Annotated in this window: 42 protein-coding genes and 1 tRNA gene; 24 read left to right on the forward strand and 19 right to left on the reverse strand. The window is 36.4% G+C overall.

The window, feature by feature from the left end; translation table 11 throughout:
- The 4 genes from GGG_RS19720 to GGG_RS19725 form a co-directional block, all read right to left on the reverse strand.
- On the reverse strand, nt 1–272 hold a 272-nt coding region (locus GGG_RS19720), incomplete at its 3' end, for a hypothetical protein (RefSeq protein ID WP_010115029.1).
- A gap of 125 nt (nt 273–397) precedes the next feature.
- A complete protein-coding gene (locus tag GGG_RS0111490; protein WP_138920274.1) occupies nt 398–1,024 on the reverse strand; it encodes a hypothetical protein in 627 nt (208 codons plus the stop codon).
- 4 nt (nt 1,025–1,028) lie between these two features.
- A complete protein-coding gene (locus tag GGG_RS0111495; RefSeq protein ID WP_010115032.1) occupies nt 1,029–1,655 on the reverse strand; it encodes a hypothetical protein in 627 nt (208 codons plus the stop codon).
- A complete protein-coding gene (locus GGG_RS19725; protein ID WP_081399943.1) occupies nt 1,633–2,994 on the reverse strand; it encodes a YwqJ-related putative deaminase in 1,362 nt (453 codons plus the stop codon). The genes GGG_RS0111495 and GGG_RS19725 overlap by 23 nt, the downstream gene beginning before the upstream one ends.
- Between GGG_RS19725 and GGG_RS19730 the strand changes: the two genes are divergently transcribed.
- Nucleotides 2,952–5,057, forward strand: coding sequence for a type I secretion C-terminal target domain-containing protein (locus GGG_RS19730; protein WP_010115036.1), 2,106 nt, complete (start codon nt 2,952–2,954; stop codon nt 5,055–5,057). The genes GGG_RS19725 and GGG_RS19730 overlap by 43 nt on opposite strands.
- Nucleotides 5,058–5,252: 195 nt before the next feature.
- On the opposite strand, the gene GGG_RS0111510 is transcribed toward GGG_RS19730, so the two are convergent.
- Entirely contained in the window at nt 5,253–5,486 is a 234-nt protein-coding gene (locus GGG_RS0111510) for a hypothetical protein (protein ID WP_010115038.1), read from the reverse strand.
- Between the two features lie 289 nt (nt 5,487–5,775).
- Here GGG_RS0111510 and GGG_RS0111515 point away from each other — a divergent pair, with 289 nt between their 5' ends.
- Nucleotides 5,776–6,387, forward strand: a complete 612-nt coding sequence (locus GGG_RS0111515; RefSeq protein ID WP_010115040.1) for a LexA family transcriptional regulator — start codon at nt 5,776–5,778, stop codon at nt 6,385–6,387.
- 480 nt (nt 6,388–6,867) lie between these two features.
- Nucleotides 6,868–7,620, forward strand: coding sequence for a class II aldolase/adducin family protein (locus GGG_RS0111520; protein ID WP_010115041.1), 753 nt, complete (start codon nt 6,868–6,870; stop codon nt 7,618–7,620).
- Between the two features lie 68 nt (nt 7,621–7,688).
- On the opposite strand, the gene GGG_RS0111525 is transcribed toward GGG_RS0111520, so the two are convergent.
- The 3 genes from GGG_RS0111525 to GGG_RS0111535 all read right to left on the reverse strand — a co-directional run bounded on the left by GGG_RS0111525 (nt 7,689) and on the right by GGG_RS0111535 (nt 11,450).
- A complete protein-coding gene (locus tag GGG_RS0111525; RefSeq protein WP_010115042.1) occupies nt 7,689–8,378 on the reverse strand; it encodes a pirin family protein in 690 nt (229 codons plus the stop codon).
- Between the two features lie 570 nt (nt 8,379–8,948).
- The gene (locus tag GGG_RS0111530) at nt 8,949–9,773 is read right to left on the reverse strand and encodes a Sir2 family NAD-dependent protein deacetylase (RefSeq protein ID WP_010115043.1); all 825 of its coding nucleotides are present in this window, start codon (nt 9,771–9,773) and stop codon (nt 8,949–8,951) included.
- Nucleotides 9,774–10,178: 405 nt separating this feature from the next.
- Nucleotides 10,179–11,450 (reverse strand): L,D-transpeptidase family protein, encoded by a 1,272-nt coding sequence (locus GGG_RS0111535; RefSeq protein WP_010115044.1) that lies wholly within the window; start codon nt 11,448–11,450, stop codon nt 10,179–10,181.
- A 279-nt stretch (nt 11,451–11,729) separates the two neighbouring features.
- Here GGG_RS0111535 and hemE point away from each other — a divergent pair, with 279 nt between their 5' ends.
- From hemE to GGG_RS0111555, 4 genes are all read left to right on the forward strand, one after another.
- Complete coding sequence (gene hemE, locus GGG_RS0111540) at nt 11,730–12,803, forward strand: uroporphyrinogen decarboxylase (protein ID WP_010115047.1); 1,074 nt, start codon at nt 11,730–11,732, stop codon at nt 12,801–12,803.
- A 14-nt stretch (nt 12,804–12,817) separates the two neighbouring features.
- Nucleotides 12,818–13,624, forward strand: coding sequence for a DUF817 family protein (locus GGG_RS0111545; RefSeq protein WP_010115048.1), 807 nt, complete (start codon nt 12,818–12,820; stop codon nt 13,622–13,624).
- A gap of 132 nt (nt 13,625–13,756) precedes the next feature.
- Nucleotides 13,757–14,227, forward strand: a complete 471-nt coding sequence (locus GGG_RS0111550; RefSeq protein WP_010115050.1) for a DUF3015 family protein — start codon at nt 13,757–13,759, stop codon at nt 14,225–14,227.
- A 91-nt stretch (nt 14,228–14,318) separates the two neighbouring features.
- Nucleotides 14,319–16,205 (forward strand): DUF4105 domain-containing protein, encoded by a 1,887-nt coding sequence (locus tag GGG_RS0111555; protein WP_010115052.1) that lies wholly within the window; start codon nt 14,319–14,321, stop codon nt 16,203–16,205.
- A gap of 533 nt (nt 16,206–16,738) precedes the next feature.
- On the opposite strand, the gene GGG_RS19735 is transcribed toward GGG_RS0111555, so the two are convergent.
- The gene (locus GGG_RS19735; RefSeq protein WP_227500496.1) at nt 16,739–17,266 is read right to left on the reverse strand and encodes a hemerythrin domain-containing protein; all 528 of its coding nucleotides are present in this window, start codon (nt 17,264–17,266) and stop codon (nt 16,739–16,741) included.
- A gap of 240 nt (nt 17,267–17,506) precedes the next feature.
- On the opposite strand from GGG_RS19735, the gene GGG_RS0111565 reads away from it, so the two are divergent.
- Entirely contained in the window at nt 17,507–18,034 is a 528-nt protein-coding gene (locus GGG_RS0111565) for a GNAT family N-acetyltransferase (RefSeq protein WP_227500497.1), read from the forward strand.
- 34 nt (nt 18,035–18,068) lie between these two features.
- On the opposite strand, the gene folE is transcribed toward GGG_RS0111565, so the two are convergent.
- Nucleotides 18,069–18,617, reverse strand: a complete 549-nt coding sequence (gene folE / locus GGG_RS0111570) for a GTP cyclohydrolase I FolE (RefSeq protein WP_171057689.1) — start codon at nt 18,615–18,617, stop codon at nt 18,069–18,071.
- A 143-nt stretch (nt 18,618–18,760) separates the two neighbouring features.
- A complete protein-coding gene (locus GGG_RS0111575) occupies nt 18,761–19,465 on the reverse strand; it encodes a Smr/MutS family protein (protein WP_010115059.1) in 705 nt (234 codons plus the stop codon).
- 347 nt (nt 19,466–19,812) lie between these two features.
- Between GGG_RS0111575 and GGG_RS0111580 the strand changes: the two genes are divergently transcribed.
- Nucleotides 19,813–20,952 (forward strand): TIGR00341 family protein, encoded by a 1,140-nt coding sequence (locus tag GGG_RS0111580; protein WP_010115061.1) that lies wholly within the window; start codon nt 19,813–19,815, stop codon nt 20,950–20,952.
- A gap of 181 nt (nt 20,953–21,133) precedes the next feature.
- On the opposite strand, the gene trpC is transcribed toward GGG_RS0111580, so the two are convergent.
- Genes trpC through GGG_RS0111595 form a run of 3 tightly spaced genes read right to left on the reverse strand, consistent with a single transcriptional unit; the run spans nt 21,134 to nt 23,607 of the window.
- Nucleotides 21,134–21,940, reverse strand: a complete 807-nt coding sequence (gene trpC, locus GGG_RS0111585; RefSeq protein WP_010115063.1) for an indole-3-glycerol phosphate synthase TrpC — start codon at nt 21,938–21,940, stop codon at nt 21,134–21,136.
- A gap of 18 nt (nt 21,941–21,958) precedes the next feature.
- Nucleotides 21,959–23,005 (reverse strand): anthranilate phosphoribosyltransferase, encoded by a 1,047-nt coding sequence (gene trpD, locus GGG_RS0111590; protein WP_010115065.1) that lies wholly within the window; start codon nt 23,003–23,005, stop codon nt 21,959–21,961.
- 17 nt (nt 23,006–23,022) lie between these two features.
- Nucleotides 23,023–23,607 (reverse strand): aminodeoxychorismate/anthranilate synthase component II, encoded by a 585-nt coding sequence (locus GGG_RS0111595; protein WP_010115067.1) that lies wholly within the window; start codon nt 23,605–23,607, stop codon nt 23,023–23,025.
- Nucleotides 23,608–23,921: 314 nt separating this feature from the next.
- Between GGG_RS0111595 and GGG_RS0111600 the strand changes: the two genes are divergently transcribed.
- The 8 genes from GGG_RS0111600 (at nt 23,922) to GGG_RS0111635 (ending at nt 31,817) form a co-directional block, all read left to right on the forward strand.
- Nucleotides 23,922–24,197, forward strand: coding sequence for a hypothetical protein (locus GGG_RS0111600; protein ID WP_138920275.1), 276 nt, complete (start codon nt 23,922–23,924; stop codon nt 24,195–24,197).
- A 697-nt stretch (nt 24,198–24,894) separates the two neighbouring features.
- The gene (locus GGG_RS0111605; protein WP_010115070.1) at nt 24,895–25,836 is read left to right on the forward strand and encodes a hypothetical protein; all 942 of its coding nucleotides are present in this window, start codon (nt 24,895–24,897) and stop codon (nt 25,834–25,836) included.
- 130 nt (nt 25,837–25,966) lie between these two features.
- The gene (locus tag GGG_RS0111610) at nt 25,967–26,500 is read left to right on the forward strand and encodes an ATP/GTP-binding protein (protein ID WP_029574559.1); all 534 of its coding nucleotides are present in this window, start codon (nt 25,967–25,969) and stop codon (nt 26,498–26,500) included.
- A 432-nt stretch (nt 26,501–26,932) separates the two neighbouring features.
- Nucleotides 26,933–28,348, forward strand: coding sequence for a type I glutamate--ammonia ligase (gene glnA, locus GGG_RS0111615; RefSeq protein WP_171057687.1), 1,416 nt, complete (start codon nt 26,933–26,935; stop codon nt 28,346–28,348).
- Between the two features lie 215 nt (nt 28,349–28,563).
- Entirely contained in the window at nt 28,564–29,061 is a 498-nt protein-coding gene (locus tag GGG_RS0111620; protein WP_010115074.1) for a chorismate lyase, read from the forward strand.
- A gap of 17 nt (nt 29,062–29,078) precedes the next feature.
- Nucleotides 29,079–29,957, forward strand: a complete 879-nt coding sequence (gene ubiA / locus GGG_RS0111625; RefSeq protein WP_010115077.1) for a 4-hydroxybenzoate octaprenyltransferase — start codon at nt 29,079–29,081, stop codon at nt 29,955–29,957.
- Nucleotides 29,958–30,200: 243 nt separating this feature from the next.
- Nucleotides 30,201–31,427, forward strand: coding sequence for a lipase family protein (locus GGG_RS0111630; RefSeq protein WP_171057691.1), 1,227 nt, complete (start codon nt 30,201–30,203; stop codon nt 31,425–31,427).
- Between the two features lie 141 nt (nt 31,428–31,568).
- The gene (locus GGG_RS0111635) at nt 31,569–31,817 is read left to right on the forward strand and encodes a hypothetical protein (protein ID WP_010115081.1); all 249 of its coding nucleotides are present in this window, start codon (nt 31,569–31,571) and stop codon (nt 31,815–31,817) included.
- Nucleotides 31,818–32,239: 422 nt separating this feature from the next.
- Here GGG_RS0111635 and argG read toward each other — a convergent pair whose 3' ends face one another.
- Together argG and GGG_RS0111645 are read right to left on the reverse strand one after the other, a co-directional pair.
- Nucleotides 32,240–33,583: an argininosuccinate synthase gene (gene argG / locus GGG_RS0111640; RefSeq protein ID WP_010115082.1), complete on the reverse strand. Its 1,344-nt coding sequence runs from the start codon at nt 33,581–33,583 to the stop codon at nt 32,240–32,242.
- Between the two features lie 596 nt (nt 33,584–34,179).
- The gene (locus GGG_RS0111645; RefSeq protein WP_010115084.1) at nt 34,180–35,031 is read right to left on the reverse strand and encodes a LysR family transcriptional regulator; all 852 of its coding nucleotides are present in this window, start codon (nt 35,029–35,031) and stop codon (nt 34,180–34,182) included.
- 161 nt (nt 35,032–35,192) lie between these two features.
- Here GGG_RS0111645 and GGG_RS0111650 point away from each other — a divergent pair, with 161 nt between their 5' ends.
- From GGG_RS0111650 to dld, 5 genes are all read left to right on the forward strand, one after another.
- Nucleotides 35,193–36,110 carry a DMT family transporter gene (locus GGG_RS0111650; RefSeq protein ID WP_010115086.1) on the forward strand — a complete coding sequence of 306 codons (918 nt, stop codon included), beginning with the start codon at nt 35,193–35,195 and terminating at the stop codon, nt 36,108–36,110.
- 618 nt (nt 36,111–36,728) lie between these two features.
- Nucleotides 36,729–38,399, forward strand: a complete 1,671-nt coding sequence (gene lldP, locus GGG_RS0111660; RefSeq protein WP_171057688.1) for an L-lactate permease — start codon at nt 36,729–36,731, stop codon at nt 38,397–38,399.
- Between the two features lie 32 nt (nt 38,400–38,431).
- Nucleotides 38,432–39,175, forward strand: a complete 744-nt coding sequence (lldR, locus tag GGG_RS0111665; RefSeq protein WP_010115088.1) for a transcriptional regulator LldR — start codon at nt 38,432–38,434, stop codon at nt 39,173–39,175.
- A 2-nt stretch (nt 39,176–39,177) separates the two neighbouring features.
- Nucleotides 39,178–40,332, forward strand: coding sequence for an FMN-dependent L-lactate dehydrogenase LldD (lldD, locus tag GGG_RS0111670; protein ID WP_010115089.1), 1,155 nt, complete (start codon nt 39,178–39,180; stop codon nt 40,330–40,332).
- A gap of 189 nt (nt 40,333–40,521) precedes the next feature.
- Nucleotides 40,522–42,219 (forward strand): D-lactate dehydrogenase, encoded by a 1,698-nt coding sequence (dld, locus tag GGG_RS0111675; protein ID WP_010115090.1) that lies wholly within the window; start codon nt 40,522–40,524, stop codon nt 42,217–42,219.
- A gap of 137 nt (nt 42,220–42,356) precedes the next feature.
- Here the strand turns inward: dld and GGG_RS0111680 are convergent, their stop codons facing one another.
- Nucleotides 42,357–43,187, reverse strand: coding sequence for a YrzE family protein (locus GGG_RS0111680; protein ID WP_010115092.1), 831 nt, complete (start codon nt 43,185–43,187; stop codon nt 42,357–42,359).
- Nucleotides 43,188–43,430: 243 nt separating this feature from the next.
- Between GGG_RS0111680 and GGG_RS0111685 the strand changes: the two genes are divergently transcribed.
- Both GGG_RS0111685 and GGG_RS0111690 read left to right on the forward strand, forming a co-directional pair.
- Nucleotides 43,431–45,464 (forward strand): NADPH-dependent 2,4-dienoyl-CoA reductase, encoded by a 2,034-nt coding sequence (locus tag GGG_RS0111685; RefSeq protein ID WP_034599433.1) that lies wholly within the window; start codon nt 43,431–43,433, stop codon nt 45,462–45,464.
- Between the two features lie 98 nt (nt 45,465–45,562).
- Nucleotides 45,563–45,652 (forward strand) — tRNA-Ser (locus GGG_RS0111690).
- Nucleotides 45,653–45,791: 139 nt separating this feature from the next.
- Here the strand turns inward: GGG_RS0111690 and GGG_RS0111695 are convergent.
- Both GGG_RS0111695 and GGG_RS21030 read right to left on the reverse strand, forming a co-directional pair.
- A complete protein-coding gene (locus GGG_RS0111695) occupies nt 45,792–46,184 on the reverse strand; it encodes a DUF2784 family protein (protein WP_010115094.1) in 393 nt (130 codons plus the stop codon).
- A partial coding sequence (locus GGG_RS21030) for a hypothetical protein (RefSeq protein ID WP_010115095.1) occupies nt 46,171–46,672 on the reverse strand: 502 nt, incomplete at its 5' end. The genes GGG_RS21030 and GGG_RS0111695, both read right to left, overlap by 14 nt.

Below are 46,672 nucleotides of genomic sequence, written 5' to 3' on the forward strand. Positions count from 1 at the left end.
CCAATAGGAGGGGGAGGCATTGGAATACTAGCTGTATCACCTTGATAAACAATGCCAGTAAATTCTGAATGATTACGCTCAAAGTCGTCAGGAAAGCCAATCTCTCCATTTTCTGTCCGACTAATCCACATATATTGAAGATTAGTCATATCAAAAAGCTCTTTTGGAAAAAATGGAGGAAGAAATTGTCCAATTTTTTCCCCATTTTCTACGCAGATTAGTTCGATTAGACAATCTTCAAAAAGAGATTTTTCTTCAATCTCTTTATACATTATTCCGTTAAATGGTAGTTTAAAAAAAATTTTCCATTTTTCTCATATAATAATTCATCAAAATCTACAAGCTGTGCTGTTTCCATTTTTATTCTCAGTTATATAAGTCAAAATAAAGCAACAACTTAGATATGGTTGTTAATATCAAAGAGGTCACTGTTCTTAAGGGTTTTGATTGTTGTATCATTGACGATATAGTTTAAGTAATTTATACCAAAATTATCTATTTGATAGATAATTTTATTATCTTTCATGTCTTCTCCATTAATTACAGCATAAAATCTACCTCCTCCTCCTTGTAAATCATCTAAAGTTAATGGGTAATCTATACTTTCTTTGATCTTGTACTCTTCATTCCATTTTTTTAATTCCTCTTCCCATTCTATATTTTGTATATTAGGGAATGGAGGCATTGGAATGCTGGCAGAATTTCCTTGGAATAAAACACCAGTAAAATTAGAATGATTAAAATCATCAGGAAAGCCATATTCTCCATTTTCTGTATTTGCGATCCACATATATTGCAGATTCTGCATATCAAATAATTCTTTTGGGAATAAAGGGGGAATATATTGTCCAATTCTTTTCCCTTTTTGAATACATGTTAGACTAATTGGGCGATCTTCAAACCATCCATAGGGTGCTATTTCTTGTAGTTCTTGATAGAGCACACCTGAAAATAATTGTTTTCTAAAGTAAATTAGTCCATCATCATGGGTTTGTAAATAGTCAGAATGAACAAGTTGGTACATTGTCTTATTCATCTTTAAATAAAATATGATGATCTATATTAAACAGATCAGTATTTTTTAATACTTTCATTCTTTTACCGTCAAGGATGCAATTTAATGTTGGACCACCGATATCATCTATTTGATAAATTATTTTCCTATCTATTTCATTTTTCCCATGAATTACGGCATAAAATACACCTCCCCCCCAAGATAGCTCATCTAAAGTCATAGGATAATCAATACTTAATTTCTTATTGTACTCTTGTCGCTGTAACTCCCATTCATAATCCGTTAAATCATCCCAAATATCAGGCATATCAATAAATGATGGGTTACCTTGAAATAAAATTCCTGTAAATTCTGGATGTTTTAAATCCTCAAAAAAACCATATTCTCCATATTCAGATCTATTTACCCACATATAGCGTAAATTATTTAGATCAAATAATTCTTCAGGAAAATATGGTGGAAGATATCGCCCAATCCTTTTGCCATCTCTAATACAGGTAAGATTAATCTCGCATAGAAAGTTATCTTTTTCGAATCTATCACCTAACTCCTCCATTAAAACGCCACTAAATAACTGATGTTTAAAAAAAATCAGTCCTTCTTTCTCATATAAAACTTCAGAATCGACAAGCTGGTACATTGTTTACAGTCTCCTCAGTGATAATCACAGCATTAACTAAAATACCACAACAGTTTGCACATGCCGCAAAGACTTCTCCTTGCCCATTACCTTTTTGAATTTTATAAGTTGCCGCAACAATATCTTTAAGTTGAGCATTAGGAACTGTATTTAATACTTCATTGGTAGCTAGTACTTCTGCATGCAGTCCAGGTAGTCCAGCACGTTGTGGGATTACAGGATTGGTTTTTAAATACGCCAAGATCGCTTGTTCCATTTGAGGATGAAGTACAGGTCGTTGTGGGTGTATTTGGTAAAGATATTTAATATAAGAAATATATAATACTGGATTGGTGATTTGGTAACCACCATCTATAGTCTTAGCAAAATTAGGAAATTGCTTAATTAGATTACCCGCACTATCATAGATTTTAAGCACGGTATTATTTGTAATAAAGCTTACATCACTATAGTTCCTATTTGTAATTGTTTTAGACGGGTCTTTAAAAATAATATTTGTCCAAGTTTTAAATATTCTTCCTTGATAAGTTGCTCTTGCAATCGCTACTTTTAATTCTAGATATTTATCAGTTAAATTTTTACTGCCTTGTGTTGCAGCTTTTGTCAAAATCTTTGCTGCATCCGCTTCAACAATTGCACTCAGACGTTTAGTAGCCAAAAACTCCTTATTAAAAATAGTTTGTCCCGCCGTTTTGGCCGCAGGGGAAAGTGTTTTAAAAAGTTTACTGGCAGCTTTTACTTCATTGGCAGTGTATTTAACCGTTGAACTACCAACGACAGCAACACCACCACTTGCCATTCCTCCTGTTACTAATCCATCAAGATAAACAGTGACTTGTGTATTGCAAGCCATATTCATAATGCAGTGTAAAACACGTGTTCCTACAGTAGAGGCGCCAGCGCCTATGGCTGTAATAGCTTCTGGGGCAGCAACTACTACAGCAGGTGCAAATACAGCTCCGATGAGAATCGCAGCATTTCGAGCATCTCGTTGATTCTTTTGGAGCCATTTGGACTCGCAAGCAGCATCCCATCTATTGGCACAGTTGACCTGACTAAACGCAATCAGTTTGGCGAGTGAATCAAGCGCAGGATCAGTATTTGAAAATTTAATTTTACCGTTAGTACCTGCGTAATACAGCCTGATTTTTTGCTTTTGGCTATAAGTTAACGATGGATCTAAATCTATTGTTTGAGCGAAACGCATCTGTGTAGCATAGACTGCACTTAATACACGTAAAATACAGAGATCATCCCCTTGTTTTGTGCATTTAGCCGCTGTCTCATCCAATTTAAATGGGACATGAATATCATTCTTCTGCGGATCCTGAACAAACATTGCAAGTTGGTAACAATCAAGCCTATGCTTTGGAACAAGCTTGGAAATTACTACAACAAAAAATTTATGATCAACTTTACATACAGATTGAATTTCCTCAAATTTTTAATCATATTCAGATTGTGCAAAAGAACAACGCCATTGAACCTGATTTAAATCAGCTATATCAGTATATAAAACAGCAAAGTCTTACTGAAATTGCGGAGTTGTATGATGTTTTTAGCCGTGGTCCACAACTATTTCATGATATTCAAAATGGTTTAAAGCAAATTGTCTCAACAAGTATTCATCCTGATTTAATTGATAAAATTCTCAATCAAACTTTACAGGTTCATATCCCAGAAGCAAAAGATGGTTTTTATACTGGGACAGAAAATGATGATCTACTTATTAGTAGTGTTAGTAATGATATTTTTGATGGTGGATATGGTATCAATTATTATCTTTTTACCCGAGGAAGTGGCCAAGATACAATTCAGTCAGCTTGGATAGATGAAAACTCCCCACAAACGGAAACTTATATTTTATTAGATTTATTACCCCAGAATTTACAGGTCAGTATTGAGTCTAAAGATGTAATTTTAAATATTGTGGGTTCGGAAGATCAATTACGTATTGAACAAGCATTTTCAGAAAATTCAATTTTTAAAACCATAACATTTGCAGATCAAACAATTTGGAATCTTGAAAATCTTAAAATGCAAGGATTAACAGGTACGGTCCAAGATGATTTTATTCAAGGTTTTGAAAATCGGGATAATATTATTTATGGTAATGCAGGCAATGACACACTTTATGGTCAGAATGGTAACGACCAATTGTGCGGTGATGAAGGTGATGACCAGCTTTATGCAGGAGAAGGAGATGATCTGCTGAGAGGTGGTTCGGGTAGTGATGTTTTAGATGGTGGATACGGTATAAATACCTATATTTTCAATTATGGGGATGGACACGATACAATTCAATCAGTATATCTTGATGAAAATTCATTACTCACTGAAACTCATATTTTACTCGGTGTATTACCTAATGATATAGAGTTGGAAATTCAGTATTCAACAGATCTCCTTATTAAAATTAAAAATACAGAGGATCAATTGTTGATTCGGGATATTTTTAATACATTCTTCATCTTTAAATCATTAACATTTGCAGATCAAAGTATATGGTCATTGGAGGATATAAAGAATTTTTCTCTTATCGGTAATAAACAAGACAACTTTATTGAAGGTTATGAAAATAGAAACAACATTATTTATGGCAACGAAGGCAATGACACACTTTATGGTCAAAATGGCAATGATCAATTGTACGGTGGTAATGACGATGATTATTTGGTAGGAAATGAAGGGAATGACCAACTGTATGGTGGAAGTGGAACTAACATTCTTATAGGTGGGAAAGGAGATGATCAGTATGTCATTGAAAATTCAACAGATGAGATTACAGAAAATGCTAAAGAAGGTATAGATACAGTACAAAGCTCAGTTAGTTCTACTTTAGGGAGTTATATAGAAAACCTTACACTTGTAGGATTATCGGCAATTAATGGCACAGGTAATTCACTTGCCAATACTTTAAAGGGTAATAGTGCGAATAATACGTTGAATGGTGGTGCTGGCAATGACTATATAGAAAGTGGTGCTGGAAATGACAAATTACTTGGTGGCAATGGTAAGGATGTACTTAGTGGTGGTTTAGGAAATGACCAATTTACAGGTGGAGCAGGTGCCGATATTGTAATATACGAACTATTAGTTAGTTCTGACGCTATCGGTGGGAACGGTAATGATAATTGGACTGATTTTATTGTTGGTAATACAGCGACTAATGTAAATGCGGACAAAATAGATATCAGAGATCTTTTAGTTGATTACACAGGAAACTACAGTTCTAGTAATTTAGAATCATTTATTAAAACTATAGTGAATGGTTCAAATACTCAGCTTTATATTGATCGAGATGGTAGTGGTTCAACGTACAACAGTTCGTTATTTTTGACATTAAATAATGTGAATACTCATTTTAATGAATTGGTTAATAATCAACAGATTATGGTCTAACTATGTATAAAAAGAGTTCTCAATAGCAAGATTAGAGAACTTTTTATGCTTAAAATTTGAGCTTAAAACCTGAATAATGCATATTTTCATCATGAGTCGATTTAAGACGCATCTACGCTTTGTAACTTTGTATCTATATGACAATATTCAGGTATATTTATTCAAAACTATATTTCCGATCTTTTTATTCAATCATTACAGTGTTAAAGGCTCTAAACCTTTCACAATATCGTTGAACTCAGAACCATTCAACCAAAAAGATTTCTTCAAAAATAATGTTGTCATGATACTTTCTGCAATATCGCTATTGGTATTTTCACAGAATAGACCATATTGGCTTCCGAGTACTGTATTGTCCTCAATGAGACGGATATAGTACGCATGTTGTTCATCTGCATAACCAAGAATTGCATCACGTTGAGTAGCCATTTTTATGTCTCCACATAGAAAATCAAACAATTAAGTAAGCTAAGTTGGATCAGTAAACTTATTCAAATAGATCAATGAATTAGCGGAATAATAGAATTTATATTCATTCTAAGTTATTGATTTATGAAAAGTGTATTGATTATCTTGGTCATCCTTGATCAAATAGATGTATCAAAAACTGATCGATAAGCTTATTGTTATTCAAAAAAAACATGGCGTCAACTTGAATTTGTAACTTTTTCAAGATATATTAATTTTAATAGCTGTAACACAGCATATAGGATATAGCATGACTAAAAAAGTAGAATTTGAACATGGAGGTGTCAGAACCAATGCAGGGCGTAAAGCGCAATTTAATGAACCTACAAAAGTCATCCGTGTACCTGAGTCACAAGTTGATTTTATCAAAAGTTGGTTACTGAAAAATTTCAAAAATGGCCCTTTAAGTGATTTAACATCAACTATTAAAATCCAAACAGTTCGTCCAAATAACGATAAAATTTATCAAATTCCAATGGCGACTGAGCGTGTGGCTGCTGGTGTACCTTTTTCTGTGCAGGATACAATAGACCAGTCTTTGGATATGAATGAGTTTTTGATTCGCAATGAAAGCTCTACATTTATCGTGAAAGCGAATTCTTTATCTATGCTTGATGTTGGAATTGACATTGATGATCCATTGATCGTTGATCGTAGCATTACTGCCAAATCAGGAGATATTGTGATTGCACGTATTGATAATGATTTTACGGTAAAGCGTCTGATGATTGATAAACAGTTCGATCCACCTAAGATTTGGTTAAAAGCTGAAAATCCTGAGTATCAAAATATTTACATTGAAGAAGGGCAAGAAGTCGAAATTTGGGGTGTCGTGACGTATAACCTAAAACGAATGCGCTAATTGTGTAATTTTATAGATTTAAGAAGCTACTTTATTTGAGATTCGATAATTTGATAAGACGTTTAATGAGCTGTTATTAAAGTCATTCTTCAAATCCAAAGCCATGCAATGATGGACTAAAGTCCTGGGTATTCTCTTGGGTATTCTAATGTTATTGATTTGATAATTTATTTTTGTCGTCAAATAGACCGTGCTTTAATTTTTATATCAAGCGTTTGTTTTTGAATAATTTAGAGTAAATAACGAATTTTTTTGGTCATTCTTTTTTAATACGTCAATTTGTTTTTAATCAGTCAATGAGCCTGTCGTGAATATTTTATTCTCTTTCAGCTACCCGAATTTTTCTTCAAATGAATGATTTAAATCGATTATTTAAGACGTATTTTTCACATAAATTAAAATAAAAAGCCATTGTGATCGTCGTTAACTCTGAGCAAACTAAAAGCGGTTTAATCGCTGAACAATAAAAGGATTTTAATGATGAAACGGCCTAAGCATATTCAGAAATCAGAATGGGAAGCACGTTGTCAATTGGCAGCATTGTATCGCCTCATTGCTTATTATCGCATGACAGATTTGATTGATACCCATATTAGTTTGCGTGTTCCAGATGAGCCGAATCACTTCCTTATTAACCGATATGGTGTAACTTTTGATCAGATGACAGCTTCAGATTTGGTTAAAATTGATCATGAGGGCAATATCGTTGCAGATTATGATCAAGGGAAAATGGTCAATGTTGCAGGTTTTGTGATTCATTCCGCTTTACATCATGCTAAAGACGATATTCATTGCGTGATTCATACACATACTGCGGATGGTATTGCTGTTTCTGCACAGGAAGATGGTTTATTACCGTTGTCTCAGCATGCACTCAAGTTTTATAACAATATTGCTTATCATGAGTATGAAGGAATTGCTTTTTCTACCGCGGAAAGGGAGCGTTTGGTTCATGATTTGGGGAATTTCCGTTGCATGATTTTGCGAAACCACGGCTTGTTAGCGACAGGAAATTCAATTGCACGTGCATTTCATGAAATTTATTTTTTAGAACGAGCTTGCCAAGTTCAAATTAAAGCCATGAGTAGTTCGAAATTACATTATCCAAGTCAAGAAATTTGTGAATATACGGTGAAGCAATTTGAAAGTGATGCTGCGGAACCGATTATTCAGGCTGCATGGAACGCAGCATTATCTTTGATTAAAGATCAACAACAAGATTATTGTTCATAAAGCATTTTTTGGACAATAAAAAATCCTCTGTATTTATAATACAGAGGATTCTTCATGGTTTAAGTCAATTAATTGGTTAAATCAAACCAGATGAATTGACTGTTTTCATTCGCTGAAAGTATTGCATCTTCATCAAATAGATAAGCATCACCAGCTTTGACTATTTGACCTGCAATATCAACTTCACCTTCAATTACATGTACATAGTTGAACATTTGAGTTGCTTTAACTTCAAGCGTGTGACCTTTTTCCAAATATGCTGCTTTGATTTCAGCATTTTGACGAATATGCATCGGTGCATTTTCGTTCGGGCCTGCGATGAGTTGCCACTCATTTGGTGTTTTTTTCGGGTCACGTTCAATTTGTTGATAGTTCGGTTCAGCATTTTTCACATTTGGAATTACCCAAATTTGTAGGATGTGAACTGGTGTATCACCTTGGTTGAATTCACTATGTTGAACGCCTGTTCCTGCGCTCATCAATTGCCATTCACCCGCTTTGATGTGACCTACATTACCCATGCTGTCTTTATGCGAAATCGTACCATCAAGCACGCAAGTCAAGATTTCCATGTTGTCATGGGCATGTGTACCAAAACCGTTATGTGCAGCAATGGTATCGTCATTGATGACACGTAAAGAACCAACACCCATGTATTTAGGGTCATACCAGCTACCAAAAGAGAAGCTATGTTTGGTATCTAGCCAACCCGCTTTTACATGTCCACGGTCTTCACTACGATGTAAAAATGTATTCATTTCAAATCTCCGAATTCTTATTTTTTAACTTAAAGCTATAGTAATACTTAGAGAGACGGGTTAAAACATGATACTCGCAACGTATCGTTGTATATTTGGAACGATGTATTTGAATTTAGCTAAATGTTCTTCATTTAAAATTATCTTAATTCTAATGAATCAATTTACTTAACGTCAGTTCGAGATAAACTCTGATGTAAGTTATTGAAAAGATAGATCAGACACAGCGGAGTCTTACCGTTTAAAAGTCAAATGTAAGGATTAACCCACTTCGTCTTGCACTTCGCTTGAAATATATTTCAATCTTGTTCAGGTTCGACCTGAGAGGTACTACCTCGCAAGGCTTTCGGGATGAGTGGCACTGCCACGCAAGGGCAAAACCTGAGCTGTGATTAGAAGCGCAAGAGTCGCCAACTCGACAGATACTATCAAGTACCTAATACATTGCAAAAACAGTATATTACAGATGTAGCCCTGCCTCGAACAATGCGACTGACATTTCCGCGTATCATATAGCTGGGAACATATCTTATCCCGAACTCAGGTTACTTAAATTCTCTCGTATCCATATTAGCGAATTTGAAGTGCTTCTAAAATAGCTTGTATTGAATGCAATGCATTGTGTGGAATAGAAATACCCTGATTTTCTGCTAATTGATATTCTCTTGGATTAATACGAATAAGTGAAGGTGCAAATCTTTCGCTAAAATTCCGTACAGTAGGAATCGCTGTTCCAGCACCTAATTCAATGACAATCGGTTGATGATGATGTTTCAACCATTGTTCTAGGTTTTGTCTTTGCTGGTCAGTTCTATGACTGAGCCAATCATAATCATCAAACATGAGAATATTGGGTCTTGCTAAACTTAAACAGTGTGGACACTGTGGTAATTCATCTAACCATTCACAACGGATATGATCAATTCGAGGTTGAATCTGATCCGCGCTCCAGATTTTATTTTCACACACATCTAAGCATTGTAAATGGTGAATCGAACCATGACATTCATATATTAAATTCTCATCAAATCCTACTTTCTGAAATTGACCATCCACATTTGAAGTGAAAATAAAATAGGGGAGCTGTAATACGTCACTCATTTTTTTGAGTAAATGGAAGCCTTGATGTGGTGTTGTGTCACGATAAAGTTTGAGACGATGACCGTAAAATCCCCAAGCAAGTCTAGGCGTTTTCCAAAAGGTATTTGGGTTTGCAATGGAAGTAAATTCTATACGTTGTTTTCCTAATTCGGGATAAGCTTGCCACATCCCTTGCTTGCCACGAAAATCAGGTAAACCTGAATCGATGCTCATGCCCGCACCCGCAGTGATTAATAAACCATCGGCATTAGAAAACATTGTTTTAATTTTAGAAATTTGTTGTGTATTGAGCATCGTTATATGTCTAAGCGTAGAACTACGTGTTTTTTATAAATAGAACATCTTAACCTGAGTTCGGGATAAGATATATGTCCAACTATCTGATACGCGGAAACGTCAGTCGCATTGTTCGAGGCAGGACTACATCTATAATATACTGTTTTTGCAATATATCTTATAGTTGATAGTATCTGCCGAGTTGGCGACTGACAAATGGTTTTGCCTACTTTTCCCGAAAGAAAAGTAGGTCGAACCGAAGGTTAATCCTTACATCTGACTTTAAACGGTAAGACTCCGCTGTGCCCGATCTATCTTTTCAATAACTTACATCAGAGTTTATCCCGAACTGACGTTATCTTAAATAAAAAACCAGTGCATAGGCACTGGTCTTAAATACAAGTAAAACTTAGAGATTAACGATCATTCTAAAAATTTAACCGTTACACCTGATTTTACTTTTTTACCCAAATCATTGGCATCCCAATTCGTCAAACGGATACAACCGTGTGATGCTGTTTTAGAGATCGCTGATGGATTTGGCGTTCCATGAATACCAAATGATTTTTTACTTAAACCAATCCAAATATTACCAACTGGCGCATTTGGACCTGGTGGTAACGATAAAGGTTTTAAGTTTTTGCCCTGAACAAAGTTACTTGGTGAGTAGCTGTACCATGGATTTGGTGCTACGCCAGTCACTTTATAAGTACCTGCTGGTGATGGTGTATCTGAACTACCAATCGTTGCAGGGAAAGAGCCTACCATTTGATTTTGTGCATTAAACAAATAAAGTTGTTTCGCACCTTTATGTGCCACAATTAAGTGAATATTTTCAGGAAGTTCATTGCGAATATTGGTCACAATGATTTTTTCACCTGCTTTTTTAAAAGTCGCTTTAGGATTTAATTTCTTGAGGAAATCTTCATCCATGTGGAATTTTTCACCTAACATTTCTGTGACACGCGTGTAATACAGACCCTTCATTTTTGCTTGTAAAGCATAATCATGAGGGATAGATGCCGCGTATGGCCCTTTCAAGTCTGCATCTGTAATCGTGTATTCAACATAAGCAGGTTTATTGCCTTGTTTAGCAACCAATGCATCCCAAGTTTCTTGAGTTAATTCACCAGTTGGCTTTAACCCATTGATTTGTTGGAAAGATGCAATCGCTTTTAAGGTGTTCATACCGCTAGTGCCATCAATTGCACCTGGTGAAGCATGTGCATTATTCAGCATTACATGTGCACGCGCATAGACTGGAAATTGACCTTTGCCAATATTCTCATACCATTGTGCGTTATTCAGACCATCAAGTGTCCAAGATGCTTTTGGCGCATTTGGATTTGATACCACAGGCTGCGTTGCTGGTGTATCTAATTTTGGTGATGATACTGTTGGCGCAGATGCAATATCTGCATTTTTAGATTCAGTTTTTTCTAAATTTTGCAGAGTATCAGCAGCTTGATCTAAGTCTTGTTGCTCTTGTTGAGAGATCTGTGTATCAACAGAAGAACTCGCTGGATCTATAACAGCAGAGGCTGATGAATCAATTGCTAAAGGATCAATTGGATCTTCGACTGGAGTTGTTGCAACTTTTGTAGGATTTAGAGGTTGCTCAGTTGTAGAAGCTGCAAACGCTGTACCTGTTAATATACAGCTTAAACTCAAAGCAAGAATTGAGCGAACGAACATGTAATTCAACCTTAAGAATTATTCATATTGATTACTAAAATATCTCGGTAAGTATTACAGAAATTACATATAGATGCAGTACTTGTTTTGTTTCAATCACTTTTTTCTATTGATAAATATTGCAAAAAGTATTTTTGTTTTATTTTCGTATTCATTAGATGATTTTATCAATCCTGTTTCAATCCAATTTGATCATGGAATTTTTTGCTTAGAAATTATTAAATTTGAAGCCTTTTTTGCTATGATGGGGCGACTTTAATTTTTGGAATGGGAAAGTAAATGACGACCTTAAAAAATGATCGTTTTCTACGTGCCTTATTGCGTGAACCTGTTGATACCACACCAGTATGGATGATGCGTCAAGCAGGGCGTTATTTACCAGAATATCGTGAAACGCGTGCTAAAGCAGGTGACTTTCTTTCTCTTTGTAAAAATACCGAATTTGCATGTGAAGTGACTTTACAGCCTTTACGCCGTTATGACTTAGATGCAGCAATCCTATTTTCAGATATTTTGACTGTTCCAGATGCTTTGGGTTTAGGTCTATATTTTGAAACAGGGGAAGGCCCTAAGTTTCATAAAACTGTACGTACAGAACAAGATGTTGCGAATCTTCCAAAATTTGATGCGAAATCAGATTTGTCTTATGTGATGAATGCAGTAACAACCATTCGTTCGGCATTGGGCGGGCAAGTTCCATTGATTGGCTTTTCAGGCAGTCCTTGGACATTGGCAACGTATATGGTTGAAGGTGGTTCAAGTAAAGATTTTCGCTTTACCAAACAAATGATGTATGCCCAGCCTGAAGTATTACATGCTTTATTGGATCGACTTGCAGATGCTGTCATTGACTATTTGAATGCTCAAATTGATGCAGGTGCACAAGCCGTACAAATTTTTGATAGCTGGGGCGGGGCATTGGCTCACCGTGAATATCTAGAATTTTCATTAAAATACATGCAAAAAATTGTTGCAGGCTTAAAACGTGAAAATGAGGGACGTAAAGTTCCAGTGATTTTATTCACCAAAGGTGGTGGTCAATGGCTTGAACCTATGATCGCAACAGGTGCAGATGCGTTTGGTTTAGATTGGACAACGCCATTAAATGTGGCTCGCCAAACTGTAAATGGTCGTGCTGCTTTGCAAGGTAATTTAGATCCTGCAACGCTGTATGGTTCTGCAACAACCATTGAAAATGCCACTAAAGCTATGCTAGATGATGCTTATGCCAATGGTGAAAAAACAGGTTATGTGGCGAATTTAGGTCATGGCATTACTCAGTGGGTCGATCCCAAAAATCCGAAAGCCTTTATTGATACAGTTCATGAATATAGTGCTAAGTATTTGGGCTAAGTTTTGATTTCCCCATGATCTATTTTAAATCATTCATTGAATTACTTTATAAGGCAGCTTCAGCTGCCTTATTTGGTATTTTATTGCTGATTGCATTTATGGCGACAGCAAGTATGGGAAGCCATGAATTTTATGGCTTCTTCCGTTATGACTATTTATTGTTTTATGCCTTAATCATTCAAGCTTGTTTGTTGTATTTAAAATTAGAATCGTGGGCTGAAGCCAAAGTGATCGCCTTGTTCCATATCATGGCAATGGGAATGGAGCTGTTTTTAACCCATCCACAAATAGCATCTTGGCAATATCCACAACCTGCTGTATTTAAAATAATGACCGTACCGCTATTCGCTGGGTTTATGTACTCAGCAGTGGGGAGTTTTTTTGCACGATCATTACGTTTATATCAGGTTTCATTCATAAACTTACCCAGTTTTGCCAATATGCTCAGTTTGGCGGTACTGTCCTATATCAATTTTATGAGCAAATTTTTTATTCCAGATTTTCGCAACCTCCTTTTTATTTGGAGTGTGGTGATATTTTGGAAAGCTAAAATTCGCTTTGAATTACAACATCACCATTTTCAAATGCCAATGCTCCCGATATTACTCGTCTTGGCATTTATCATTTGGATTGCCGAAAATATTAGTACGTTCTATAAAATTTGGCTTTACCCAAGCCAAGTTGACGCATGGCACATGGTTGGATGGGGAAAATTAGGTTCTTGGTATTTATTATTATTATTAAGCTTAGTCCTTGTTTTAAAAATTCTTGGAAATAGAAACATCAATGGAAGTTGGTCACTTGTCGAGAACAAAAAATAGTCACTTAATTGTCATATTTTGATTTGCTTATCTAGATTTATGTGCTAAATCTGTATGCGTGTAATTTAATCTACACAAAACGGAATATAACAATTTACATATGTCACATATGGATAATTTCTGGAGAATTATATGTTAAAAAAAATCGCTTTAGCTGCTGTGTTAGCTGCTGGTTCTAGTGTTGCAATGGCTGATCCAGATGTAGGGTGTGGTATTGGTTCACAGGTTTGGGCAGGTCAGTCTGGTAAGGTTCCAAAAATCTTGGCTGGAACGACCAATGGTCTTTTCACAAACCAATTATTGGGTATCACATTTGGTACTTTAGGGTGTAATGGTAATGGTAAAGTGACTGCTCAAGTGGTTACATTTACCAATGAAAACTCAGAATCACTTGCTCGTGATATGGCTGTGGGTCAAGGTGAGAGCTTGAATGTACTTGCTTCTTTGCTTAATGTTAAAGATGCAGATAAAGCGCATTTCTTTGCAGTAACCAAATCAAACTTCTCGCAAATCTATTCAACAGATAATCAGAACTCTCTACAAGTTTTGGCTTCACTTCAAGAAGTGATGGCAAAAGATGCTGTATTAAAAGCATACGTTTAATTATTATTTAACCCTGTCTTTGACAGGGTTTTTATTTTATATATGTTATAAAAATCATAAATTTGCTTAATTTTTAATATTGAAATTGTGAATGAAATATTTAGTTTATAGTTTAAGTTTACTCAGTACAGTTTTATCGTTCAGTGTACAGGCTGAATTAATTAGCGTTCAAGATTATGTTCAATTGGCAGAACAAAAAAAATTAGAACAGGATATCACTTGGAAGCGTTTACTTTATGCAGAAGATTCTTCAAAAAGTGAAGTCAGTTATTCAGGTTATTTTCTTGCTTCAGATGGTCAAAATAATATTAAAAATGAGATGGTTGCAGATATAACCGCATTATTCCAGCAAGCTGAACCCAATCAATCCATTCGTTGCAAATTTCCTGCACGTAGCCAATGGTTGATGCAACAACTGAATATTACAACACAACAACTTCCACAAGTTTCATGTCCTGAATTCGAGCAATGGTATGGGCAAATCAAGCCTTATAAAGCCACCTTAATTTATGCAACAGACTTTATGGGAAATCCAAGCTCTATGTTTGGACATACTTTGTTGCGCTTAGACCCTAAAGATCAGAAGCAACTCAACTTAGTTTCTTATGCTGTAAATTATGCCGCAACAGTGAATAGAGAAGACAATTGGTCATATGCATGGAAAGGCTTAATTGGTGATTATCCTGGGGAATACTCACTGATGCCTTATTACCGAAAAGTAAAAGAATATGGCGATTTTGAAAGCCGTGATTTATGGGAATATGAGCTAAATTTAAGTCCTGAAGAAACTGCTTTTTTAGTTAAACATATGTGGGAAATGCAAAAAGTCAGTTTCCCTTATTATTTTGTCAGTGATAATTGTGCTTATCGCTTATTAGGTTTAATCGATTTGGTTCGTCCAGATTCTAATTTACGTCATCAATTTAGCTATGCAGCGATACCTGTTGAAACGATTAAAGCTGTTGATCGACAAGGTTTAATAAAAGAAACGGTGTATCGTCCTGCGTTAGAAACGCAATTGAATGCTCAAACGAAGCAACATGGACATGCTTTAGCAAAAAAAGCACATGAATTGACTCGCTTAGAACCGCAACAAATACAAAGTGCTTTAGCGAGTTATACGGACGCAGATCGTGCCAAGGTACTGGAAATGGCCTATGACGATTTGTATTTACAATTTACGTCTCGCCAAGTCGATGAAAAATTTGTTCAACCACGATTTAGACAATTATTGGGTTTACGTAGCCAAAACCAAATTGCCAAGCAACGTCAAGAACCACAAAAACCTAAAGTAGATCCTGTACATGGGCATGATTCCCGAAATTGGTCGGTCGATGTCGGGGAAGTGCAGGGTGAAAAATTCGTTCAGATTGGGCATCGTCAGGCATATCATGAGTTAAAAGATCCACAGGGTGGTTTCCGTACTGGTACGCAGCTTCTATTTTTAGATGGTGCTATGCAGTGGCGAGATGATCAGTTAAAACTGGAACATTTCGATCTATTAACTGTTAATTCATATAACCCGATTACACCATTTAAAACGCCCATCACATGGGGATTTAACATGGGTTGGCAACAAGAAGCGATTCATCAAGGCAAATTCAATGAAGATGAACAGCATGGTGTTTTTGGGTTGGAAGGACAATCAGGCTATACCCTTGCAGATGATGATCGTAAACATTTGTGCTATGCAGAATTACAGACTCAACTCCAAACTGGAAAGTCACTGGATAAAGGTTGGCGTATCGGTTTAGGGCCAACGATTGGGTGTCAAAATCTTTGGACAGATCAACTCAATAGTGTGGTTCAGCTTGAATTGCCGTATTGGGAGGATTCTCATCAATGGAACTTACGAATCAATAGTTACTTACAATATTCACTCAGCTCTCAAAACTCATTGAGAATAGGTTGGGAATATCAGCAACAAGATCACCAAGACTGGATGAAAGGTAGCTTTGGATTTGCACATTATTTTTGATTTATTGTGAAAAGTACTTGGTTGAAATGAATGTGGTTTTTGATTACATAAAAACCTAAAGTTTGATATTTTTTAAATTGTACATTTTAAACTTATTGGTCTAAACAGTAGATAAATGCAAGACTTATGAATCCTTTATCTAGTTTTACGGTAAACCAGATAAAGGAATTTAAGCAACAATGACAAGTGCTTATCGCCAGCCTTAAAACAGACTATTTGGGTTAATTTAACCTGAGTTTGAGATAAGATATGTTCCCAACTATATGATACGCGGAAACGTCAGTCGCATTGTTCGAGGCATGGCTACATCTGTAATATACTGTTTTTGCGATATATTAGGTACTTGATAGTATCTGTCGAGTTGGCGACTGACAAATGGTTTTGCCTACTTTTCCCGAAAGCCTTGCGAGGTAGTACCTCTCAGGTCGAACCGAAGGTTAATCCGTGCATCTGACTTTAAATGATAAGACTCCGCTATGCCTGATCTATCTTTTCAATAACTTACATCAAAACTTATCTCTAACTGACGTTAATTAAGCTTGCTGATAAAGCGTATAAAGTGACTTTTCTTCACTTTCTATACGTGAAATTAAGGCAGAACCAATTGCAGAATATTCAGTTTTAAATTCCATGACGTTATAACTATTTATATCAGTGTTCATCCACTGATCTAGGAATTTGATGACTGCTCTTTCGATTGCACGAATTTCTTTGCGAAAAGCTCGCATTTCTTTAAATTCTTGTATTTTACCTTTTAGGCTTTGTTCCAAGTAGCCGTAAAATTTAATGTTTTCTGTATTCAGGTGTGCATTTAGATTATTACGAAACGTTTTTAATAGTTCTGGAATGAGTTGATATTGCTGAGTATCTAAGGCTTCTTCAATTTTACCGTATATCATTAATAAGTGTTGATGATCGGTTTTAAGATTTTCAACTAATTGAGGATAGAACTGAATAGCGTCAAATGAATTTTCGGCATCATTTATTTGTTCAGGTGTATCAGTCATTTTTGATGAATCTACGGTGTTGATATTCGAAGCCATATTTTTTGATTTAAACATGCTCACAAATGCTAAAAGTAAATTTTTTAGCCAATTTAACATTTTATGCCCTTTTAGATTAATTTAAGTCGTAAGGTGATGACGGTGATCGTGATCAGGGCGGCTATAATAGCGATATTTAAAATAAAATTGGGAAAAATTATATGTTTTTAATTTGAAAACAAAGGTTTTATTTTTCCTTTTGGTAAAATAATACTTGTGTTAAAGAGTGGGGGAAAGTTATGTATGTGAATGTATAACATGATGCAAATAAGACAAATTCAACAGCAAGATGCTGCAAGTTTCATTGAGTTCTTTAAACAACTTGATGCAGAAACTAAATTCATGCTCTTTGAAATAGGTGAGCGACCTACGCTATTGAGTCAGCAAATTGAATTGATTAAAAAATTAGAATCATCCGTAAATGAGGTGATATTTATTGCGATATATCAAAAGCATATCATTGGTTTTATTGCACTTTCTAGGAAGCCATTTAACAGAGTAAAACACTGTTTTCAATTGGTGATTGGCGTATTAGAAAGTTATCACGGGAAAAATTTAGCTAATGAATTGTATCAATGTGCTGAGCAGTGGGCGATTGATCAAGGTGCGATCAGAATTGAATTGAGCGTTATTCAGGAAAATATTCGTGCAATTAAATTTTATGAACAACTTAGTTTTGAAAAAGAAGGGATTCGTAAAAAGAGCATATTCAGCAAGGGGCAGTTGCTGGATGAGTTGTATATGGGGAAAATTTTGCATTCTCATATAATAAAAAACCCTGATTGAACAGGGTTTAAATTTATATATGATTCAAATTAAATCAATGTGCTTCAGGCACGGCCTGTAAGAATTCACGACGTGCTTCTTTATCTGTTTTAAAATCACCGACAAAGGAAACAGTACGTGTCGTTGACTCTTGTTTACTTACACCACGCATCATCATGCACATGTGCGCTGAATCAATCACAACTGCAACACCACGAGCCTGCGTCACTTCTGCAACTGCATCTGCGATTTGCTTGGTGAGTTGTTCTTGAATTTGTAAGCGACGAGCAAACATCTCTGTAATACGTGCAAATTTAGATAAGCCTAAAACATTACCAGACGGTAAATAGGCAATATGTACACGACCATGGAAAGGTAATAAATGATGTTCGCATAAAGAATAAAATTCAATATTTTTAACCAATACCATTTCATCATTATCAGAAGGGAAGACCGCATTATTGGTCACTTCTTCTAACGTTTTGCTATAGCCAGACGTCAAGTACGAAAAAGCTTTAGCCGCACGCATAGGCGTATCTTTCAGACCAGGACGATCTAAGTCCTCGCCAACGGCAGTTAAAATATTTGCGTAGGATTGCTGCATAGACATAAAACGTGTTCACTTATACGGATTGAACAAGGACGGCATTGTAGCAGAAAAACAAAAAAAGTCTGACTACTACAGGATAAACCGTATTTTAAAGGATATTGATCATCAATCACAAAATTTGTGCGAACAAAAATGGATTAATGATCCTGACTAAATTTAGGATTTTTCTCAGCACGTTTGAGTAATACTAAAACTGCACCAGTGCCACCTTGTTTTTCAGGAGCGCTGACAAAAGCTAAAACATCACGGTGTTGGCGAAGCCAGCTATTTACATAAGTTTTTAGAATCGCTTCAGGGCCTTTGCCATGTACGATTTTAATCACATTTTGGTTTTCATTCTTAGCGATTTGAATGATTTCCAATACAGCAGTTCTGGCTTCTTCTACCGTACAACCATGTAAATCCACAGCTTCATACCAACGAATATTTCCTGCTTTTAAGTCTTCAAATACTTTGTGCTGTAAAGTAGCGATGCGATAACTTAAAGTCGCTTGGCTTGCCACAGGATTGAGCATGGCATGTGTATCTGATAATTCAGCATGTTCTGTTTCAGTTGGACCTACAGCTGCCGCACGCTTTGCAAGTGTTTTAGCATCTGGCTTTTTCCGTGCATTGTTTGGTTCTATTTTCGCAATATTACTATTATCTATGGCTTTAACACCTTGCATCTCTTTATTAAACAAGGCGAGATCATCATTTTGTTGCACAGCTTCTGCAACAGGTGCTGGTTTCTGTTGTTTAGGCGTAGATTTAGACTGAGTTTGCCCAGTTGAAATTTGTTTTTTGAATTGTTTTAAAAGATCAAGCTGAGATTTGGAGAATGTAGAATCAGATTTACTCATAATTGCAAAAAACAGTGAGAAGGTAATATTTGTTGAACATTATAGTCTTAATCCAATAAAAATTGAACTGAATTGAATTCACAGTAAATTTTAGGATTTTGAGATTTTTAATTTTAGGGGGGGCATTTCATATTCAAAATGGTTTTAACTTGCTTTTAAAGTGGTTTTGAAATGATCTTTGATGATAATGGTTTATTTGATGATTGCGAATTAACCTATTCATACTTCTATACTTATGCAGATCATTTCAGTTATGCGTGAATTGATTTTATTAACAGATTTACTCTATCTGCGGGTTAAAAAAAGAGCTAAATTAACTCAACGCATTAAAAGATTAATAAATAGTCATGGCGAATGAAAAAGATAAAGACCCAACAATTATTGTTGAAGATACTCCTGATCAGGAAAAATATGAAATTCTCAAAGAAAAATTAAGATATAAACAGGCTTTACGAGAGAATTCTAAAAAGATCGATCATAAGCAAGTTCGCTTAAATATTCAGGCGAATGCTTTGCCGAGTAAAACATTCTTTATTATGAATGCATTAGCGGCAATTATTGCAGGATATGGTCTATTAACCAATTCATCTGCTGTGGTTATTGGTGCAATGCTCGTAGCGATGATGTTAGGGCCGATTTCGGGTATTGCTTTATCTTTGATTGATAATCGCTGGATATTATTTAGAACGGCATTAACAACGCTTTCTTTAGGCATTTTAATGATTTATGCCATAGGGATTATTTTAGGCTTAATTAATATCGATGTTCCGATTACCCATGAGATTCTTTCTCGTACCCAACCTACAATTATGGATTTAATGATTGCTTTGGCAGGTGGGGCAGCAGGGGCATTCGCATCGGTATCTCCACGGCTTTCCGTTGCAGTTGTTGGTGTTGCTGTCGCCACAGCTTTGGTTCCACCTTTGGTTGCAAGTGGCATTTTATTTGCGCATATGGAATGGAGAAACGCAGCGAATGCATTTATTTTAGCGGCAACCAATATTATTGCTATTCAAGTAAGTTCATCACTGGTGTTGTGGGTGGCAGGTTTTAGACGTGGGTCAGATATTGAAGTCAAAAGTAATGTCGCTGAATTTATTAAAAGAAATGCGATCAGTTTAGTCTTTTTATTGGTGTTGACGATTTATCTATCACTGAATTTTTTACATATGTTACGACAACAGTTATATGAAACTGATATTAAGTCATCAGTTGAGACATTTTTAAATAAAAACAATAATATTGTAGATTCAATTCAGTTTGAAAAACGTGATAAGTTTACATTGGTTCGTGTAGTCGTAAGAGGGGATACTGTTCCTAAATCGACTGAAATTGGCAAGCTGAATGATTCTTTAAAAGATGATTTAAAAGGCAAACCTAGCGTTGCTCAGGTACGTTTTATTTTTACTGAAATCATAGAAGCACCGAATAGTCCGATGATTAATATAAAAGAGCGGGAAGCCACTCGATTGATAAAAGGCTATTAATTCATTTTAAAATCATAAAAATAAATTATTTAATCCATGAAAAAGCCCAACTGTTGAGTTGGGCTTTTGCTTACAACAAGTTATTTAAATATTTAACTTTAAAATTCAAAAGGTAAATAACAATTCACATTGCGTGTTGAAACCAAGTCTTAAAACAAATCAATTGTTTTGAAAACTGAATTTAAACAGTTTGTGGTACACCAAACAGCGCTTTAAAAGCCTCATCTGGACGTGGTTGCTTCATAAAACTTTCACCGACCAAGAATGCATCAATATCATGCTCTTGCATCATTGCCACATCAGCAGGGGTTGCGATCCCGCTTTCAGTGACCAATAAACGAGATGGTTCAAGCAGTTTTTTCAAACGCAGTGAAGTATTTAAATCAACATCAAAGGTTTTAAGATTGCGGTTATTGACACCGAGTATGCAACGATCAGAAAGTTTCAAGGCACGTTCAAGTTCATATTCATCATGAACTTCCACCAAAACATCCAAGTTATATTCAAATGCAGTTTTAGACATTTCTTCTAACTGCTGATCAGATAAACACGCCACGATCAATAAAATACAATCTGCATGCAACGCACGTGCTTCGATTACACCATAAGGATCAATCAAGAAATCTTTACGCAAAGCTGGCAGTGAACAATGATTACGTGCAATTTGAATATTTTCATCTGCACCTTGGAAAAAATCTACATCGGTCAAAACAGACAAACATGCTGCACCTGCTTGCTCATATTGTTGAGCAATTTCAGCAGGATTAAAGTTTTCACGAATAATCCCTTTTGAAGGTGATGCTTTTTTAATTTCAGCAATCACACCAGGACGCTTACTTTGTAAAGACTGAGCAAAACCACGAACAGGTGTTGCCACTTTTGCAAGTTCCTCAACATCTTTTAAGCTGTGTTGTTTTAAGCGAATTGCAAACTCTTCATGTTTACGATCAACGATTTTACCTAAAATGGTATTGGCAATATCAACCATGATGATTTCCTTTAATTCCTAAGCTTCGTATTCTTTGAGCGTTTTGGTAAATTCAGACAAAATGCCCATTTTTTCTAAAGCCTGTCCACCATAGATAATATCATGTGCCAAGGCGACACCTTGTTTATAGGTTTTGGTTAAACCTGAAACATAGATACCAGCACCTGCATTTAAAGCAATCATATTGGCCGCTTTTTCGCCTTTTGCTGATTTATTTTTGCTTAAAGCATCTTTAATCAACACTAGACTTTCAGTAGCACTGTTTACAGACAAACCTGTTAATGTCTGAGATTCAATATCAACATCTTCAGGCTGAATCATCCATTCAGTGATTTCACCCTCTTTTAATTCAGCAACATAGGTTGCTGATGCAAGGCTGATTTCATCTAAACCATCTTTAGAATGAACCACCATCACGTGCTCAGCACCCAGTTGTTTGAGTACTTCTGCAAGTGGGCGACATAATTCAGTTGAAAATACGCCAATCACATAGCGACGTACCCCAGCCGGATTCGTAAGCGGGCCGAGGAGGTTGAAAATACTACGGAAGCCTAATTCTTTACGAGGACCCGCAGCATATTTCATCGCTTTGTGATGATTTGGAGCAAATAGAAAACCAACACCCATTTCACGGATACAGCGTTCAGTTTGTTGCATATTCAAATCGAGATTGATACCTGCTTGTTCTAATAAATCAGAAGAACCTGATTTTGAAGAAACACCACGATTACCATGTTTGGCAATGGTTGCACCCGCAGCAGCAATCACGAAAGAAGACGCTGTAGACACATTAAATAAGTTTTGACCGTCACCGCCAGTACCGACAATATCGATCAAATGTGGAATATCACTGACATCTATTTTAATGGCAAACTCACGCATGACACGTGCTGCCGCTGTGATTTCATCGATACTTTCGCCTTTTAAACGAAGTCCCATCATCAATGCACCAATTTGTGCATCTGTCGCTTCACCACTCATGATGGTGCGCATGACTTCTTCCATTTGCGGCTGAGTAAGCTCAATGTTTTTGGTAATGTTATTTAAAGCTTGTTGAATATTCATTATCTTGGTTACGCTCGTTATGCATAAATATCTAAAAAGTTTTTAAAGATTTGGTGACCATGTTGGCTCAGAATCGATTCAGGGTGAAATTGCACACCTTCAATAGGTAGTGTCTTATGCTTAACACCCATAATTTCTTCCATTGAACCATCCGCTTCATTGGTCCAGCAAGTCACTTCAAGACATTCAGGAACAGTCGCTTGATCAATCACAAGAGAATGATAGCGGGTCGCTGAAAATGGAGAAGGAAGATTGCTGAAAATGCCAGTATCACTGTGGTACATGTCAGATAATCGACCATGCATCACTGTTTTGGCACGGACAATGTCACCACCAAAAGCTTGTCCAATCGCTTGATGTCCTAAGCAAACACCAAGCAGTGGAATCTTGCCTGCAAAATGCTGAATTGCAGGGATAGAAATTCCTGCTTCCGAAGGGGAGCAAGGACCTGGCCCAATCACTAAATACTTTGGTTGCCATCGCTCAATATCCTCTAAAGTCACGGCATCATTACGGACTACTTTTACTTCTTGGTTTAACTCGCCAAAATATTGGACGATGTTATAAGTAAAGGAGTCATAGTTGTCGATCATTAGAAGCATTTTTAGCTTAACCTCTGGTTATTTATGCATTTATTTTGTATTTTGCTTGGAGTTGCCTGTGCGGTTATCCATTTTTCGCAAAGATGCTTACTTAAAAGGCACAAAATAAAAAAGCCTGTTAAGTACGGCTATAATATCAGATTCTCGCTTATATTCTTTGACTTTTTGCTATACAAAAGCATTGTATAAAAATATATTTTTATTAAAAACCGAAAAGTTTGTAAGCATTGGAATGATGGATGTTTCAACGTTGTTCTGTATCTAGTTTTGCTATATTTTATAATGAAGAACTAAACAACAATATGGAGAAAGCGATGTCCATTATTAATGCAACTGAAGCAAAACAGAATTCCGAAAATCATCAACCTAAAAAGACACTTGAGACTTTACGTAATGAAATTGCAGCTCAAATTAAAGCAAGTTCAGATTTAGGTTATTTTAGCGCAGGCTATACCATCCCTTCAAACGTGGGTGCAGAAGATCAAGAGGCGATTTTGGCAGAATTGAATCAAAAGAAATATGATTTGGATACAACACCAAATGACCACGGACTTGATCTGTTTATTAAATGGTTTAAGCCAGCTCCATAATTTTAGTTCAACCTCCTTCGGGAGGTTTTTTTAAACAATAATTTTAAAACCATTCTGAAAAATCGCCTAATCATGACTTTTTAGGGAATAAATTTTTATTTTTAAAAAGATCATATGGCCTATAGGATGTCTTGAGATTCAATTTTTAGATCTTTTGCAGCTATTGATGATACCAACACCTCAATTTCTTAGCTCATTCAGTAAAATGCTGTATTCACTAAATAGAATGATTATTAACTTCGGAATAAACTAGCATAATGATGCCTTAAAATAGGCATTTAAAAATGTTTATATAATATATTAGAATAACTTAACTTGGTTTAAGCCTTTAATTTAAATACACGTGTGTTCATTTCGAATTAAAAATAAGTTAAGCCTAGTTTAATATAATATCGTAAACTAAATATGAGAATGATTTTTATATTCATTTAATTTGTTTTATGTATTTGAAATACATCTTATACATAAAAATAAAATATTGTTTTATATGGATTTATTTTTTATTTTTTGATAAAAATTATTATTGTTGTTTAAATATATTTTTTATCAGACAGTTATTACATTTTTATAATTTATAAGGTAAAAAAGAATATAGATTATTTTATAATTAATCGGTATTTTAAATGTGATTCCTATAGTTTTTTAAAAATAAAATGTTAATATTGTCACGTTTTTTGATGTGATGATGGGGGGCTAGATGAAAGAAGAAATAAAAATTGCTATATTTGGCTTAAGTTTAAATGTACTTGAAAGCATTAAGCAAAAAGTTCAATCAATGTACGATGATACGCTTAAAGTAAGTTGGGCGACGATTGCTGACCCTCATTTAGATATCCTTTTAGTTAATGATATGTTTTTTAGTTCAGCAACTATTCAAAACTTAGTTGGTGCAAAAAAAATTCCTTATTTACGTCTAATCAATAAAAATGATAAATCAGGCACGATTGAAGGGGATAAATTATATTTACCTTTTTCAGCAACTGATGAGATTCGACAGTGGTTTAAAGACAGGTATTTACAAGTTCCTGTAAGCGTTAAAACAGAAACTTTTGTCAACCAAATTTCCAAAAAAATGGATTTAAAAAATGTTGTTCCTGAATTTTTTAATGAAAGAAATGGAAATGTTCAGGTATTTGATTCAAAAGGAAATATTGCGTTAATGAATATTCGAACTCAACAAGTTTGGATCAATCAAGCGCGAAAACTACAACGAACGGATGCCTCTTTAAATTATACCTATGCAACTATGCAAATGGCTCAATCTGTGAGCTCAATGCAGGGAGAGGATCTAACATCGTGGCTTTGGAATGTCTTATGGCATTCTGAGAATATAGACTTTAAACAAAATCACTCAGACTCTTATAAACTAAAATATTGGCCTCAACCTGATCCTCAAAATGAGCGTAAACAAGTTTTTAAAATAGCCGCTTGTTTTGAGCAAGGCGCAAATCTTAAACAAGTTGCCCAAAAAACAGGGTATAGCTTAGAACAGATTAATAAGTTTGTTTCAGTCGCTTTATTATGCAATGTGCTACATAAAATACCTGTGGAAGATGCAAAGTTGGTGCTTGAGGAAAAAGAATCTTCCAGCGCACTACGTGGCTTCTTTGGTAAATTAAGAAAGAAATTAGGTCTATGAGTCTAGACTATAACTATCTCTACAAGGCATTTTTACACATAGTTGTTAGACCAAGAGTTTTAAATTTTATGTGTAATCTAAATAAATTTTGCAGTCTGGCAAAAGTGTAATAAATACAACAGGTGATGACGTGATACTACATAAATATAAAATTGTATTTGGCGGTAAGAAGGGCGCAGGTAAAACTGCAGCAATCAGATCATTATCAGAGATTTCGGTTCTTTCAACTGAAGCGCATAATACAGATGAACAGTCACACAGCAAAGCTTTGACCACAGTTGGGATTGATTATGGTGAAATCAAACTTGATGATGAGGTTGCAGTAGGCCTATATGGTACGCCTGGGCAAGATCGTTTCGATTTTGTTTGGTCTGTGATTTGTAAAGGGGCGATAGGTGCAGTGGTATTGATCGATCATTCACAAAAAGATGCGCTTGAGGATTTAAAATTTTATTTCCAAGCCTTTAAAGAATATGTGAATAATATTGTTGTAGGCGTAACCCATGTAGATGAAGACCCACAACATTTACTCAAACAATATAAAGATTGGATGAATTTGAACAAGTTAACAATGCCAATTTTTGCCATTGATGCCAGAGAAAAAGATGATGTTTTACTGATGGTTGAAGCATTAATTGCGCGAGCTGAAGTTGAATTTGGCTAATTTATATAATGGGTCAAGGTTAAATATAGTGACTTTATTTTATACCGTTAAATTTTATTGATTCAGCTATTTCAGATTCCAAAGCGTATTGATATATACGCTTTTTTTATTGATAAATTAAGTTTTGAACTGTGAGCAAAAAGATTTATTTAATGCAAAATAAGCACCAAATTAAAACAAATAAACAATTTTGCACAAATATAGTGCATTAAAATTGTGCATTGCAATATAAAATTCGCAAGTGTGTTTGAATATAGTGCAATTCTAAATACACGCAGTATAATAGTTTGAAATTAAAGGTTGCTAAGTCTATTTTCTAATAAAGAATTCAATATTTTAGCAACTATTTTAAAAGTTGGTACGGTAATTGCTATATAAACACCAACTACTAACACGCACTTTGTAAGTGCAACAAAAATGCATTGGAGCAAAATGAGCATGGCGAACAAGGTCCTTCAACTCATACAAGAAAGTGGCGCAAAATGGGTCGATTTTCGCTTTACTGATACTAAGGGTAAAGAGCAGCACGTAAGCTATCCATCAGATACTATCGATGAAGATACTTTTGAAGATGGTAAAATGTTTGATGGTTCTTCAATCGCTGGTTGGAAAGGCATTGAAGCTTCTGACATGATTTTACGTCCAGATCCAGAAACTGCTTTCCTTGACCCGTTCTTTGCTGAAGCAACTATCGTTGTAACTTGTGATGTCATTGAGCCTTCTACTGGCCAAGGTTATGACCGTGATCCACGTTCAATCGCTCGCCGTGCTGAAGAATACCTAAAATCTACAGGTATTGGTGATACAGCATTCTTTGGTCCAGAACCAGAATTCTTCGTTTTTGACGAAGTTAAATGGGACATCGACATGTCTGGCGCTCGTCATACATTGATCGCTGAAGAAGCTGCTTGGTCTACAGGTAAAGATTACGAAGCAGGTAACTCTGGTCACCGTCCTCGTGTTAAAGGTGGTTATTTCCCAGTTCCTCCAGTTGATTCTTCACAAGATATGCGTGCTGAAATGTGTGCTCGTATTGAAGACATCATGGGCCCAGGTCGTGTAGAAGTACATCACCATGAAGTTGCTTCTTGCCAATTAGAAATTGGTGTGAGCTTCAACACTATGGTACGTAAAGCTGACGAAGTTCAACAGTTCAAATATGCTGTTTGGAACGTTGCGCACCAATATGCAAAAACTGCGACTTTCATGCCTAAGCCAATGGTTGGCGATAACGGTTCTGGTATGCACGTTCATATGTCTATCTCTAAAGATGGCAAGAACTTGTTTGCTGGTGATGAATACGCTGGTCTTTCTGAAATGGCGCTTTATTTCATCGGTGGTATCATCAAGCATGCTCGTGCATTGAATGCAATCACAAACCCTTCTACGAACTCGTATAAGCGTTTAGTTCCACACTTTGAAGCACCAATTATGCTTGCTTACTCAGCACGTAACCGTTCTGCTTCTATCCGTATTCCATACGTTTCTAGCCCTAAAGGCAAGCGTATCGAAGCACGTTTCCCAGATCCAATGATGAACCCATACTTAGGTTTCGCAGCATTGTTGATGGCTGGTCTTGATGGTATCCAAAACAAGATCCACCCAGGTGAAGCTGCTGATAAGAACTTGTATGACCTTCCTCCTGAAGAAGAAGCTAAAATCCCAACAGTTGCTCATAGCCTAGATATGGCGCTTGAAGCACTTAAAGCGGATCAAGACTTCCTTCTTAAAGGTGGCGTGTTCACTAAAGAAATGTTAGATGCATACATCGAACTTAAAACTGAAGATGTTCGTCGTCTTAATACGACAACTCACCCAGTTGAATTTGATATGTACTACAGCTTGTAATTCGTTCTCGAATTTAAGTGATAAAAAACCCGCCTTGTGCGGGTTTTTTTATCGTTGTTTTATCTAAGGGTGAGAAAAATCATAATTTGATAAAATGAATGATAAATACTCAAAATATTCATCTCGATGATATATTTTATGCTTAATCTGCTTATATCTGATATTTTCAGTTAAACTTGCGACTTTAATTGAAAATTGAAAAATAGGAGAGAACATTGGCTCAATCATGCAAAAGTCAAGAAAGGCAAATTCCTTTAGAATTAAAAACATGGTTGTATGCTTCAGGTTCTCTAACTCAACAATTGACTGACCTTGCAGATGGGGTTTTCAGTGTTCAGCCGATTCAAGAACATTATAAAAGGCTGACATTTATTGATAGTCAATGGATGAAAATGCCGCATCAACATACGTCATGGGTGCGCGAAAGCTATTTATTTGGTTGTGAACAACAACCTTGGGTTAAGGCAAAAAGTATTTTCCCTATTTTAAGTGTTCATGCGAAAGCTCGGCTATTCAAACATATTCGAAATAAGCCGATCGGAAAATTTCTGTTTCAGCGTACCAATCCGCAATGCGAACGACGCGTATTATTTCTTGAAGAAGGCTGGACGCGACAAAGTTGCTATACTTGGCATGGGTGTAAGTTTATTGTACAAGAAACTTTTTTACCTGCCTTTGAGCAGTTTTTAAAACAGCAAAGTATTTCGAAATAAGGTATTGAAGGATTGTTATGGCGACTATACAGCACACCACATGGCAACAACGTTTAGAAGCGTATTACTATCTATGCCGATTTGATAAGCCAATCGGGACGGAGTTAGTTTTTTGGCCAACCATGTGGGCACTGTGGATTGCAGCAGAAGGAATACCCCCCATTGGTATTTTAATTCCGATTGTATTGGGTACAATATTTATGCGAGCTGCGGGATGTGCGATCAATGATTTTGCAGATCGTAAAGTAGATGCACATGTTGAGCGGACTAAAACTCGTCCTTTAGCCACTGGAATTATCCGCCCTAAAGAAGCTATTTTTGTGTTTCTTGCTTTGGTACTCGCCAGTGCATGTATGTTGTTTTTCTTGCCAATAGCAACATTCTATTGCGCATTAGGTGGACTTTTTCTCGCCTTTATTTACCCATTTATGAAACGCTATACCCATTTACCTCAAGTTGTTTTGGGGATGGCTTTTTCATGGGGAATTCCAATGTCCTTTACCGCAATGGGCAAACCATTAGATTTAACCTGTTGGTTACTTTATTTTGGTAATTTGGCTTGGACAGTCGCTTACGATACGCAATACGCGATTACAGACCGTGAATATGATTTAAAAATTGGTGTGAAATCTACAGCAATTTTATTTGGTAAATATGATATTGAAATTATTTCAATACTTCAGGCACTGAGTGTCATTTTAATTGGTACAGCTTTCTATTTAGAAAATATCTTACTCCCTTTTGGATTGGCAGCTTTGCTGTTGGTTTGTGCTGATTTTATTTATCAATGGACAAAAACCAATGACCGAGATCCGCAACGTTGTTTTTGGGCTTTTCGTCATAATCGTTGGGTGGGTTTAATCATTTTTATTGGAATATTTGTCGCACTAATTTAAGAATTTAACTCAGAAAAATAATAAATGATTGAAAATAAAATGATCAGGCGTTCAACCTTAGTCACAAGAATGTGTATTTTAATGTGAACGCCTAGATAGATTATTAAAAGATCTTGAATTCGTATCAATTTTTAATCAAAAGCGCACTAGTAAGGTGCTTTTTTTTATGTTTAATTATGAGAGGACATGAAGTCAGTAAAAACTACAATATAAATGAGAAGGGTATACGTGATGAATAATATATTGAAACGGTCACTATTAGCGATTACATGTGGTGCAACATTATTTCTTGCAGCATGTAATGACGATGATGATAACAATCAATGGTCTACCAATAAAAGTTATGTTTCTGAAAAAACTTATAATTTAGACAGTATGACATCGGCTGCTTCAGTCAAAGTCATGACCTATAACATGCCGAATGTACTGGGTGAAACCAAGAAAGCGACTGCGATGGTCTTTCTACCCAAAACTTCTCGACCAGCAAATGGTTGGAAAGTTGTGGTGTGGGAACATGGAACTGTGGGGATTGGAGATAGTTGCGCACCGAGTAATAATGCATTTAATCCACGTTTCAAAAATATGGCGGAAAGTTTATTGGCTGAAGGCTATGTCGTCATTGCCCCAGATTATGAAGGTTTAGGTACAGCTGGGGTTCATCCTTATTTAAACTTAAAGAGTGAAGCAAATTCGGCAATTTATGCAGTGAAAGCTTATAAGGATCATTATGGTAATCAAGTTAATGGTCAGTGGATGTCCGTTGGGCAATCTCAAGGTGGACATGGTTCTTTAGGTACAGCAGAACTTTCCAATAATGATTCCAATTACAAAGGCGCGGTTGCTGGTGCGCCTGCATCAAGCTTAGGTTATATTATTTCAGTGGTTGCTCCACAAGCGATTAAAAATCTTCTTCAACAAGAACAAGAGGGTAAAGTACCTGTAGGAACAGCGGTTGAAGTTTACGCTGAGTTGTTGGCCTATGCTGCGTATACTACAGTGGGGATTACAGCATACGAACCGAAATTCAATTATCGTGAAATTTTCCAAGAACGTTCACGTGCGATTGCAGAATTTGCTGAAGGCACTACAGGTGAAAATGGTTTATGTTTAGATGATTTACATAATAAATTTGCTGCTGATATTCGTGATTTCATGGTGAAAAATGGCGGTAAAACCGTTTTAGACTATCCAGGATTGGCAGGGGATTTCCAAGAAAATCAGACAGTTAAAAAGTTCTTAGTGGATAATCAACCTGCAACGAAGAAAATCAATACACCTGTGATGATTATTCAAGGGACAGCGGATATGGCAGTGCCTTATCCAGTAACCAATGCTTTACAACAAGGTTTAAAAGATATGGGTACTGATGTGACGTTCTTACCTGTTGTCGGTGCAAGTCATACTCAGGCAATTGTTGAAATGAATCCACAATTGGTTGCGTTTATCAAAGCAAAAATGCCAGCCAATTAATCACAGTAAAATAAGCAGAAGGGAAAGAATTTCGGTTCTTTCTCTTTTTTGAACCTGTATAAATGCTTACAGACAAAATTTGTATATCGAAAATCTTCTGTTATATTGATCGACTTCAATACGATTGATTGATACAGATTTATGACGCAGACGAGCTCAAAGAAATTCCCAAAGATTTATATTTTCGGCGCACTAGCATTATTCTTACCACTGTTTTTAATAGGTATGCTTTTTATTGCAGCTAAAAGTGATGCGGAAACCAAACGAGAATATGATCAGATACGTCAGCAACATGCAGAAAAAGTTGAATTAAAAAAACAACAGCAGAAACTTGAGCAAGAAAACAAACAACAAATCAACTCCGTTCAAAAGAATGCTGAAGAGTCATAATTTTAAGATTTGATATTTTGTAATGATTAGGGTCTGTTGACATTTCATAAATGGCTTGCGTTGTAGGCTAAAATTGAGCAGACGAGGAATGAAACGAAGAGAATAGCGAGACTATTTTCAAGTTTCATAACGAAGGCTGAGATAATTTTAGCCACAACCCTGAGCAAGAACAAAGCACTGCTTTGTTCGCAGCGCAAGGCGCAGCGGGGGACTAGAGTGTTTTTTGACGCTACGTTGTTGCCTTGCGAAACAGTGTTTCTCATCATTTAGAATGACTAAATTTTGTATTTCACGCCTAGTATCGCCTAAAAAACACTCATAGTCGCAATCATAGACGAATTGTCAACAGACCCTATTTAATCATAAAAATTTTGCCATAAAAAACCGCCATGATTGGCGGTTTTTTACATTAGATTAAAAACTTATTTGTTTTTATCTTTAAGCTGAGGAACAGCAGAACCTGTACCAACTGCAAGTAAACCAGTATTTGTATAAATGCCTAATTTTGCACGAGTATCGGTAATATCAAGGTTACGCATAGTTAACTGACCAATACGATCCATTGGCGTAAACATTGAATCACCTTTCTCCATCGTCAAACGCTCAGCTTCATAAGTGAGGTTTTCAGATTCAGTGTTCATGATGGTATAGTCATTACCACGACGTAATTCTAATGTCACTGTACCTGTAATGGCTTTAGCCACCCAACGTTGTGCAGTTTCACGAAGCATTAATGCTTGAGAGTCGAACCAACGACCTTGATACAATAAACGTCCTAAACGTAAACCGTTAATACGATATTGTTCAATCGTATCTTCGTTGTGAATACCAGTTACAAGACGCTCATAAGCAATATGAAGTAGAGCCATACCTGGAGCTTCATAAATACCACGAGATTTTGCTTCGATGATACGGTTTTCGATTTGGTCTGACATACCTAGACCATGACGACCACCAATACGGTTTGCTTCGAGAATAAACTCAACTGGATCGTCAATACGTTTACCGTTTAACGCAACAGGGAAACCTTCTTCGAAAGTGATCGAAACTTCTTCAGCTTCAATTTTTACATCATCTTTCCAGAAAGCAACGCCCATGATTGGATCAACGATTTTGATACCTGCATTGAGATATTCTAAATCTTTAGCTTCATGTGTTGCACCCAACATGTTTGAATCTGTTGAATAGGCTTTCTCTTTCGACATTTTGTAGTCAAAACCATTGTCGATTAAGAATTGTGACATTTCAGCACGACCACCCAATTCATCAATGAACTGTTGGTCTAACCAAGGTTTGTAAATTTTAAGATCAGGATTGGTTAATAAGCCATAACGATAGAAACGTTCAATATCGTTCCCTTTATATGTAGAACCATCGCCCCAAATATTTACATCGTCTTCTTTCATTGCTGTAACAAGCATGGTTCCTGTTACGGCACGACCTAAAGGCGTCGTATTGAAATAAGGAACACCACCAGTGCTGATATGAAATGCGCCACATTGAATTGCAGCAATACCTTCTAATGCAAGTTGTAAGCGGCAGTCTACTAAGCGTGCTTTTACTGCGCCGTATGCTTCAGCTTTACGTGGAATTGCATCATAGTCATCTTCATCAGGTTGACCTAGGTTTGCTGTATAAGCATAAGGTTCTGCGCCTTTTTGTTTCATCCACAATAAAGCTGCTGAAGTATCTAGACCACCAGAGAAAGCGATACCGACTTTTTTGCCTACTGGTACATTCTGCAAGATCGTTGCATTATCAGTCATTGCGAGTCCTAACTATTTCGAAATAGGCACCATATATTTTTGGTAGCCGAAGAGAATTTTATTAACGCAGTATTATAGCACCCTTCAATACAATTTTTTTGGTGTTAAGACTGGAAATATTCTTTTTTGATTTAAAAAATAGATTAATATTCTAAAAATATAAAGTTTTACGATAAGAATGCAGAGATTCAAGTCAAGATAAGATGAAAGGATAAAGCAATGCCAAATAGCAATAATCAAATTTTATCGACCTTACATTAAGTTGTGGCATTTATTTTAATTTTTGATTTGATCTATATGTTTTTATCAATTATTCATAGATCATTAGGCTTATCTCTTTGGAAGTTTTTTAGGGAAAATAACCTTAATTTGTATTCATTTTCTATGTGCAAAAGGGGGAAAGTCGGGGCGTGAATTAAGCGTTTAGCATCCAATTTTTTCACATTTTTATGTTAAATGCATTTCCATTAGGAACTTTACTGGCTGCAATTATGCTGTTCTTCTCCATATTTAAGTGGGAAAAGGTCAAACTCAAGTTTTTAATTTGCCTACTACAGAAATTAAAAACTGATTTACAGTATTGAGCTTAATCCCCCTTAAAGTTGATCATTTAACCCAATAAATTGTCTTTCAATTGGGGTAAATACATGATCATTTCTGGCAATTAAATACAAACCAATATCACGATATTGTTCAGGAATATCCATATAGTATTGAACATTAAACTTAGGGATTAACGATTTCGCAATCATGGAAATTCCCATTCCCAATTGAGTAAATTGGATGAGTGCTTCATGGTCATGAATATGCGTTGTTTCGCCTTTGGTCAGTTGGTAGTTTGCATAAATCTGATTTAAAATTGTTGAATAACAACATTCTTCTGAAGCCAGTAAGATATTTTGATGATCTAAACAACCAGCTATATTGTCATGATTGAGAATATTTTTACCAATCAGCACCAATTCATCATCTGCTTTGTGAATGTATTGCAGATTTTTTTGATTTGGATGACCCAATACATAGGCGATATCTAAATTGCCCTGCAAAATTTCATCTTCAATATAACCTGTAGCACCTGTTTTCATGGTGATCGACAAATCTGGATAGGTTTCATACAGTTGATTAAAAGATGGGTAAAAGCGCATGCCACCTAAACTGGTATTGGTGCCAAAACGTAAATATTTTTCTTGTTGATAAATCTTATTTTCTGTTTCGTCCCATGTGAACAGCATTTTTTTGTATTGAGTATACAAATTCATTCCTGATTCGGTCAGTTCCACACCTTTGGGCTTACGAATAAACAGTTGACGTTTATAGTGATTTTCAATTTTTTTAATTTTAGCCGTCATATTGGATTGCAAATAATTCAGCTTATTGGCTGCGCCTGAAATACTTTTTAATTCTGCTACAGCAACAAATGATTTGATGTCACTTATATCGATATTCATCAGCAATGACTCACTGTTTATTTTCAAGTAGAAAACATGGGATTAAAAACGGTATTAAAAAAAGACATTAAAAAAATGATGGATATATTAAAACATAACATTATTCATGATGCCTTATATTTTTTATAATGAATGTACTTTCGATCTGTTGAGTACAACAAATGAATACTAAAGTCGTCAGTGCAATTGCATTGTTATGTTTAGTTTGGGGTTCATTGTGGGGATTGGTAAAACACAGTTTGCAGATTTTCCCGCCATTTTTATTTATTTCTATACGCTTGATTTTAGCAGCATTAACACTAATGGTCGTGCAACTTATTCTCAGAAAATCGATTGTTCCTAAACGTGGAGAATGGACGAAACTGATCATTTCTAGTGTGATGATTTGCTTTGGATTTTATGCCACGCAGACTTTTGCAATGCAATTTGTGGATTCAGGTTTATCGGCAGTTTTAGTGTTTACAATGCCAATTTTTATTGGTGTTTTAGCGCATTATTTTCTCAATGAGAGATTGAATGCTCAAAAAATTATTGGGCTAATTTTAGGAACCTTAGGACTGATTGCGATATTGTGGCCTCAATTGCATGATATTCACATGAATCTTTCTTTAATCGGACAATGCTTCCTGATTTTATCTGGATTTTTCTGGGCACTCACAACTGTTTATATTAAGAAAAATTTTGCAAGCTACGACAAAATGAAGCTCACCATTTGGCAATTGTTGATAGGTGGTGGCGTTATTCTCATTGGAGTACTGGCTTTTGAACCATTTGATTTTAAAGTGTGGTTGAACCCGCTGAATGATTCAATGCTGTTCTATATTGCAGTGATCGGAACAGGTTTTGCGTTTGTGCTTTGGAATTGGATTGTGAGTCAGGTTGATACCTTTATTGCCTCGATTTCGATTATGTGTATTCCAATACTCAGTCTGTTTTTTGGTTCAATGATTTGGCATGAATCTTTAACAATCAATATCTTAATCGGTGCAGTGTTTATTTGTTTGGGTATTATTTTAAGCTCATTAAAAATCAAAACACAGAAAGGGCAAATCGATTCATTGTGTAATGAAAGTCATTAAACCGATGTCGAATTTTTCTTAAATTCCATTCATGAGATGATTGATTTAAATAGTTAAAAATAAGCTAAGTTGTGAAGCAAAATCAGTTCAATTGAACTGATTTTGTTTTGCACATTTTAAATGAATCGTGATTAGAGTTGGATATTTGTATGGACGTATCATTTGCTATTTCATAAGAAAGGATGTAGGTGATAGTTTATCTAATAGGTTGTTAAATATTGGGAAAAAGTAATCTATCACTATTACGTGCCTAATATTTGAAATATGGTTTTGGCTAAAATGGATACACGTTAAATCAGTTAAAATATGTGTATTAGACTAAAGTTTAATATTGTGCTGCTTAAAGTGCATATTTCTAAAAAAGATAAGTAAAAACAAAGAATTTATTTTATTCATTAAAATGCGCTCTAAATAAAAAAATGTATAATGTTAATTGAAATTGGTATGACCAATAAAATTATTATTCATTCAGTGTTGATCTTTAATTCAACAGAAATTACCATTAAATCGAAATTTAAAGAATTTTTTTAATTTATTGTTTTATTGGTCATACCAATTTTGGTAAAAATGAATGACTGATCTGACCATATGATACTTTCCTGAAAGCATTTCAAGGAGATGACAATGCTTCAACAATGGCAACAGATTTATGATCCGATGGGGAATATCTGGATTTCCAGTTTGATCGCCCTGATTCCGATTATCTTCTTCTTTTTAGCGCTTGCTGTATTTCGTTTGAAAGGCAGTATTGCAGGTACAATCACCGTTGTATTGGCGCTCATGGTTTCATTGTTTGCTTATAAAATGCCAGTGATGATGGCATTTGCTTCAATGGTTTATGGTTTTTTATATGGCTTATGGCCAATCGCTTGGATCATTATAGGGGCAGTATTCCTCTATAAAATTTCAGTAAAAACAGGGCAGTTCGATGTCATTCGTTCTTCGATCTTGTCGATTACTGAAGATCAACGCTTACAAATGCTTTTTGTTGGTTTTGCTTTTGGTACATTCCTTGAGGGTGCAGCAGGTTTTGGTGCACCAGTGGCGATTACTGCCGCGCTTTTAGTCGGTTTAGGGTTTAAACCACTCTATGCAGCAGGTTTGTGTTTGATTGTGAATACCGCACCTGTCGCTTTTGGCGCAATGGGGATTCCAATCATTGTTGCTGGTCAGGTTTCAGGCGTTGAAACAATGGAAATCAGCCAAATGGTGGGGCGTCAGTTACCATTTATGGTGATTATCGTTCTGTTCTGGATTATGGCGATCATGGACGGCTGGCGTGGTGTGAAAGAAACATGGCCTGCGGTAATCGTCGGCGGTGGTTCATTTGCAATTGCACAGTATTTAACATCAAACTTTGTTGGCCCTGAGCTACCAGACATTACCGCTGCAATTGCATCTTTGGTTTCTTTAACAATCTTGTTGAGATTCTGGCAGCCTAAACATATTTTCCGTTTTGCCAATGAAGACAGCAATATTGATGAAAATTTAGCAGAGCAAAAGTTAAAGAAATATTCGATTGCTCAGATTGCAAAAGCATGGTCACCATTCGCAATTTTAACGGCAATGGTCACGATTTGGAGTGTAAAACCGTTTAAGGATTTATTCACCAAAGATGGTGCATTGCACGATATGGTTATTTCAATCAAAGTGCCTTATTTACATCAACTTGTGCAAAAGATGCCACCGGTTGTGCCTGAAATAAAAGACTATGATGCGATTTATAAGTTTGACTGGTTCTCGGCAACAGGTACTGCGATTCTAATTGCAGCGATCATCACCATCATTTTCTTAAAAATGAAGCCAAAAGAAGCTGTGATTACTTTTGGTGAAACTGTTAATGAATTAAAAATTCCAATTTATTCAATTGGTATGGTGCTGGCTTTTGCTTTTATTGCGAATTATTCAGGTATGTCTGCGACACTTGCATTGGCACTCGCACATACAGGTCAAGCATTTACTTTCTTCTCACCATTCTTAGGTTGGTTAGGCGTATTCCTCACAGGTTCGGATACTTCTGCCAATGCTTTATTCGGTGCATTACAAGCAACAACAGCACAGCAAATTGGTGTGCCTGAAGTTCTATTGGTTGCAGCCAATACCAGTGGGGGTGTAACAGGAAAAATGATTTCTCCGCAATCTATTGCAATCGCTTGTGCGGCTGTAGGTTTAGTGGGTAAAGAATCTGATCTGTTCCGTTTTACAGTTAAACACAGTATAACGTTTACAGTGATGATCGGTATTATCATTACTCTACAAGCCTATGTGTTCCCATGGATGATTCCATGACACTCAATTGATGTAAGCGCTGAGGAAAGCAGATGAAAGTCTCCGATAAAGTTGTACAAAATCTTCGTATGTTAATTGAAGAAAAAAATATGCAAGTCGGAGAACGTTTACCTGCTGAACGTAAGTTGTGTGAACAACTCGGTGTATCCCGCTCTTCTTTGAGAGAGGCGATTTCACAACTGACCAGTATGGGCATGCTGGTCAGCAAAGTGGGAGCGGGAACGTTTTTGCAACAATTGCCTGTGAATTGGTCACAGTATCAAATCGTTGAACCACTGAGTAATTTGATTGATGAAGATCCTGCTTATCGTTTTGATGTTCAGGAAGCACGAACAATTTTAGAAGGTGGTTCAGCATGGTATGCAGCAAAGCGCGCCACCAAAGAAGATATTGAAAAGATTCGTTATTACTATGACCAGATTACATATTTTCAATCTTTAGGTGATGATGACCAAGCATCGAAAGCGGATGCCAAGTTTCATCTTTCTATCGCAGAAGCATCACACAATTTAGTGTTGATTCAGATGATGCGAGGATTGTTTGATTTGTTGCAATTTAATGTGGTTTTGGGACGTCGTAAAGTCTATTCCGAAGCACGTCGTTTTGATCAGTTGCATGATCAACATTTTCAAGTGATGGATGCAATTGAACGTCATGATCCAGATGCTGCACGTGATGCAGTATGTGGACATATAGAATTTGTAGTACAGCAAGTGCGTATGATTGATGAAGAAGAAGCTCGTCGTCAGCGTGCAAGTCGATTGAACAGGATATAAACATGATTATTTCTTCTGCAAATGACTACCGTGAAGCCGCACGACGTCGTTTACCACCATTCCTTTTCCATTACATCGATGGTGGTGCGTATGCGGAATATACACTGAAACGCAATGTGGAAGATTTATCAAAAATTGCGTTAAGGCAGCGTGTTTTAAACGACATGTCGCAGTTGAGTTTAGAAACCAAGCTGTTTGATGAAACTTTATCTATGCCAGTTGCATTATCACCTGTAGGGCTTACAGGAATGTATGCGCGCCGTGGTGAGGTTCAAGCTGCTGTTGCTGCGGATAAAAAAGGAATTCCGTTTACTTTGTCTACAGTTTCAGTATGTCCAATTGAAGAAGTTGCACCTGCAATTAACCGTCCGATGTGGTTTCAGTTGTATGTATTGCGTGACCGTGGCTTTATGAAAAATGCTTTGGAACGTGCTAAGGCTGCAGGCTGTTCTACATTAGTATTCACCGTGGATATGCCAGTTCCTGGTGCACGCTATCGTGATGCACATTCAGGTATGAGTGGACCAAATGCAGCAATGCGTCGTTATATGCAATCATGCTTCCATCCACATTGGGCATGGAATGTCGGCTTGTTAGGACGTCCACATGATTTAGGCAATATTTCTAAATACTTGGGGAAACCGACAGGTCTTGAGGATTATATCGGTTGGTTAGGTAATAACTTTGATCCCTCTATTTCATGGAAAGACCTTGAGTGGATTCGTGAGTTTTGGGATGGCCCAATGGTGATCAAAGGCATCCTTGATCCTGAAGATGCGAAAGATGCTGTACGTTTTGGCGCAGATGGTATTGTAGTTTCAAATCATGGCGGTCGTCAGCTAGATGGCGTTCTATCTTCTGCTCGTGCGCTACCTCCAATTGCAGATGCTGTAAAAGGCGATATTAAAATTCTAGCGGATTCTGGTATTCGTAATGGCTTGGACGTTGTGCGTATGCTGGCATTGGGTGCGGACACTTGTATGTTAGGCCGTGCTTTTGTTTATGCATTGGGCGCAGCAGGCGGTGAAGGTGTTTCTAATCTGCTGGATTTAATCGATAAAGAAATGCGTGTGGCAATGACTTTAACAGGTGCAAAAACCATTGCTGATATTACTTCAGATTGTTTAGTGAAGTTAGAGAAATCATTGGTGGGGTGATTCCTACTTTATAAATAAATGTTTCTCATATAAAAGTATCGCTATTCATAGATAATCCCTCCCAACCTCCCTTTAAAAAAGGAAGGAGCTACACCAACTAGGAATATTTTTGGGTGAAAAGTCCCCCTTTGGAAAAGGTGAGGGGCATTGCTCCGCAAGGGGGGATTTGAATAATTGGAAATAACAACTATGAACACCCAATCCTCTACTAAACACACCATTCAAAATCTAGTCAGTATCGTTGGTAAACAGCACGTCTTAATTGATGACAATGATACTCGGCTCTATCGTCAGGGACGGCGCTATGGATCAGGACAAGTCCTTGCAGTTGTTGTTCCAGGAACTTTGCTTGAGCAATGGCAAGTGTTACAAACTGCGGTAAATGCAAATTGTATCGTGATCATGCAAGCTGCGAATACTGGATTGACAGGTGGTTCAACGCCATTTGGCGATGATTATGATCGTCCAGTCATTTTAATGAGTACACGACGCTTGGTTGGTATTCAAGTGATTAACCAAGGTCAACAAGTGATTTGTTTACCAGGTGCGACACTGGATCGACTTGAAAAAGAATTAGCTCAATTTAACCGTGAACCTCACTCAGTGATTGGTTCATCGTGTATTGGTGCATCTGTTTTGGGTGGTGTCTGTAACAACTCTGGCGGTGCATTGGTTCGTCGTGGCCCTGCTTATACGGAATTGGCACTTTATGCACGTATCAATGATTCAGGTGAATTAGAACTGGTGAATCATTTGGGGGTGAACTTAGGTGAAACACCCGAAGAAATTCTCAGCACGCTTGAAAATAAAAATTATCAAATCAATGATGTTATTAACAATTCAGATTGTTGTGCATCGGATCATCGTTATGCACACGATGTTAAACAGGTCGATGAAAATACTCCTGCACGTTTTAATGCTGATCCATCCCGTCTTTTTGAGGCGTCAGGCTCGGCAGGTAAAGTTTGTGTTTTTGCAGTACGTTTGGATACTTTTGAAAAAATTCCAAGTCAGGTGTTTTATATCGGTACAAATTCACATGATGATTTAACTGAAATTCGCCGTTTTTTATTGAAGGATTTACCTCGTTTACCTATTGCGGGTGAATACATTCACCGTGTTGCTTATGATATTGGTGCGGAATACGGTAAAGATACGTTTATGTTTATTGAAAAATTTGGCACGGCAAAAGTGCCTGCTGCTTTTGCGATGAAAGATAAAGTCGATGGTTATCTTGAAAAATTTGGTTTGAGAGGATTATCAGATAAAATTTTGCAAATCATCACCAAATTCATGCCGAGTCATTTACCTAAACGTATGAATGAATTTCGTGATTTGTATGAACATCATCTGGTTATTCGCATTGAAAATCAGGATGTTGAACAGGTAAAATTATTTTTAAAAGACTATTTCCAACATAAAGCATCTGGTGACTATTTCCATTGTACTGATGAGGAAGGGCGTAAAGCATTTTTACATCGTTTTGCAGTTGCTGGCGCTGCAATCCGTTATCGAGATACCCATCGTTCAGAAGTTGAAGATATTGTGGCGCTTGATATTGCATTACGTCGTAATGATCGTGAGTGGGTGGAAACTTTACCCAAAGAAATGGATGAATTGATCATCCATAAACTATATTACGGTCATTTTTTATGTCATGTTTTTCATCAGGATTATATTGTCAAAAAGGGTGTAGATCCTTTAGCCATGGAACATCAAATGTGGCATTTACTGGATAATCGTGGTGCGGAATATCCTGCTGAGCATAATGTTGGGCATTTATATATTGCCAAACCTGCTTTAAAAAACCATTATCAAAAGTTAGACCCAACCAATAGTTTTAATGTCGGGATTGGACAAACCAGTAAATTAAAATATTGGAAATAATGTCCAAGTCATTCGCTCAATCATTCTTGAAATCCTATCCAGATTATCGACCGATGATTTTGAGGATTTGCATGATCAGCCATATAGATTCAATATGGCTGATTTTATTTTACTGCTTTACTTTTTATTTTTACTTTTTATTGATTCGTTTTTTTATTCCCAAGCTTTGAAGAAATAAATCCGAGAATAAAGGCACTGATAAAAAATACAATGACTGCATATAGTGTTGAATGTGTGTTAAACCAAGTTGTCAGTGTGAGTACAACCACAATTGCAGTAGAAATCCAGATTGAAAGCCCAGAAGATTTGGGTGGATCAGATAGGGGATTTTCTTGGTTTTGTATATCTTGCTCAAGAAGCGTATCTTTTAACTCAGACAATGTGTTGTTGTTATTGACACCATAAAAGAAGTAAGAGTGATTATCAAAACGTGCAAAATCAGTTCTTTGATATTCTACAAACTCATTATTATCGGTATTGTCTTTTTGGAAACTTTGAATTTGCTGTAAAGGTTTGATTAAAAAATCAACATCATTTAAATCTAAAGCTAATCCACTGGTTCTTAACAAGATATATTCAGGATAATGTTGTTCGATGAGCGATTTAAATAAATCAAATTGGAATGTATTTTCAGGGCCAAAAATCTCTATAAAGATCGATTTATGATTTTCTAAATTGATTAATGCCTGTTTTTGATCGACGACTAAATATGCATATAAATGATCGTCAAAAAGAGTTTGATATTCTGCTAGAGCATCTAGATTACGTTCATCATTGATATCGAAATCATCTGTATATTTTGCCCAGAAAATATTTTCCTGTTTAAACAGCATAAACCATAGAATAGGAATAAAAGCATCCGCTTCGAGTTCAAATGATGCGTTTTGAAAAAATTCAGCCCATTGATTTTGACTGCCTAAGGGCATCAGGCTGAGATGTGAACTCGTTAAAAATACAGGATGGCTCATATTTTAATATGCTCTATTTCTATACGTTTTTAATAAGGATATTTCAAATTCGTTAAACTGAGTCTTTGAAATTGTTGTAAAGCTGTATATGAATGATTCGATGAACATTTATAGATATATCAGCTCGTTGGGATAATTGACACTATTTACGTTGAAAATAACATAAAAAGCCATCCCAAAAATGGTAAAAATAGATAAAGTAGTATGCAACAAGTTGCAAAGCCAAATATTAAAGGATTCATCATGACAACTAGCTATGCAAATATTCTAAAACCGCTTCATTTGGGATTTACGACCATTAAAAATCGTGTCGTGATGGGTTCAATGCACACTGGTTTAGAAGATCGTTTTTATAATTACCCAAAACTTGCTGCATATTTTGGAGAGCGCGCTAAAGGTGGTGTAGGACTGATTATTACAGGTGGTATTTCACCAAATCGTCAGGGCTGGTTACTGCCTGCTGGTGGAACGATGAATCATATTGGAGATATTGCTCCGCATCGTTTGGTGACACATGCAGTACATAAGCATGGTGCAAAAATCCTGATGCAAATTCTTCATGCCGGTCGTTATGGTTATCAGCCATTTGTCGTGTCTGCAAGCCCAATTAAATCACCAATTTCCATGTTTAAACCACGTCAAATGAGCGACAAACTCATTCTTGAAACGATTCAAGATTATGCGGATACAGCAAGCCTTGCGAAAAAGGCGGGCTATGATGGTGTAGAAATTATGGGTTCAGAAGGCTATCTTTTGAATCAATTTTTAAGCCGTCATGTGAATCAGCGTGAAGATCGTTGGGGCGGGTCAATCGAAAATCGTATGCGCTTTGCTGTCGAAATCGTAAAAGCGATTCGTGAAAAAGTGGGTGAAAAGTTTATTATTTGCTTCCGTTTGTCCATGTTGGATTTGGTGCATGATGGCAATACCATGGATGAAGTCATTACCATTGCTCAGGCTTTGGAAAAAGCCGGGATTACTTTATTAAATACGGGAATAGGTTGGCATGAAGCACGTATTCCTACCATTGTGACATCAGTTCCTCGTGCTGCATTTGTAGATTACACTGCGGAAGTGAAAAAGCACGTAACTGTACCTGTGATCGCATCTAACCGTATCAATATGCCTGAAACTGCAGAAGAAATATTGGCAGCAGGTAAAGCTGATATGGTGCAAATGGCACGTCCACTGTTGGCGGATGCATTTTGGGTCAATAAAACTGCAACCAACCGTGTGGATGAAATTAATACATGTATCGCATGTAACCAAGCTTGCTTAGATCATAGTTTCCAAAATAAACGTGCGAGTTGTTTGGTGAATCCACGTGCCGCGCATGAGACAGAATTGGTTTATATCAAAACCAAAAAGCCAAAGAAAATTGCTGTGGTTGGTGGCGGTGTTGCAGGAATGTCCGCTGCGACCATTGCTGCTGAACGAGGTCATCATGTGACATTGTTTGAAGCTTTAAATGATGTGGGTGGTCAATTCAATTTAGCGAAAGTTGTTCCTGGTAAAGAGGAATTTCATGAAACTATTCGCTATTTCAAAGTACAGATTGAAAAAACAGGTGTAGATTTACGATTGAATACCAAAGTTAATCGTGAACAACTTGAGAGAGAAGGCTTTGATGAAGTTGTTGTGGCAACTGGTGTTATTCCTCGTGGTTTAAAAATTGAAGGAAGTGATGCGCCACAAGTATTATCCTATGCAGAGGTTTTACGTGGTGCTTCTGTAGGTCATAGTGTTGCTGTGATTGGGGCAGGGGGGATTGGGTTTGATGTATCAGAATTTTTATTGAAACCAGAGAACCAACCGCAACCTCAACCATTGTTAGATTGGATGCGTGAATGGGGGATTGACCCAAATCCAGACTATATGACTGAAGGTGGCTTTGTACGAGCAGAAGTTGAGCCACCGATTCGTCAAATTTATTTGATGCAACGCAAAACCACACCTTTAGGCATTGGTTTAGGTAAAACTTCAGGTTGGGTACATCGTGCACAATTGAAAAAGCATGCTGTAAAAATGATGCGTGGTGTGCAATATAAAGCGGTGACCAATGAAGGGTTATGGGTTGAAAGCAATGGTCATGATCAACTTCTACGTGTAGATACAATTGTTGTCTGTGCAGGGCAAGAGTCTGTGAAGGATTTGATGCCAAAAGAGGGTGAGCTTACATTGGCAAACTACCATATTATTGGTGGTGCGAAACTTGCGGGTGAACTTGATGCGAAGCGTGCAATACGTGAAGGTGCTGAATTAGCAGCTAAACTTTAAGCAAAAAATGCAAAATTGATGAAACAATATGCATTTGAATACTTTAAGTTTATATTTCTCTTGTCAGAAATTAAAAAGCTTAGTATTCTTGCGCACATGGAAGCGTGGCAGAGCGGTTTAATGCACCGGTCTTGAAAACCGACGAGGGTGTGAGTCCTCCGTGAGTTCGAATCTCACCGCTTCCGCCAAATATCTAAATAAGCCCTTGTTTTTACGAGGGCTTATTTTTTGTCTGTGGTTTTACCCCTCAGCCTACCCACATCGAATGTTGGGAATGTTGGATTTACTGGGAACTGACAATACTTTTTATTTTGAAGTGCTTTAAAATTAAAATATATGTAAGAAAATTCTATTTAAAAAAATTAAATAAGGGATAAAGTTTGCTAAAATCATAATCCATATGAAAATTTTACGTGAACTAGGCTCATATCCTGTTCGGTTGAAATGAGACCAAATATAGTGAGGCATAAACTCATCCATTGGCCAAGCTAATGTTTCTCCTGCTTTTACACGCAATGATCTTTCCCATTTGGTTAAAAAGCATCCCATATTTCGTTTGCGATTTATGACGCCATAAAACACACAAATCATATGAAATATCATTAAGCTATTAAATGGAAAAGCTATTAGTCCTCCGATTAGTACAAATAAAATAAAAGCCATATGCCAAGCTGCTATACACCTAGCCAATAATAAATAGAGAAATCTACGTAAGTTCATTTTCAATATCTGCAATTTGTACGACCTTTATCAAATCAAATTTATCCCAGTTGTCTTGTTCTCTATAGCGCACGTTGTATTCGCAAAAAGAAATCAATTGACCATGATTATTTAGAGTATGGTGGCAACACGCTGAAACTCTATCTTGGTCATAATTAAATTGATCCATAAAAGGCTTTATTACAATGCCAAATACATCTTCAGTACGGATTAAATAACGGCTGATTTTGGCAAATAAAGTTTTAAAAAAACCATGTTTATTGGTACCTAACATACCTCGTAATTCTTGTTGATCTAATAAAGTTTTATTAGCAACATCATTCATGATGCTGTCTAAATCAACAAATTTAGCGATATTAATAAAGAGCCCAAATCGCCGTACAAACAATGTTACCCAGCCACAATTTGGGTGGCTACATGGTATGGGTAAGAAGTCATTTTGTGTTACATATTTGGGAAAAGCATTTGCAACACCTTTGGCTACATCA

Source organism: Acinetobacter sp. P8-3-8 (genome assembly GCF_000214135.1).
Taxonomy (GTDB): Bacteria; Pseudomonadota; Gammaproteobacteria; order Pseudomonadales; family Moraxellaceae; genus Acinetobacter.

Bases quoted from the DNA above. Each gene is read 5' to 3' on its own strand.
- GGG_RS0111525 (WP_010115042.1), bottom strand. From the start codon at position 8,378: ATGAATACATTTTTACATCGTAGTGAAGACCGTGGACATGTAAAAGCG.
- GGG_RS0111605 (WP_010115070.1), top strand. From the start codon at position 24,895: ATGAAAGAAGAAATAAAAATTGCTATATTTGGCTTAAGTTTAAATGTA.
- trpC (WP_010115063.1), bottom strand. From the start codon at position 21,940: ATGGTTGATATTGCCAATACCATTTTAGGTAAAATCGTTGATCGTAAA.
- GGG_RS0111680 (WP_010115092.1), bottom strand. From the start codon at position 43,187: ATGAGCCATCCTGTATTTTTAACGAGTTCACATCTCAGCCTGATGCCC.
- GGG_RS0111550 (WP_010115050.1), top strand. From the start codon at position 13,757: ATGTTAAAAAAAATCGCTTTAGCTGCTGTGTTAGCTGCTGGTTCTAGT.
- GGG_RS0111565 (WP_227500497.1), top strand. From the start codon at position 17,507: ATGATGCAAATAAGACAAATTCAACAGCAAGATGCTGCAAGTTTCATT.
- GGG_RS0111490 (WP_138920274.1), bottom strand. From the start codon at position 1,024: ATGTACCAACTTGTTCATTCTGACTATTTACAAACCCATGATGATGGA.
- GGG_RS0111650 (WP_010115086.1), top strand. From the start codon at position 35,193: ATGAATACTAAAGTCGTCAGTGCAATTGCATTGTTATGTTTAGTTTGG.
- GGG_RS19735 (WP_227500496.1), bottom strand. From the start codon at position 17,266: ATGTTTAAATCAAAAAATATGGCTTCGAATATCAACACCGTAGATTCA.
- GGG_RS0111545 (WP_010115048.1), top strand. From the start codon at position 12,818: ATGATCTATTTTAAATCATTCATTGAATTACTTTATAAGGCAGCTTCA.
- GGG_RS0111575 (WP_010115059.1), bottom strand. From the start codon at position 19,465: ATGAGTAAATCTGATTCTACATTCTCCAAATCTCAGCTTGATCTTTTA.
- GGG_RS0111530 (WP_010115043.1), bottom strand. From the start codon at position 9,773: ATGCTCAATACACAACAAATTTCTAAAATTAAAACAATGTTTTCTAAT.
- GGG_RS0111535 (WP_010115044.1), bottom strand. From the start codon at position 11,450: ATGTTCGTTCGCTCAATTCTTGCTTTGAGTTTAAGCTGTATATTAACA.
- GGG_RS0111595 (WP_010115067.1), bottom strand. From the start codon at position 23,607: ATGCTTCTAATGATCGACAACTATGACTCCTTTACTTATAACATCGTC.
- GGG_RS0111635 (WP_010115081.1), top strand. From the start codon at position 31,569: ATGACGCAGACGAGCTCAAAGAAATTCCCAAAGATTTATATTTTCGGC.
- GGG_RS0111685 (WP_034599433.1), top strand. From the start codon at position 43,431: ATGACAACTAGCTATGCAAATATTCTAAAACCGCTTCATTTGGGATTT.
- hemE (WP_010115047.1), top strand. From the start codon at position 11,730: ATGACGACCTTAAAAAATGATCGTTTTCTACGTGCCTTATTGCGTGAA.
- GGG_RS0111495 (WP_010115032.1), bottom strand. From the start codon at position 1,655: ATGTACCAGCTTGTCGATTCTGAAGTTTTATATGAGAAAGAAGGACTG.
- GGG_RS0111600 (WP_138920275.1), top strand. From the start codon at position 23,922: ATGTCCATTATTAATGCAACTGAAGCAAAACAGAATTCCGAAAATCAT.
- dld (WP_010115090.1), top strand. From the start codon at position 40,522: ATGAACACCCAATCCTCTACTAAACACACCATTCAAAATCTAGTCAGT.
- GGG_RS0111520 (WP_010115041.1), top strand. From the start codon at position 6,868: ATGAAACGGCCTAAGCATATTCAGAAATCAGAATGGGAAGCACGTTGT.
- ubiA (WP_010115077.1), top strand. From the start codon at position 29,079: ATGGCGACTATACAGCACACCACATGGCAACAACGTTTAGAAGCGTAT.
- folE (WP_171057689.1), bottom strand. From the start codon at position 18,617: ATGCAGCAATCCTACGCAAATATTTTAACTGCCGTTGGCGAGGACTTA.
- GGG_RS0111645 (WP_010115084.1), bottom strand. From the start codon at position 35,031: ATGAATATCGATATAAGTGACATCAAATCATTTGTTGCTGTAGCAGAA.
- trpD (WP_010115065.1), bottom strand. From the start codon at position 23,005: ATGAATATTCAACAAGCTTTAAATAACATTACCAAAAACATTGAGCTT.
- glnA (WP_171057687.1), top strand. From the start codon at position 26,933: ATGAGCATGGCGAACAAGGTCCTTCAACTCATACAAGAAAGTGGCGCA.
- GGG_RS0111580 (WP_010115061.1), top strand. From the start codon at position 19,813: ATGGCGAATGAAAAAGATAAAGACCCAACAATTATTGTTGAAGATACT.
- GGG_RS0111515 (WP_010115040.1), top strand. From the start codon at position 5,776: ATGACTAAAAAAGTAGAATTTGAACATGGAGGTGTCAGAACCAATGCA.
- argG (WP_010115082.1), bottom strand. From the start codon at position 33,583: ATGACTGATAATGCAACGATCTTGCAGAATGTACCAGTAGGCAAAAAA.
- lldD (WP_010115089.1), top strand. From the start codon at position 39,178: ATGATTATTTCTTCTGCAAATGACTACCGTGAAGCCGCACGACGTCGT.
- GGG_RS19725 (WP_081399943.1), bottom strand. From the start codon at position 2,994: ATGTTTGTTCAGGATCCGCAGAAGAATGATATTCATGTCCCATTTAAA.
- GGG_RS0111695 (WP_010115094.1), bottom strand. From the start codon at position 46,184: ATGAACTTACGTAGATTTCTCTATTTATTATTGGCTAGGTGTATAGCA.
- GGG_RS19730 (WP_010115036.1), top strand. From the start codon at position 2,952: ATGGGACATGAATATCATTCTTCTGCGGATCCTGAACAAACATTGCAA.
- lldP (WP_171057688.1), top strand. From the start codon at position 36,729: ATGACAATGCTTCAACAATGGCAACAGATTTATGATCCGATGGGGAAT.
- lldR (WP_010115088.1), top strand. From the start codon at position 38,432: ATGAAAGTCTCCGATAAAGTTGTACAAAATCTTCGTATGTTAATTGAA.
- GGG_RS0111555 (WP_010115052.1), top strand. From the start codon at position 14,319: ATGAAATATTTAGTTTATAGTTTAAGTTTACTCAGTACAGTTTTATCG.
- GGG_RS0111510 (WP_010115038.1), bottom strand. From the start codon at position 5,486: ATGGCTACTCAACGTGATGCAATTCTTGGTTATGCAGATGAACAACAT.